The organism is Arthrobacter sp. RT-1, from assembly GCF_003367205.1.
GTDB lineage: Bacteria > Actinomycetota > Actinomycetes > Actinomycetales > Micrococcaceae > Arthrobacter.
Map to the genome: position 1 here is coordinate 1 of NZ_QRGQ01000012.1, position 56,301 is coordinate 56,301.

Here is a 56,301-nt window from a genome sequence, read left to right on the forward strand (position 1 = left end):
GCTCCACCCGCCGGTCGGCGACGCTCTTGGCGTGCCGCTTCTCGAGGGATTCGGGGTGATGCCGCTCCCGCCAGGTGCGCACCTTGTGCCGGAACCGCGACGGCACCAGTTCCCCGGGCGCGGCCCCGCGCGCCCGATGAGGCGTATCCGGATCGAAGAAATGCGCGACCAGCGCGGCGGCAGCGGCCGGGTCCAGGTCCGCGGTCTCGTCGGCGATGATCCGCGCGTGCAGCCAGGACACGTTCCCGGCAGCCAGCGCATCGATGGCCGGCGGCAGCGCGCACAACTGCCGGGACTGGCGGACGAACGCCCCGGCGGCCCCCGAACCGATGGTCAGGACACCGGCGATCTCCTCCACGACGGACATCTCAGCAAAAACCCGGTCCTGCAGGGAAGCAGTGGGCGGGGTCATGGCCTCCTGCAGTTCGAGGGCCTCGGCGGCGTCCCGGGCCTTGATCGCTGCGACCTGCGCCTCCAGCCGGGAAACGAGGCCCATACGTTTCAGCCGGAGCTCGTACTGCCGTTCCAGCACATCAACCCCGTCGCCAGCCACAGCGCCTGTAGTTCCGCCGCGCAGCGACGCATCCTCAACGAACAGCGCATCAATGGCAGCAACGGAGGCAGAAACGCCCTCCATCACTGCCGATACAACCTCGCCCTGAACCATACAAACATCATCTGCGGAGGCACTGACATTGAGAGCCGACGGAAGTGGCGTCACTGAGGCGCCGCCCGCAGCGGCGGTCGGCGCAGAAACCAGCCCCACCCCGCCTGCCGCCGCGCCCGCTTCGTTTCCCATGCCAACATCCTCTACGGAGGCACCGACATTTTGATCAGTGTGAGAGCCGGCGTCGTACTCAGGCAGCTGACACGTAAGGACGCGGACCGTCCTTATCAGCGCGTGCGCCTGCCACGTATTGTCGGTGCCCCCTCGTAGTCTGAATTCACCAAGTTGAGGGGGTACGCCATGCACGTTCCATTCTGTTCCATCGTCCCGCCCTACCTGCTGAGGCGGCTGGCCCGGCAGGATGCGCCGGAATTCTCTGCTGCCGCGAGGGCTGCCCGGGAAGCCCTGGGCCATGTGGAGTCCGTCCACGCATCACGAACCCAGGCAATGCCGGACGCTCCTTCGGGTGTCCGCCAGGCCAAGCCCGGCCCGGCCAACCGCACTATCTACGATGCTGGCGGCTCGGAAAACCTTCCCGGAAAGCTGGTGCGCAAGGAGGGAGAAGCGGCAATTGGGGACGCCGCAACGGATGAAGCCTACGACGGGCTGGGGCATACCCACCGCCTCTACGCCGACGTCTTCGGCCGTAACTCCATTGACGGCCGGGGGCTCCGCCTGGACGCCACCGTGCACTTTGGCGCGCTGTACGACAACGCGTTCTGGGACGGAACCCAGATGGTCTTCGGCGACGGTGACGGCGAGGTCTTCGAGCGGTTCACCGCGTCCCTCAGCGTCATCGGCCACGAGCTTGCCCATGGCGTGACGCAGCATTCGGCGGCCCTCGCATACCGGAACCAGGCAGGGGCCCTGAATGAATCAATGTCTGACGTCTTCGGCGCGCTCGTTGAGCAGTACGTGAAGAACCAGACCACTGCGGAAGCGAGCTGGCTCATCGGCGAAGGGCTTTTTACCGCCGAGGTTGAAGGGGACGCTCTGCGTTCCATGAAGGCTCCGGGAACTGCCTACGACGACGATGTGCTGGGTAAGGATCCGCAGCCGGACTCTATGGACTCCTACGTCCGGACCAGTGCGGATAACGGCGGGGTCCACATCAACTCCGGTATCCCCAACCGCGCCTTCTACCTCGTGGCGAATTCGCTGGGCGGAAACGCCTGGGACGCCCCGGGCCTCATCTGGTACGAAACCCTCACGGGAGGCTCCTTGCCCACAACCGCAACCTTCAGCGTCTTCGCACGGGCCACAGCCTCTACTGCCGTAGAGCTCTTCGGATCCGACTCGAAAGAGCATGACGCCGTGCGGCAGGCATGGGAAACTGTGAAGGTCAAGCTTTAACGGATGCCTGGTTGCCGGACTTTCAGCCGCCAGGCTGCATGGAAGCCCAGGAACCAGGCCATGAAGATCAGCGTGGAGCGCACCGGCGGCATAGCGGCGATGACGAGAGTGTGGACCGTGGACGCCCGGTCGGAAAACGCCATAAACCAGTGGCAACCGATCGTGGAAGCCTGCCCGTGGGACGCCGTGCCCCGGACTCCCCGGGCGGCGGCCGCGGAGTTCGCCGGCAACCAGCCTGACCGGTTCATCTACTCCATCCGCGCGGGCGAGCGCCGGGCAGCGCTGCCAGAGCGGGCCGTGACGGGCCCCTGGCGGGTGCTCGTGGACCGCACCCGGGCCGCAGCCCAGGAATCCCGGACGGGGCAAGGCAACAGCAACCTGTAGGGCAGATACTCAGAGAGATAGACGGCCCGGCCCGGTCAGGGGCATAGCTGACCAACGCAGGCCCCGGCTAACCGACCTCAGCCAACTGGCCGCGGAAGGCCCGGCGGTAGGACTGCGGACTGGTGTCGAGGACCTTGGCAAAGTGGTGCCGCAACAGAACCGGATGGCCGAAGCCCGCTTCCCTGGCCACCTCGTCAATGTTCAGGTCAGTGGATTCCAGAAGCTCCTGGGCGCGGAGCACCCGTTGCGAATTCAGCCATGCAGCGGGCGTGGCTCCCGTTTCCGAGCGGAACCGCCTGGCAAATGTCCGGGCGGACATGTGCACCCGGGCAGCCAGTTCATTGACCGTATGCTCACGGTCCAGGTTCTGCACCATCCAGCGCAGCAGTTCCTCCATGGGGGCGGAGCCGCAGGTGGGCATCGGCCGGTCGATGAACTGGGCCTGGCCGCCGTCGCGGTGCGGAGGAACCACCATGTCCCGGGCGATTGCGGCAGCCACCTGCGCGCCCAGTTCCACCCGCACAAGGTGCAGGCAGGCGTCGATGCCCGCAGCGGTTCCTGCCGAAGAAATAATGGTGCCGTCCTGGACATACAGCACGTTCTCATCCACGTGGACGTCCGGATAGGCCGCCGCCAGCTCGTCGGAGTAATGCCAGTGTGTGGTGCAGCGCCGCCCATCGAGCAGACCGGCGCGGGCAAGGGCGAAGACTCCGGAGCAGATGGACATGACCCATGCACCCCTGGCGTGGGCGGCGCGAAGTGCTTCCAGCACGGACTCCGGCATCTCCTGGTCCCGGCCGTAGGGGGCCATGATGACCAGATCCGCATCATTGGTGGCGTCCAGCCCGAGGCTGACGTTCAGGGAAAGCCCGGATTTCATCTGCACATTCCCGGGAACGGGCGTGCACACGCGGAAGTCGAAGGCCGGGACACCGCTCCCCCGGGCGGACCTGTCGATCCCAAAGACCTCACAGGCGGTCCCGAATTCGAAGATCGAGAAGTTGGGGACCACAATCACAGCGACTGTTTTCAGCATGTATCCATTGTGGCAGGAATTATAGCTTTTTGGGCATTTCTGCCACTGTTTAATTCGCTGCGCCAGGAGAAGCATGGAGGCATGGAAATCTTCGCAACCATCCTCGTCATCGTGCTCCTCCTCGTGGCTGCCGCCACCATCGCAGCCCTTCTCCGCGACGGGCGAGGGCACACACCTCCCGTCGAGTCGCACCAGGAATGGTCCGCCCTGGACCTTCCCAGCACCAGCTATACCCTCCGCATTTTCTAGGAACGCAAGGAACGCCGCAGGCAGTCGACCCGGGGGTGCCGGCCCCACCGCAGTAGACTGTCTGCAGCCATGACTTTTCATATCTCCTATCCCGCCGAGCTGCCGGTCTCCGAGCGCCGCGAGGACCTGATGGCCGCCATCGCCGCCAACCAGGTGACCATCATCGCCGGCGAGACCGGCTCCGGAAAGACCACCCAGATTCCCAAGATGTGCCTGGAACTTGGCCTGGGCGAAAACGGCCTGATCGGCCATACCCAGCCCCGGCGGCTTGCAGCCCGGACGGTGGCCGAGCGCATCGCCGAGGAACTGGGCGCGGACATCGGCCAGGAGGTGGGCTTCCAGGTCCGTTTCACGGGCGAGGTCAGCCGCGCCACCAAGGTCAAGCTGATGACCGACGGCATCCTGCTGGCCGAGATCCAGCGGGACAAACTGCTGCGCAAATACAACGCCATCATCATCGACGAAGCCCATGAGCGCAGCCTGAACATCGACTTTATCCTCGGCTACCTCAAGCGGATCCTGCCGCAGCGCCCGGACCTGAAGGTGATCATCACCTCTGCCACCATTGATCCTGAGCGTTTTGCCAACCACTTCGGGACGCCGGAGAAGCCTGCACCCATCATCGAAGTGTCGGGCAGGACCTACCCGGTGGAAATCCGGTACCGCCCGCTCTCGCAGCCAAAGTCGGACGAGGATGATCCCTCCGACGACGAACTCGAGGAGGACCGCGACCCGCTGGATGCAGTCTGCGACGCCGTGGACGAGCTTGCCGCGGAAGCCCCGGGAGACATCCTGGTGTTCTTTTCCGGCGAGCGCGAGATCCGGGACGCGGCGGACGCGCTCCAGGCCCGGATCCAGGGCAACCGCAGGCTGGCCGGCACCGAAGTGTTGCCCCTGTTCGCGCGGCTGAGCCTGCAGGAGCAGCACAAAGTCTTCCACCCGGGCAACAAGCGCCGGATCGTGCTCGCCACCAACGTCGCGGAAACGTCCCTGACCGTGCCCGGGATCAAGTACGTCATTGACACCGGCACAGCCCGCATTTCTCGCTATTCGCACCGCACCAAGGTCCAGCGGCTGCCTATCGAACGGGTTTCCCAGGCGTCGGCCAACCAGCGGTCCGGGCGCTGCGGCCGTGTTTCCGACGGCATTGCCATCCGCCTCTACTCAGAGGAGGACTTCGAATCCCGGCCCCAGTTCACTGACCCGGAAATCCTGCGGACCAACCTCGCCGCCGTCATCCTGCAGATGACTGCCATGGGCGTTGCCCGCGGCCCCAAGGACGTGGAGAACTTCCCGTTCGTTGAGCCGCCGGAAACGCGGGCCATCAACGACGGCGTCACGCTGCTCCGTGAACTCGGCGCCCTGGCTGCCGCCAGGCCGCAGAACGCAGAAAGTGACGGAAGAAGCGGCGGCGGCCTCACCGCCGTCGGGCATAAACTTGCCCAGCTTCCCGTCGACCCGCGGCTGGGCCGGATGATTGTGGAAGCCGGAAAGCGGAACTGCGTCCGGGAAGTCATGATCCTGGCTGCGGCGCTCACCATCCAGGACCCGCGCGAGCGGCCCACTGACAAGCAGCAGCTTGCGGCGGAAAAGCACAACCGCTTCAGGGACGAGAATTCGGACTTCACCGGTTACCTGAACCTCTGGAACTATCTGCAGGAGAAGCAGCAGGAGCTGTCCTCGTCAGCGTTCCGGCGCCTGTGCCGTGCCGAATTCATCAACTACCTGCGGGTGCGGGAATGGCAGGATCTGTTCGCCCAGCTGCGGCAGCTGGCCCGCCCCCTGGGCATCAGCCTGGACAACAAGCGCCTCGCCGACCCCGTGGGCAACCACGACGGGATCCACATCAGCCTGCTCTCCGGGCTCCTGAGCCACATCGGCATCCTGGATGAGCGCAAGCGCGAGTACGCCGGAGCCCGCGGCAGCCGGTTCGCTATCTTCCCCGGCTCGGCGCTGTTTAAGAAGTCCCCCACGTTCGTGATGGCCGCCGAGCTGGTGGAAACCAGCCGGCTGTGGGCACGGGTGGCAGCGAAATTCGATCCCGTCTGGGCCGAGCAGGTGGCACCGGACCTGGTGAAGCGGAGCTACAGCGAGCCGCACTGGTCCACCCGCCAGGGTGCGGTGATGGCGTACGAAAAAGTCACCCTCTACGGTGTGCCCATCATTGCGCAGCGCCGCATCAACTACGGCAAGGTGGATCCTGCCGTCGCCCGCGAACTCTTCATCAGGCATGCCCTGGTGGAGGGTGATTGGAAGACCCATCACAAGTTCTTCCACCGCAACCGCGCCCTGCTGAACGAGGTGGAGGAGCTCGAGGCCCGGATGCGGCGCCGCGACCTGCTGGTGGATGACGAGACACTGTTCGAGTTCTACGATGCGCGCATCGGACCGGACGTCGTGTCCGAAAGGCACTTCGACAAGTGGTGGAAGGACGCCCGGAAGCAGAACCCGGACCTCCTGGACTACGACAAGTCGCTTCTCCTGAGCGACGATGCGGACGATCTCGACGAGGCCGCATACCCCAAGACCTGGCTGCACAAGGGTTTCGAGCTGCCACTCAGCTACGAGTTCCATCCGGTGGCTCCCGGTTCACCGCCCAACCCCTCCGACGGCGTCACCGCCGAAGTCCCCGTCCTGTTCCTCAACCAGCTGGACGACGCCCCGTTCCGCTGGCTGATACCCGGCCAGCGCGTGGAACTGGTGACCGCCCTGATCAAGTCGCTGCCCAAGCAGGTCCGGAAGAACTTTGTTCCGGCACCCGACGTGGCGCGCCAGGCCGTAGCCGTCCTTGAGTCCGATTTCGATCCGGCCACCGATGAGCTGGAACCGTCGCTGGAGCTTGCCCTCCGGCGGATCCGCGGAGCCATCATCCCGCCCGGTTCCTGGAACTGGGACGCTGTACCCCCGCACCTGCGCGTCAGCTTCAAGGTGGTGGACAGCAAGGGAAAGGTGCTGGACGAAGGCAAGGACCTTGCAGTGCTGCAGGAGCGACTTGCCCCCGCCACCCGGCGCGCCATCGCCGAATCGCTGGGCGCCACCCCGGCATCGACGAGCCCCGGCAGCCGGACATCGGATGCCAAGGGGGCCCGCGGGCAGGGCACCGCGAACGACGGCGGCTCCCCCGCAGTGCGGACGTCCGGGCAGGTGCAGGGTGCTTCCGCCGCGGCCGGGTTCAGGGAGCAGGAGGGCCTGACGGAATGGAGCTTCGGAACCATCCAGCGGCAAGTCAGCAGCATGGTCAAGGGCCACACCGTCACCGGATACCCGGCGCTGGTGGACGAGGGTAAGTCCGTATCCCTTCGCGTGTTCCAGACCCCGGAGGAGCAGCTGGACGCGATGCGTGGCGGTGTTATCAGGCTGCTCGCACTGCGGGTTCCCGCTCCGGACCGCTACGTCCTGGAGCACCTGAGCAACACCGAAAAACTGACGTTCAGCCAGAACCCGCACGGCTCGGTGTCCGCACTGATCGCTGACTGCGCGCTGGCGGCGATCGACAAACTCACGCCGGCTGAGCTGCCATGGGACCGGAAGGCCTTCGACGATCTCTATGAGGTGGTGCGGGCGGAACTGATCGACACGGTCTTCAGCGTGACGGCCGTGGTGGAGCGCATCCTGGCCAGCACCCGCCGCATCGAAAAGCAGCTGAAGGGCACCACCAGCCTGGCGCTGATTAGCGCGCTCAACGATGTGAAGAGCCAACTGGAACAGCTCGTCTACCCCGGCTTTGTAGCACGCACGGGCTACGCCCAGCTCAGCCAGCTGCCGCGGTACCTGACTGCCATCGAGAAAAGGCTTGAACGCCTTCCCGGCAACGTGCAGCGTGATGCGCTGAATATGGCAGTGGTGCAGCGGCTCGAGGACGACTACGACGACGCCGTGTCCGCGCTCCTGCCGGGCAAGCGCGCAGGCCGCGAGTTAACCCAGGTGCGCTGGATGATCGAGGAACTTCGGGTGAGCCTCTTCGCCGTCGAACTTGGCACGGCCTACTCCGTGTCCGAAAAGCGCATCCGGGCGGTGCTCAACAAGGCCCTGGCACCCGCCTAGCAGCATGGGACAGGGAGGATGTCCCGGTCAGCGCCGGGACATCCTGGGGCTACGCGGTCGGGACGAACTCGCCGTAGCCTGCCGCCCGAAGGCCCTCGCGGAGTTTTTCGGCATTCGCGTCGAGGACAGCCGGATCCGGGTTCTGGTCAGCCGTGGCGAAGTTGAACTCCGCCATGCTCCTGGACGGCCATACGTGCACGTGGAGGTGGTTGATCTCGTAGCCGGCCACAATAAGGCCCGCCCGTGCAGCGTCGAAAACATCCACCTGCACCGCGCCGATCCGGCGGGCGACCTCCATGACCCTGGCGAGGGTCTCCGGGGACGCGTCGGTCCAGCGGTCCACTTCCTCGGTGGGGACCACCAGGGTGTGGCCGTCAGCAAGGGGCCCGGTGGTGAGGAATGCGGACACGTCCGGTTCCCGCCAGACGAACCGGCCGGGAATCTCCCCGTTGAGGATCCTGGTAAAAAGCGTGCTCATGCGTCTGCCTCCTTGGCGGGTGCCTGCAAGGTGCTGGTATCCAGCACGAACCGGTATTTCACGTCCCCTGCGACCATGCGGTCGTAGGCGTCATTGAGCCCACCAGCGGAGACCACTTCGATGTCGGCCACAACGCCATGCTCGGCGCAGAAGTCCAGCATCTCCTGGGTCTCGGCGATCCCGCCGATCAAGGAGCCTGCATAGGCGATCCTGCGCCGGATGAGGGCCCGGGGATTGACGGGAGGCATGGCCTCAGAGGGAAGTCCCAGCTGGAAAAGGGCGCCGTCCACCCGGAGGGCGCGGAACAGCGGGTTCAGGTCATGCGGGGCGGCAACGGTATCGATGATCAGGTCGATGGTGCGGTCCGCCGCAGCCATGGCGTCTTCGTCCCGGGACAGGACCACTTCGTCGGCCCCGAGCTCAAGCGCTGCAGGCACCTTGGACTCGGACGTCGTAAAAACCACCACCTTGGCGCCCATGGCTTTGGCGAGCTTGACCGCCATGTGGCCGAGTCCGCCGAGGCCCACGACCCCTACGACGTCTCCCTCTTCCACGTCGAAGTGGCGCAGCGGGGAGAAGGTGGTGACCCCGGCGCAGAGCAAAGGCGCGACGGCGGCCGGGTCGAGTGATTCAGGGACGCGCACCACGTAGCGGCGGTCCACCACGATGGACGACGAGTAGCCGCCCTGGGTGGTGGCGTCAGCGTTCCGCCGGTCTGTCGCGCCGTAGGTTCCGGTCATCCCCTTTTCGCAGTACTGCTCCAGGCCCTCCAGGCAGCTGTCGCATTCCCGGCAGGAGTCCACGATGCAGCCCACGCCGACCCGCTCGCCCACTGAGAAATCGGTGACACCTGCGCCGATCCGGCTGACGGTACCGACGATCTCGTGGCCGGGCACCAGCGGATAGGTCTGGCCTCCCCACTCGCCCCTCACTGCATGCACGTCGGAGTGGCACAGGCCGCAGAATTCGATGGCAATTTCGACGTCGTCCGGCTTGGGTGCGCGCCGGGCGACGGTCAACGGGACCAAACCGCTGTCACTGGATACTGCGCCATACGCGGCGGCAAGGACTCCGGCGTCGGAAGCGGGCGTTATGGGTTTGGCGAGGGGCGGCGGTACGGGACGTCCTGGGGTCATAGTGCGACGCTACCCTTGCCGCCGACAAACTTTCCACCCGACCGGTGCCCGCCGCCGGGTTCCGGGCCGGTGGCTACGGGCAATTCGGCATTGTTGGACCATTCCGAGAAGGAGCCTGGATAGAGGGCAGCCCGGATGCCCGCGACTTCCAGCGCCGCCACCTCGTGCGCCGCCGTCACACCGGACCCACAGTAAACAGCAACCGGGATGCCGTCACGGACACCCACCGATTCGAACCTGCGCCGCAGTTCTGCCGCGGGCAGGAAGCGTCCGTTCCCATCCATGTTGTCCGACGTCGGCGCGCTCACCGCTCCGGGGATGTGGCCTGCCCGAGGGTCAACGGGCTCGATCTCGCCGCGGTACCTCTCCCCCGCGCGTGCGTCGAGCAAAAGTCCGCTGCCCGCCCAGGTGGCGGCAGCAGCGGCGTCGAGCACTGGCATGTTCCCGTCCGCCAAGGTGACGTTCCCGGGCTCCGGCTGCACCGGGCCGCCTTCAACCGGCAGGTCCGCCGCACGCCAGGTGGCGAGGCCGCCGTCAAGAAGGTAGACGTCAGCAAACCCGGCGTTCCGCAGCATCCACCACACCCTGGCGGCGGCCATGTTGGCTGTGTCATCGTAGGCCACCACCACGTCTCCGTCGTTGATCCCCCAGCGCCTCGCTGCCGCCTGGAAGTCGTCCGTTGCCGGCAACGGGTGCCGCCCCCGCTCCGGAGCCGGGGGCGCCGCCAGTTCAGTGGCGAGGTCCACAAAGACTGCGCCAGGCATGTGTCCGGCGAGGTAGTGCTTGTGCCCGTGCGGGTCACCCAGCGCCCAGCGGACATCCAAGAGCACGGTGCGCCGGCGGTCATCAGCGAGACGCGCCTGCAGCCCGGCAACATCGATCAGGGGGTTCATGTGCACTCCTTTGGAGGTGGTGGAACCAACGGATCCCACTCTAGGCTGGTCGCCGTCCGGCCGCAGGTAGGCTGGGTCGGTGATGAACGGGACCAGCGGCAACAAGCAGGGCGGCAACAGCGAAGGCTCAGACTGGGAGGGCCGCGGGTTGTCGGACCGGGACTGGGCTGACCAGGCCATCCGCAGGATCAGGGCAGAAAACAACCGCTCGGCCGACACACACCTCTACTCCGTGCCCCTGCCGGAACACTGGGGAGTCCAGCTCTACCTCAAGGATGAATCGACCCACCGCTCAGGCAGCCTCAAGCACCGGCTGGCGCGCTCCCTGTTTCTCTTCGGCCTGGTGAACGGCTGGATCAGGGCGGACACCACCATTGTGGAGGCTTCCAGCGGCAGCACCGCGGTCTCCGAGGCCTACTTCGCCCAGCTGCTGGGGCTTCCGTTCATCGCGGTCATGGCGCGGACCACCAGCCAGGAGAAGATCGCCCTGATCGAACAGTTCGGTGGCTCGTGCCTGCTGGTGGAGCATGCCTCCGACGTCTATGCAGCTGCAGAAGAGCTGGCCGCTACCTGCAACGGCCATTACATGGACCAGTTCACGTATGCGGAACGGGCCACGGACTGGCGCGGCAACAACAACATCGCCGAGTCCATTTTCGGGCAGCTCCAGCTCGAGGAGCATCCGGTTCCCGACTGGGTCGTGGTGGGTGCGGGGACGGGTGGAACCAGCGCAACCATCGGCCGCTACCTCCGTTACCACAGCCATCCCACCCGGCTGCTGGTGGTGGATCCGGAGAATTCGGCGTTCTATCCGGGCTGGCTGGGTGGGACGGCCAATCCTCCGGCCGGCCTGCCGTCCCGCATCGAGGGCATCGGGCGGCCAAGGATGGAGCCCAGCTTCGTGCCCTCCGTGATCGACCGCATGGTCCAGGTTCCCGATGCGGCATCGGTGGCAGCCATGCGCCACCTGCGGGTCCTGGCCGGCCTCCACGCAGGACCGTCCACCGGCACCAATTTGTGGGGCGTCTGGCAGGTCGTCGCCGAAATGGTCGCCGAAGGCAGGCGGGGCAGCATCGTTTCGCTGATGTGCGACGGCGGTGAGCGCTACGCGGGCAACTACTACAACCAGGAGTGGCTGGCATACCACGGCCTCGACTCCGAGCCGTATGAAGCGGTCATCAAGACGTTTTTCGATAGAGGGCAGTGGGACCCCACGGCCATCTAAATCTCCACGGACTCCCTGGCAGCCAGATGCGTGTACTCGGTGCCGTACTTGGCGCCGATCCGTGCCACGTGTCCTTCCACGATCTTCAGGCCGTTCTCATTGAGCAGCCCGTCATGGATCTGGAATGCCCGCGGTGCCCGCACTCCGACGACGAAATCCACCACTTCCGCGGATTTGCTCCAGGGCGCATGCAGCGGAACCAACAGGGTCTTGACGCTGATGCCGTCCGGAATGACGAACGAGTCGCCCGGGTGGTAGACGTTCTCGTCAATGAGGTAGCCGATGTTGGCTACAACCGGAATCTGCGGATGGATCAGCGCATGCTGGCCGCCAAAGCTTCGGATCGCGAAGCCCGCTGCTTCGAAAGCTGTACCCGGCTGCACGGCATTGACGCGGGCGACGGCCTCCGGAGCTTTGGTGCCCAACGTGTCCGCTACTCCTTCCGGCGCGAAAATGGCCAGGCCCGCGTTGCTGCGAAGAGCCTCAACGACCGGTCCGACGTCGATGTGGTCGGCGTGTTCGTGGGTGACCAGCACGGCGTCCGCACCGTTAAGGGCCTCGGCTGTTTCGGAGAAATTGCCGGGATCCACCACCAGTACGCGGTTGTCCTTCTCGAGCCGCACACAGGCGTGAGTGTATTTCGTCAGCTTCATAGCGCCAGCCTAGGGTCCGGCGGCGAACGGTGTCCACGAGGCTGCGGCTGGTAATCTGTATCTTTGCCACCATCCCCACGGAAGCGAGTTCGTCCATGCCGCTCGGCGCCAAGGCTGATTCCACTACGCCCTCCCCCGTTACGGGTGGCGGCAAGGAACAGCGCGTCACCAAACAGCGCCGGGCCGTCAGTGCGGCGCTGGATGAGCTCGACGACTTCGTCAGCACGCAGGAGCTGTACCGGATCCTGCAGAACCAGGGCGTCTCGGTTTCGCTCGCCACCGCCTACCGGATCCTTCAGTCCCTTGCCGACGAAGGGCTCGTGGACGTCCTGCGCAACGGCGAAGGCGAAGCCGTGTACCGGCGCTGCGCCGTCACCGGCCACCACCACCATCTGCTGTGCAGGAACTGCGGGAAAGCGGTGGAGGTCGAGGCGCCCGCTGTGGAAACCTGGGCGGCGCGCACCGCCGCGGAACACGGCTACACGGAAGTCGCCCACACCGTGGAAATCTTCGGACTGTGCCCCGACTGCACGGCCCTGAGGGCTGCGGGCAAGCTGTAGCAACCGGGCCCGGTGCGCTTACCGGGGCTGCAGGACCCGTCCGTTGATGCCCCTGCCGGCACGGACCGAACCCACAACGCGGCACACCACGTAGATCAGGAATGAGAGCGTGGTGACGTAGGGGCTGATGGGGATCCGGCCGCCGAGGGCCAGCAGGATTCCGCCGACCGTTGCCGTCACGGCGAAGACCACGCTGAGCACCACCACTGCCACCGGCGAGGACGTAACCCGCAGGGCCGCTGCGGCCGGGGTGATGAGCAGGGCCAGCACCAGGAGTGCTCCCACTACCTGGATGGAGAGGGCAACGCTGATGCCCAGCAGGACCATAAAAACGATGGCCAGCGTCCGCACCGGAACGCCCCGGGCTTCGGCGAGTTCAGGGTCCACGCTGGCGAAGTTCAGCGGCCGCCAGATGGCGATCAGGGCCACCATCACCACCACCGCTGTCCCGGCGAGTGCCTGCAGCTGGACCGTGTCGACGGAAACAATCTGGCCGGTGAGCAGTCCGAATTTGTTGGCCGCACGGCCCTCGTACAGGGAGAGGAACAGGATCCCCAGCCCCAGGCCGAACGGCATGATGACACCGATGATCGAATTCTTGTCCCTTGCCCTGACGCCCATGAGGCCCAGCAACAGCGCCGCGGCGACGGACCCGATGAGGGACCCGAAGACGATGTCCGCACCGATCAGGAGCGCAAAGGCCGCGCCGGCAAAGGAAAGTTCGGAAATACCGTGAACGGCAAAAGCCAGGTCCCGCTTCATCACGAACGTTCCTACGAGGCCGCCGAGGAGGCCAAGGACGGCGCCTGCCCAGATGGAGTTCTGGACGAGGACCAGCAGCTCGCCATAGTTCTCGAAATTGAAGATGGCCCCAAGAATGCTGTCTGCGTCCATCAGGCTGCCTCCCCTGCCAGCGCATGGGTCTCTGCGTGGTGGTGGGTGGTGGCGTCAGGAAGCCCGACCACCACGATGCGGCCGTTGGCGTGAATGACCTCAACATGGCTGCCATAGAGGTCGGACAGCACCTCCGTGGTCATCACTTCGTCGGGAGTTCCCACCTTGAAGCGGCCCCCCGCCAGGTAAAGTACCCGGTCCACGTAGTCGATGATCGGGTTGATCTCATGGGTCACGAACACCACTGCGCTGTTCCGCTCGTGGCACTGCTTGTTGATCAGTGCGCTGACGGCCTGCTGGTGGTGCAGGTCAAGGGACAGCAGCGGTTCGTCGCACAGCAGGACCTGGGGATCGGTGGCAAGGGCCTGGGCAACGCGGAGCCGCTGCTGCTCGCCGCCGGAGAGTTGGCCTACCGGAACCTTTGCGTAGTCCGTGGCACCCACCAGGTCAAGGAGTTCGTCGATCCTGCGGTTAGCCTTGGCCGATGAGAGCCGCAGTCCCCACCGGTGGCCGTCCACGCCGAGTCCCACCAGGTCCCTTGCGCGCATCGGAGTATCAGGGGCAAACGACTTCTGCTGGGGGATGTAGCCGATCAGGCTGCTGCCGCGTTCAACAGGGCGGCCGCCAAGCGCAGCCCGGCCCTGGTGCAGGTCCTGTAATCCGAGCAGGACTTTCAGGAAGCTTGTTTTTCCGCTCCCGTTGGGACCAAGCACGGCGAAGAATTCGCCGGGCTTGATGTCCAGGTCCAAGTCCTCCCAGAGCGCCCGCTTACCGAATTTCAGGGACGCCCCGGTGAGGCTGACGACAGGTTTCAACTATTTGCTCTCCAGAACTTTGCTGATGTTGTCCACATTGTCCGTCATCCACTGGAGGTACGTCTTGCCTTCGGGCAGCGTTTCATTGAAGTCCACCACCGGAACGCCGGCCGTTTCGGCCGCTTCCTTCAACGACTCCGTCTGCGGACCTTCGGTTTGCTCGTTGTAGGCCAGGAAACGGACCGACTTGGATGCCACCAGATCCGTTGCCGCCTTGAGCACGGCCGGGGGCACGTCGGAGTCTTCCTCGATCGCAGCAGTGTAGTCCTCGGGGGTGGCGTTCACCAGACCTGCATCCACCAGCAGGTACAGCGGAACGGGTTCCGTAACAGCCACCGTGGCGCCGGCGGCGCTGCCCTTCAGCGAGTCGAGCTTTCCGTGCAGTTCTTCCAGCGTGGACGTGAACGTGGCCGCATTGGTCTCGAACGTCTGTGCCGACGCGGGATCGAGCTCCGCGAGCTTGGCTGCGATGTCACCGGCGAGCTGCTCCATGGCGTGCAGGCTGTACCACACGTGTTCGTTGAGTTCGCCGTGGTCGTGGGCTTCCCCGCCTGCCGGTTCGGACTCCGTGGCGGTGGCTTCGGCTGAAGCTTCTGCCCCTTCCGGGTGCGCCAGGCCGGACAGTTCGACGGCGTTCAGCACCTTGCCGGCGTCGAGGTTGCTGTCCTCCGCCAGGGTGTGGATGAAGTCGTCGTACCCGCCGCCGTTTTCGATGACGAGGTCAGCCTTGGACACTGCAAGCCGGTCCTGGGCGGTCGCCTCGTAGGAATGCGGATCCTGGCTCGTCTTGTTGATGATGGCGGTGACGCTGACTCTGTCCCCGCCGATGGTCTTGGCGATATCCCCGTAAACGTTGGTGGACGCCACAACGTTGATTCCCTCGGCAGCGTCCGACGGCGGCTCGGCCTGGGGGCTGCAGGCAGTCAGCAGCAGGCCAAGCCCGGCGAGGGCGGCAACGGACGAACGGGCAGCGGCAGAACGACGCACGAAAAACCTCAGTTCACTGGGGAGGGAAACAACCAGTTCAGTTTATACCTAAATGGGAATCATTCCTATTTAGGTCCGGCAATAGAGAGGTGCCCTTCCCGGTCGGCCGGGAAGGGCACCAGCGTCATCCTCCGTTGGGTTGTCCCAGGCGCCGGATTCCCGTGGCCTGGGTGGCGTCCCGGATCTCGCCCACGAGCTGCTCGATGACGTCCTCCAGGAAGAGCACTCCCTGCGTATTGCCGTCAGGACCGATGACCCGGGCAAGGTGCGAACCTGTCCGCTGCATGACGTACATCGCCTTTTCGATCTCGTCATCCAGGGCAAGGTTCGCCAGCGACCGGATGCGGCTTTCGGCGATGGGAAGCCCGTACGCCTGCTCCGGGATGGACAGGACGTCCTTCACGTGCAGGTAACCGTAAAGCATGTCCTCATCATCAAGCATCGGGAACCGGGAGAAGCCGGTGCGGCTGACGGCCTTCTCAAACTCCACCGGAGTGGTGGCGGCCTTCAACATGACCAGATTCCCGAGCGGCACCATGATGTCAGCGGCGGTGTGCTCCGAAAATTCCAGGGCACCGTTAATCAGCCCGGCGTCGTCGTCCACCAGGCCGTGGCGGGTGGACTCCTGGACGATGGACTGCACCTCCTCAAGGGTGAACGAGGAGTTCACCTCGTCCTTGGGCTCGATCCGCAGCAGCTTGAGGATGTGGTTTGCCGACCAGTTGAGGACGGAAATCACCGGGTGCACCAGCCGGGCGATGAACATGAGCGGCGGCGCCAGGAACAAGGCCGCCTTGTCCGCTACGGACACCGAGATGTTCTTCGGCACCATCTCGCCGAAGGTCACGTGCAGGAACGTCACCAGCATCAGTGCCACGGCGAAGGCCGCCACGTCGGCCACCTCCACGGGCAGTCCCACCATTTCCAGCGGGTAGGCCAGCAGGTGGTGGATGGCAGGTTCTGCCACCAACAGGATCAGCAGCGAACAGACTGTGATGCCGAGCTGTGCACACGCCAGCATGAGCGACACGTTTTCCATGGCCTTCAGGGTGGTTTGCGCGCGTTTGGAGCCGCTCTCCGCGAGGGGCTCGATCTGGCTGCGCCTCGCAGACATGACAGCGAATTCGGCTGCCACGAAGAAGGCATTTCCCAGGAGCAGGACGCCCAGCCAGAGGATTCCGGCCCAGTCGCTCATCGTTCAATCCTGTCGCTGGTGTCCATGGTCCCGGCTTCCGGACCGGCCGGCCGGAAGCAGATCCGGTCGATCCGGCGGCCGTCCATCCTGGTGACGCTAAGGGTTCCGCCGCCAACCGGTACGGTGTCCCCCACCGCGGCGATCCGGCCGAGCTCGCTCATGACATAGCCGCCCACGGTTTCGTAGGCTGCTTCGTCAGGGACCGTCAGTCCCGGAATCTGTTCGGACAGTTCATCCGGACGGAGCAGTCCCGGGAAGTACCAGTCGCCGGACGCGCTTTGCAGCAGACCCGGGCGGACCTTGTCGTGTTCATCAGCCACTTCACCGACGATCTCCTCCACCAGGTCCTCCAGGGTTGCGATGCCCGCGGTCCCGCCGTACTCGTCCAGGACGACGGCGAGCTGCAGGTTCCCCTCGCGGAGCTCGGCGAGCAGGGCGTCAAGGTGGATGGTCTCGGGGACCCGGAGCACCTCTGTCATGATGGCGCCGGCTTCCAGGTTTTGCCGGCGCTCGGACGGAACCGCCACGGCCTTCTTGACGTGGACCAGGCCGCGGATATCGTCCGCGGAGTCACCGATGACGGGGAACCGTGAGTACCCCGTCCTGCGTGCGGCAGCCACGATGTCAGAAACAGGCTGGTCCGCGTCGATCGTTTCCACCCGGATGCGCGGCGTCATAACGTCCGCTGCCGTCCTGGTGGAAAAGTTCAAGGTGCGCGCAATGAAGTTGGCCGTGCCGGCGTCGAGCGTTCCCATCGCCGCCGAGCGGCGGACCAGCGAAGCAAGCTCCGCCGGGGTGCGTGCCCCGGAGATCTCTTCCTTGGCCTCCAAGCCGAAAACGTTGAGCACTTTGTTGGAGAAGCCGTTGAGCACCACAATCGCCGGCTTGAAGATGGCAGTGAAGATCAGCTGGGGCCGCGCCAGGGCCTTACCTACGGGGAAGGACAAGGCGATGGCCATGTTCTTGGGAACCAGCTCGCCCAGGAGCATCGAGAGCAGGGTGGCAATCACCATTGCCAGGACCAGCGAGATGGACGCCACGGCCACGTCGGGAAGTCCGACGGCGGCCAGCGGGGCTTCGAGGAGCCGGCCCACCGAGGGCTCCATGACGTAGCCCGTGAGCAGGGTGGTGAGGGTAATGCCCAGCTGGCAGCTGGAGAGCTGCGTTGACAGGGATTTCAGGCAGGTGAGCAGGGCAACGGCGCCGGTGTCGCCGTCGTCCACCGCGCGCTGGACGGTGGGCTGGTCCAGGGCGATGAGGGAGAACTCAACGGCAACAAAGAAACCTGTACCGGCGATGAGCAGCAGGCCTGCTGCAAGGAGTAGCCATTCCATTCAGCATCCCGCCTGGAGGGCGTCGAGCTGTGCAGCGGCCTTACGCGGATTGCGGATGCTGGAATATCTGCCCGGCGGAGGATGGTCGGCAGGAACCGACGCTCTTTCCTTGCGGGCTGCGGCCGGCTTGGCCGCTGGTGGGTGATGGGCGCGTGTTCGGGGTTTGCCGGCTCTGCGGGTGGACTGTGCGGCGCTGTTCTTCGTGCTCCGCTGACAGCCCCCAGGCCGGCACCTAGATTTACTGTCCATAAGAATTTCAGTCTACAGGAGCAGGTGGCCTGTCCCGGCGGGCGAAGGACGGGCTGGAGCGGCGGATTCCCTTACCCACAAACCGTCCGTTGAGACGCCTCCGGCCGCCATATTCCGCCCTTGGCGCGTCACTTCATGATTTGGGTCACCCTTATTGGCAGTTAAGACGACATGCTCACTAGACTTGCAAACGTCTGGGTTCAGAGGACGCAGAGACTGGTTCGAACGTAGTGCTGAAGCACCGTGGGGCCGGAGAGAAATCAAACTCATGGAAGAGGCGTATTTCAAGTGCCAGAGCAGCCAAGCCACCGTCTACCAGAGGAATTTGGCGGAAACGAGTGGCTCGTTGACGAACTGTACGAGCAGTACCAGCAGGACAAGAACGCTGTGGATGCCAAGTGGTGGCCGCTGTTTGAATCGTTCGACTCGGGCAGCAGTTCTTCTTCCAACGGAAATTCGGGACAGGCCACGGCCAACCCTCCCACCCGGCAGATGCCCATCGTGAACGCGGCTCCTGCAGCACCGGCACCGTCGCCGGCCGCAGCTCCGGCCGCTCCGCCGGCCGCTGCTGCGCCCGCCCCGGCACCGGTGAAGAAGGCTCCCGCCACCGTAGCCCGCGACGGCGGCAAGAAGACCGAGGGCGCTACCGGATCCCAGCCGATCCCCGCGCAGCTGCCCAAGAACGTCAAGGCCCCCACCGCTCCCGAGGAAGACGTCGTCTCCGTCCTCCGCGGACCGGCCAAGGCGATTGCCACGAACATGGTCACCAGCCTCGAGGTGCCCACCGCCACCAGCGTCCGGGCCATTCCTGCCAAGCTGCTGATCGACAACCGCGTTGTCATCAACTCCAACCTTGCCCGTGCCCGCGGCGGCAAGGTCTCCTTCACGCACCTCATCGGCTACGCCGTGATCCGTGCCCTGTCGCAGTTCCCCTCCATGAACGTGTACTACGACGAGGTGGACGGCAAGCCTTCGGCTGTCCAGCCCGCCCACGTCAACTTCGGCATCGCCATCGACATGCCCAAGCCCGACGGGACCCGCCTGCTGATGGTTCCGAACATCAAGAAGGCCGAAACCCTTAACTTTGCCGAGTTCTGGCACACCTACGAGGACCTCATCAAGCGTGCCCGCAACGGCAAGCTCACCGCAGAGGACCACCAGGGCACCACTGTTTCACTGACCAACCCGGGCGGCATCGGCACCGTCCACTCGGTACCCCGCCTCTCCAAGGGCCAGGCCGCCATCATCGGCGTCGGCGCCCTTGACTACCCCGCTGAATTCCAGGGCGCCAGCGAGAAGATCATCGCCCAGAATGCCATCAGCAAGGTCCTTACGCTCACGTCGACGTACGACCACCGCGTCATCCAGGGTGCCGGCAGCGGCGAGTTCCTGAAGCTCGTCCACCAGCTCCTGCTCGGGGCACAGAACTTCTACGACGAGATCTTCGAAGCCCTCCGGATCCCGTACGAGCCTGTCCGGTGGAGCGCCGACAAGCAGGTGGACCCGGCCGACGAAATCAACAAGGTGGCCCGGATCCAGCAGCTGATCCACTCCTACCGCGTCCGCGGACACCTGATGGCGGACACCGATCCCCTCGAATATGTTCAGCGCAAGCACCCTGACCTGGACGTCCTGACCTATGGGCTCACCCTGTGGGACCTGGACCGTGAATGGCCCACCGGTGGCTTCGGCGGCAAGCCGCAGCTGAAGTTCCGCGACATCCTGGGTGTCCTGCGTGACGCCTACTGCCGCACCACCGGCATCGAATACATGCACATCCAGGAGCCTGCCGAGCGCAAGTGGTTCCAGGACCAGCTGGAGCACCCGTACTCCAAGCCGAGCCGTGAAGAGCAGCTCCGGATCGTTTCCAAGCTGAACGCCGCGGAAGCCTTCGAAACGTTCCTGCAGACCAAGTTCGTGGGCCAGAAGCGCTTCTCCCTGGAGGGTGGCGAGTCCCTGATTCCGCTGCTTGACGCGATCATGTCCGACGCCGCCGACGACGGCCTCGACGAAGTCGCCATCGGCATGGCCCACCGTGGCCGCCTCAACGTGCTCACGAACATCGCCGGCAAGACCTACGCACAGGTGTTCCGCGAGTTCGAAGGCACCCAGGACCCCCGCTCCGTCCAGGGTTCCGGCGACGTCAAGTACCACCTGGGTACTGAGGGCACCTTCACGTCGGACAACGGCAAGGAAACCAAGGTCTACCTGGCCGCCAACCCCTCCCACCTGGAGGCCGTTGACCCCGTGCTCGAAGGCATCGTCCGTGCCAAGCAGGACCGCCTGGACCAGGGTGAATCGTTCCCCGTCCTGCCCATCGTGGTCCACGGCGACGCCGCCTTCGCAGGCCAGGGTGTTGTCGCTGAGACGCTCAACCTGTCCCAGCTGCGCGGCTACCGCACCGGTGGAACCATCCACATCGTGGTCAACAACCAGGTGGGCTTCACCACCGCCCCGTCCTCTTCGCGTTCCTCCACGTACTCCACGGATGTCGCCAAGATGATCCAGGCACCGGTCTTCCACGTGAACGGTGACGACCCCGAGGCTGTGGTCCGCATCGGCCAGCTCGCCTACGAGTTCCGCCAGCGTTTCCACAAGGACGTTGTCATCGACATGGTCTGCTACCGCCGCCGGGGCCACAACGAGGGCGACGACCCCTCGATGACCCAGCCGCTGATGTACAACCTCATCGAAGCCAAGCGCTCCGTCCGCAAGCTGTACACCGAATCCCTGATCGGACGCGGCGACATCACCGAGGAAGAAGCAGAGCAGCTGCTCCGCGACTACCAGGAGCGGCTGGAACGCGTCTTCGCCGAGACCCACGCAGCGCAGACGTCCCCGATCCCGATTGTCACCGCAGACTCCGCTGCAGTATCGGACATCGAGCGGCCCATCGCCCAGCAGTCCGACTCCAGCATCAGCGCCCCGGCCTCCACGGCCATCTCGGCGGAGACGCTGGCCCGGATCGGCAAGGCGCACGTGGAGATCCCCGAGGGCTTCACGGTCCACGCCAAGCTGAAGCAGCTGCTCGAGAAGCGTGAGCAGATGTCCCGTGAAGGCGGCATCGACTGGGGCTTCGGCGAGATCGCGGCCTTTGGCTCACTCATCATGGAAGGCGTTCCCGTACGCCTTGCCGGCCAGGACTCCCGCCGCGGTACCTTCGTGCAGCGCCATGCCGTGTTCCATGACCGCGCCAACGGCAAGGAATGGCTGCCGCTGGGCAACCTTTCCGATGACCAGGCCAAGCTGTGGATCTACGATTCGCTGCTGTCGGAATACGCGGCCATGGGCTTCGAATACGGCTACTCGGTGGAACGGCCGGACGCGCTGGTCCTCTGGGAAGCCCAGTTCGGTGACTTCGTCAACGGCGCCCAGACCATCATTGACGAGTTCATCTCGTCGGCCGAGCAGAAGTGGGGCCAGCGTTCCTCCCTGGTGCTGATGCTTCCGCACGGCTACGAAGGCCAGGGCCCGGACCACTCCTCCGCCAGGATCGAGCGCTTCCTGCAGCTGTGTGCTGAAGAGAACATGATCGTGGCGAACCCCACCACGGCTGCTTCGCACTTCCACCTCCTGCGCCGCCAGGCGTACAGCCGTCCGCGGAAGCCGCTGATCATCTTCACGCCGAAGCAGCTCCTCCGCCTGAAGGCCGCTGCATCATCGGTCGAGGACTTCACCACCGGCACGTTCCGCCCGGTCATCCCGGAGCATGAGCAGCTGGCGGCAGACGCCGTCGAACGCGTCCTGCTGGTCTCCGGCCGCCTGTACTACGATCTTCTGTCCACCCGGCAGAAGACCGGCGACAAGACCACCGCGATCGTCCGCGTGGAGCAGCTTTACCCGCTGCCGCACGCCGAGATTGCCGCGGAACTTGCCAAGTACCCGAACGCCGAGGTTGTCTGGGCCCAGGACGAGCCTGCCAACCAGGGACCGTGGCCGTTCATCGGCCTGAACCTGCCGGACGCCCTTGACCGCCGGGTGCGCCTGGTGTCGCGTCCTGCGTCAGCCTCTACGGCTGCCGGTTCCATGAAGCGGCACGCCGCGGAGCAGGATGTTCTGCTGAAGCAGGCATTTGCACGGAAGTAAGCAGTAAGGCTGCCCGGCCGGACGTCGAAATACCAGACTCCGGCCGGGCAGTTCTGTTTAATGGATGGACAGCGCCGCCCCGTTATCCCGCATCCGCGGCGCCACGGTGGCAGCGGCCAGTCAGGACCGAAGTAAAGAGGATCGTGTGGAAGACAGGAAGCTGCGTATTGCGGCTGTAGGAGATGAACTGCTCGCCGGACTGGGAGATCCCCGGGCGCTCGGCTGGCTGGGCCGCGTCCTTGCCCGCACTCCCCAGGACGGCATGCTGATGGAAAGTTATGCCCTCCCCTGTCCACAGGAAGGGACGGAGGGTCTGGCCGCGCGCTGGCTGGAAGAAGCGGGGCGGCGGTTCAGCCCGCAGGCGGAAAACCGCCTGGTGATCGGGCTATCCGGCCGGGACATCGAGTTCGGCCTGTCCACTGCACGGAGCCGGCTCAACCTGGCAAACATCCTGGACTCGGCCTCGCAGAACCGGATCGAGGTTTTCGTCGTGGGGCCGCCGCCCACTTTGGATCCGGCGCAGAACCGCCGGTTGGATGAATTGAACACCGCCTTCGCGGATGTCACCACCCGCCGGAAGCACCTGTACGTCGACACGTTCTCGCCGCTCCTCAATCACGAGCAGTGGCGTCAGGACCTCGCGGCAAACGGTGGGACTCCCGGCCAGGCCGGGTACGGGCTCATGGCGTGGCTGGTGCTGCACCGTGGCTGGTTCCAGTGGCTCAAACTGGACGCACCCGCCTAAACCACTCGCGATATATCTTGACCACCCCTTCCGGCAGCGGTACCGTTGGAAGCCTACACACGATATATCGCCTTTTGGAGGGGCCATGTCTGAGCAGAACTGGACTGTCACCAGCCCGCAAACCATCGACGTCGACGGCGTGACGTCGTTGAAGCTGGGCATGGTCCGCGGGCGGTTCGACGTCGTGACCCACCAGGAACCCGTTGCCCGCATTGAGATCACCGAGGTCCGTGGAGACCCCGTGGCAGTTTCCATCAGCAACGGCAGGCTGGAAGTCCGGCACCAGCTTCACGGTGCCCAGGGCTGGTTCAAGAACCTCATGGGAGCGGTGAGCCACAACAGCGAGAACTCGGCCGTGATCAGCATCGCCGTTCCGGAGAACGTTGACGTCGAAGCCGGAATCGTCAGTGGCGACGGCCTGGTCTCCGGGGTTACCGGCAATACCCGGCTGAATACCGTCTCCGGCTCCGTCATGGCGAACGGCACAGGCGGAGAATTGCATGTCAACACCGTCAGCGGAGAGGTTGCTGCCCGGAACCACGCCGGCGTCCTGACCGCCAAGAGCGTTTCCGGGGAGGTGACGGCCTCCGGCCGCTTCACCCATGTCCGGGCAAACACCGTCAGCGGGCACCTGAGCTTCGACCTGCAGGACTTCACGCACGACTTTGGCTCCAACTCGGTTTCCGGCGACCTCACCGTCCGGCTGCCGCACAATGTAGGCGTGGACATCGTGGCCAAGTCTGCCAGCGGGGCCGTGGTCATCGACGACCAGCACTATGCGCAGGTGGGCGGAAAGGTGGAGACCATTGCAGGCCCTGACGGGCAGCTCATGCTGGTCCGGACGAACTCCGTCTCCGGCAAGACATCGATCTTCCACAGCCCGACGCCCGGAAATGCGGAAGCGGCGAACTGATGCCGCCGGTATTCGCGCACGGTGCTTTGCGCCTGTACCTCCTGGCGCTGCTTGAATCAGGCCCCAAGCACGGCTATGAGCTCATCAAGGCCCTCAAGGACCGTTTTGGCGGCACCTACTCCCCCAGCGCCGGCACCATCTACCCCCGCCTCGGAAAGCTCGAGGAGGAGGGCCTGGTGGCCACGGAATCAGCCGGCCGGCGCACCAACTACCGCATCACCGCCGCGGGCCTGGCCGAACTGGACCGGCGGCGCGACGAGCTGGCCGGGGTGGAAAACGACATTTCAGCCTCGGTCCGCCGGCTGGCCGATGACCTGCGGGAGGACATCCGCAGCAACATGCGCGGCCTCCGTGCCGACCTGGCCGCAACGGCGGAAGCTGCCCGTGCCACTACGCTGGCGGCGGACTTCCGGCTTCCGGGCGGACGGGGCCCCGTGGTGGGCCAGCGGTCCCTTAAGGAAGCGGAAATGATGCTCCAGGAGTTTCGCGACGATGTCCGCACTGAACTCAGGCTGGCGGCCCGCACCCAGCCTCTGAGTCCTGTCACCCTGGAAACCATGAGGACGGTGCTGGAGCAGGCCCGCATCGCTATCCGGAACTCCCTGCACTCCTGAGCCCGGCGGCGTGGATGCGTCCAAGCGCAGGTCATGCGGCGGTTCCCGGTTCGCGGGCGGTCTGATGATGTGCGAGACTTGAGGGCAGCTCTTTTGAGTACCAACAGTAAGGAGGCCAGCTATGAGCAAGCGTGCACGCAAGCGTCGTGACCGTAAGCGTGGCGGCGCGAACCACGGGAAGCGCCCCAACACCTAGGCAAATGCCAGGGACTACGGTTCAAGCAAAGACCCCGGAAGCCATTCGGCTTCCGGGGTCTTTGCTGTCCAATGGCAATTGCGGCGGCTGGATCCTGGCAGCGCCTGGACTTAGGCGTCCACCGGCTTGATGGCGTGGATGCGGTCCAGAATGGCGTTCTTCAGGTTTTCCGGAGCTGCTTCGGTGCAGGAGCGCTTGACCATGTTGCGGATGACGCATTCAAGGTCGTACTGCTCCGTGCATTCCGGGCAGTCGTCAAGATGGTTCTTGATCTCCGTAATGTCCTCGCGGGTCAGCGCTCCGTCGAGGTACTCGTAGATGCGTTGCATCCGGGTGTCGTCGCAGTCGCCCAATCCCTGGCAGTCGCTCATTTCCTGTTCTCCTGTTGTGTGCTTGCAGCCGTGTCCTGTGAATCCGCGGCCGTTTTGAATCCCCGCTCGGCGGCGTACTCCGCGAGCATGTCCCGCAACATTTTCCGGCCGCGGTGGAGCCGGGACATCACGGTGCCGATAGGCGTGTTCATGATGTCTGAAATTTCCTTGTACGCGAACCCCTCGACATCAGCGAAGTAGACCGCAAGGCGGAATTCTTCCGGGATGTCCTGGAGCGCACGCTTGACGTCCGAATCCGGAAGGTGGTCCAGCGCCTCAGCCTCAGCAGAGCGGAGTCCACTGGAGGTGTGCGATTCTGCCCGCGCAAGCTGCCAGTCCTCGATGGTGTCCGAGTTGGACTGGAGGGGCTCACGCTGCCGCTTGCGGTAGAGGTTGATGTAGGTGTTCGTCAGGATGCGGTACAGCCATGCCTTCAGGTTGGTGCCCGGCTTGTACTGGTGGAACGCTGAGAACGCCTTGGTATAGGCCTCCTGGACGAGGTCTTCGGCGTCCGAAGGATTCCGTGCCATCCGCATCGCGGCGGAGTACAGCTGGTCAACGTACTGCATGGCGTCGCGTTCGAACCGCAGCCGGCGCTGTTCGGATGTTTCCGTGGAAACATCCACCACGTTTTCGGTGGTTTCAGCTCCGGGTTGTGGGGCCTCAGCCGCTTCGGACGCGGACGCCGCATCCGCGGCGCCCTTCACTTCGTTATTCGAAGCCTCATACATGGCCGACACGGCCGGATCCAGGGTGCTCATTGCCTTCAAGTCTACTGTCAGGCTGCGTGCACGCGGCGAGCCATACTCCGGAGGTTCCACCTCCAGGGAGCTCATTGCCACGGGGCCTGCCGCTTCGATTCCGTCCAACACCCGCCTCAAGGCCCAGCTCCGCTCATTGTTTTCGCACTTTGACTCGTGACCCGACCTTCGCGGACCCGTTTGGCATAACCCCTGCCCTTGGGCAAATATTCCCCAAAAGTGCAAGACTAGGACGGACTCCGCCGTTCACGACGCGGTTCGTCCATCCAGGAGGAAATCCATGTCCTTTGTCCGCACGCTCGCCCGGCCCATGCTGGCTTCCAGTTTCGTTCTTGCCGGCGTGGATAAGCTCAAAAACGCTGACGATACAGCGCAGCAGCTCTCCCCCCTGCTCCGCAAGGCCGCGGCATCGCTGCCGTTCCAGGCTGACGAGAAGATGCTTGCCCGGGTCATCGGCGGAACGCAGGTGGGCGCAGGCGTCCTGTTTGGGCTGGGCAAGTTCTCCAGGCTTTCGGCCACCCTGCTGACAGTCATTTCCCTGCTCAACACCTTCGTCGAATGGCGCAGCGCGGACATCAGCAGCAAGGAAGGCCGCGAGACGCGCCGCAACCAGCTGCTGAAGAACCTGTCCCTGAGCGGCGGCGCCCTGCTTGCCTCCGTGGACACCGCAGGCAAGCCGGGGCTGGCCTGGCGCGCCGAGCACCTGGCCGCCGATGCCCGGAAGGGCGCCTCGCACTTTGCTGCGGATGCCAGGAAGACCACGAACAAGAAGCTGTCGAAAGCGGACAAGGCCGTGCGCCGCGCCGTGGAACAGGCCACGGGGGCATAAGCACGAATGACCGCTGCAGCCGCCACCCGGGACGACTCCGGAGCTCCTGTTCCCCATTGGCCCGCACCTTTCGCCTCGCGGCCCGTTGATGCCACCGTCACGGTTCCCGGTTCGAAATCACTGACCAACAGGTACCTCGTCCTCGCGGCGCTGGCCGATGGTCCGTCCCGCCTGCGGGCTCCCCTGCACTCCCGCGACTCGGCCCTGATGATCGAGGCCCTCCGCCAGCTCGGTGCCCGCATCACTGAAGTGCCCGGTGACGGCGCCTTTGGGCCGGACCTCGAGGTGGTTCCGCTGGGACAGGACACGGCTGCGCCCCTCACCAGGATCGACTGCGGCCTCGCGGGCACGGTGATGCGGTTCGTCCCGCCGCTCGCGGCCCTCCGCAACGGGGACAGCGTGTTCGACGGCGATCCGCACGCCCGCAAGCGGCCAATGGGAACCATCATCGAAGCGCTCAAGGCGCTGGGGGTGGGCGTATCCGCGGAAGGCGGCGGCGCCCCGGCGTCTCTGCCGTTCGTGGTGGAAGGCACCGGGGAAGTCCGCGGCGGCCACCTGGTCATCGACGCGAGCGCTTCCTCCCAGTTTGTCTCCGCGCTTCTGCTGGTGGGGGCGCGGTTCACCGAGGGCCTCCACCTGGAGCACGTGGGCAAGCCGGTGCCCAGCCTGGACCACATCAACATGACGGTCGCCGTCCTCCGTGGCGCCGGCGTGTCCGTTGATGATTCAGTCCCCAACCACTGGGTTGTCTCACCGGGGCCCATCCGCGCTTTTGACCAGCGGATTGAGCAGGACCTTTCGAATGCCGGGCCGTTCCTCGCGGCAGCACTGGCTTCGGGCGGAACGGTCCGGATCCCGGGCTGGCCTGAGCAGACACAGCAGGTGGGTGACCTCTGGCGCAGCATCCTGGCCGAGATGGGCGCCGAGGTGACGCTGTCGGACGGCGTCCTGACGGTCACCGGCGGTTCGGAGATCAAGGGCGCCGACTTCGCCGATACCAGCGAGCTGGCGCCCACAGTGGCGGCACTGTGCGCCCTGGCCACCGGCCCCTCCCGGCTGAGCGGCATTGCCCACCTGCGCGGACACGAGACGGACCGCCTGGCCGCGCTGGTGACAGAGATCAACCGCCTTGGCGGTGACGCCGAGGAGACCAGCGACGGCCTGGTCATCCGCCCCGCACGGCTGCACGCCGGCGTCGTACGCAGCTATGCGGACCACCGCATGGCTACCGCGGGGGCCATCCTGGGCCTGGCTGTCGAAGGGGTGCAGGTGGAGGATATTGCCACCACGGCGAAGACCATGCCTGATTTCCCGCGGCTGTGGGCGGACATGCTTGCCCAGGGCGGCGCATCCGAAAAGGAGGCCGACGCCGGGGCGGAAGGTTCCAGCGGTGGCGCGGCGAACTGACTCGTGGGACGAATCGGACGTCCGCATCCGGCCCAGCAAGAAGGGCTCCCGGCCCCGCACGAAGGACCGGCCCAGCCATGACGACGCCGTCACGGGCCGCATCATCACCGTGGACCGGGGCCGCTACACCGCCGTGGTGGGCGAAGATTCCGGCAACGAACGCACGGTGATTGCCGCGCGGGCCCGCGAGCTGCGGCGCTCCCCCGTGGTGGCCGGTGACTTCGTTTCACTGGTGGGGGACGTCTCCGGCGAACCCGATACCCTGGCCCGGCTGGTGAAAATCCAGGACCGGAAGACCCTCCTGCGGCGCAGCGCCGATGACACCGACCCTGTGGAGCGGGCCGTGGTGGCAAACGCGGACCAGCTGGTGATCGTGGTGGCGGCAGCCAATCCCGAGCCGCGCACCGGCTTCATCGACCGGGCGCTGGTGGCAGCATACGACGCCGGCATCGAGCCGATCCTGCTCGTCACCAAGGCCGACGTCAAGGACCCGGCGGAGCTGCTGTCCAACTACACGCACCTGGACTTCCCGGTGATCATCAGCCGCACCGCCGATATGAAGGCGTCCGGCATCGATGCGCGGTCCGACGACGGGCTGTCCGCCCGGCTGGACAGCGCAGCGGTCGCCGAACTCAGGGCCCACCTCGACGGGAAGGTCACGGTCATGCTGGGGCACTCCGGCGTCGGGAAGTCGACCATGGTCAACGCGCTTACGGGTGCGGAAAGGGCCACCGGCGGAGTGAATGCGGTGACCGGGCGGGGCCGGCACACATCGTCGTCGGCCCTGGCTCTGCGGCTTGCGGACGCCCCTCCCGGCAGCTGGATCATCGACACCCCGGGCATCCGGTCCTTCGGACTGGCGCACGTGGATCCGGACCGGATCCTGCGGTCCTTCCCGGACCTATCGCCGGGCATCGATGACTGCGAACGCGGCTGCAAGCACACTGCCACGGCGGTGGACTGCGGCCTGGACGCCTGGGTGGCCGGAGGCCATGCGGGTCCCACCGGCGAAGCCCGGCTTGCGTCCCTGCGGAGACTCCTCGGAGCGGATCCGCGCATGGAAGCGCAGGAGACCAAGGAGCTCGGCAGCGTCAACTGACAACGCCGATCTCCCAGCAGAACCGCCCGCAGACGGTAGTTTGGAACCATGATCCAACCCGCTTCGAGCTACAACGATGACCTGCGCCTGGCCCACGTCCTGGCCGACTCCGTGGATGACCAGACCATGAGCCGCTTCAAGGCACTGGACCTCCACGTGGAGACCAAGCCTGACCTGACGCCGGTCACCGATGCGGACAAGGCAGCGGAGGAAGCCATCCGCGGCCAGCTCTCCCGTTCCCGTCCACGGGACGCAGTACTCGGTGAGGAGTTTGGCAGCACCGGCCACGGCTCGCGCAGGTGGATCATCGATCCCATCGACGGCACCAAGAATTTTGTCCGCGGCGTGCCCGTGTGGGCAACCCTTATTGCCCTCGTTGACGAGGGCGAGCCGGTAGTTGGCGTGGTCAGTGCCCCGGCACTGGGCAAGCGATGGTGGGCGGCCAAGGGCATGGGCGCCTACATGGGCCGTTCACTTGCCGCGGCCACCCGGTTGCGGGTGTCCGACGTCTCCAGCCTGTCCGACGCTTCACTGTCATATTCCAGCCTGGGCGGATGGAAGGAACGCGGAAACCTTGACGAGTTCCTTGGCCTGACCGAGGACGTCTGGCGGACCCGCGCCTTTGGCGACTTCTGGTCCTATTGCATGGTGGCAGAAGGGTCGGTGGACATCGCCTGCGAACCCGAGCTCAACCTCTACGACATGGCGGCCCTGGTACCGATCGTGGTGGAGGCGGGTGGCCGCTTCACGTCGCTGGAGGGCGAGGACGGTCCGTTCGGCGGCAACGCCCTGGCCACCAACTCCATCCTGCACTCCGAGGTGCTGCAGCGGTTGAACCCGGGCCTCGACGACCTTCTCTGACCCCGGCCCCAACACCACCTGACCGAAGAATCGACGGCGGGCGCCCCGAAAGGAGGCGCCCGCCGTCGTTTTCTTCGGCTAGATACGCCTTTTGCGACGGCGCGTAACAAAAGCCTTAACAATTGCGCCGGCTTCAAACCTGGCCGCCCCATGTTCTACGCTCTTAACCAGGTCACGAGTGCCAGCGCAAAACCCCGGTTTGCTGGCCGGCAACCCTCCATTCGCGGTGGGGTGCCCCGGGTGACGACCAGGCCGGTCCGGAGCGGATGCGGCAAGCGCGGATTCCTCTATGCCGGAGTCCTGTTCTGAAGTGAGGTCTCTGTGACAACTGCCACCGTCTCCCCCAACGCCGACATCACCACCAAAGCTGCAACGGCCCTCGACGCGCGCCAGGCGATCGCCGGCCGCCCCCTCGCCGCCGTCACCGGCGCGGAAATCCAGGCGCCCCTGATCGCCGGCGGGCATGTCCGGTACGCCAACCTCGACTATGGCGCGTCTGCCCCCGCCCTCTCGGTGGTGTCCGCCTACCTCAACGAGATCCTGCCGTACTACGCCAGCGTCCACCGCGGCGCCGGGTACGCCTCGCAAATCAGCACCTCCGTGTACGAGAACGCCCGCAGCATCGTCCGCGATTTCGTGGGCGGCCGGCCGGATGATTCCGTCATCTTCACCAGGAACACCACGGACTCACTCAACCTGCTGGCCGGCTGCCTGCCCGTCGCTGACGGACGCCATGCCGGTGACGTCCTGTACCTGGACATCGAGCACCACGCCAACCTGCTGCCCTGGCAGGGAGTACCCCACCGCAGCATCGTTGCCGCCGACACCATCGCGGGAACCATCGAGGCCGTCCGCGCTGAGCTGGAGCAGGGCGGCGTGAGCCTGCTGGCAATCACCGGTGCCTCAAACGTCACCGGCGAGATCCTTCCCGTCCGCGCCCTGGCAACGCTCGCCCACCAGCACGGCGCACGGATCGTGGTCGATGCCGCCCAGCTGGCGCCGCACCGCCGCATTGACATCAGCGCGGACGACGTCGACTACGTCGCGTTCTCCGGCCACAAGCTCTACGCGCCCTTCGGCGCCGGTGTCCTGGTGGGACGCCCTGACTGGCTCGACGCCGGTGTTCCACACCTTGCCGGCGGCGGCGCCGTCAAGGAAGCAAGGCTCGACGGCGTCAGCTGGGCAACAGGCCCCGCCCGCCACGAGGGCGGCTCCCCCAACGTCCTGGGCGCGGCCACCCTTGCCCGCGCCACCCAGGTCATCGCCGGGTTGGACCAGGACCGCTGGCACGCGCACGAGTCCGCCATCCGCTCGTTCCTGGTGGAGGGCCTGCAGGACATCGACGGGGTCACGGTCCACCAGATCTTCAAAGACACCAACGCGGACACGGACACCATCGGTGTGGTCAACTTTTCCGTCGAGGGCTACGACGCAGGGCTCGTTGCCGCGTACCTTTCCGCTGAGCACGGGGTGGGGCTGCGGGACGGGCGCTTCTGCGCGCATCCGCTGCTGAAGCGGCTGGGGCTTCCCTCCGGGTCCCTTCGTGCCAGCTTCGGCCTCGGTTCCAGGCTCGAGGATGCCGAGCGGCTCCTGGCAGGCATCGCCACCCTCCGCCGCGACGGGCTGGGCTGGGACTATGTGGTGGACGCCGGCCGCTGGGTTCCCGCGAACGACACCCGCACCTACCCGCACTGGGCTCCGAACACGCCGGGAACCGCGGGGGCTGCTCCCTGCATTGACGACTGACCGTCGCCAGCGGCTGACCGGCCGTGCCCTGCTGCCGGACCCGGATGCGGTAAATTCGGAGGATACCGCAGGGCATTAGTGAAGGAGGCCGCAGGTGGTTCGGGGTGGCCCCAGGCTTGATCATGGGCGGCGCCGGGAGCTCGGCCAGAGCTTCCAGGACGGCGGCAAGCATTACCAGCGGGTCCGGCCCGGGTATCCTGCGGAATCGGCGCAATGGCTCGTTCCTGCCGGAGCCCGTGACGCGCTGGACGTTGGCGCCGGCACCGGCAAATTCACCGAACTCCTGCTGGCCGCTGGGCTGGCCGTGACCGCCGTCGATCCATCCGCAGACATGCTGGGACAGCTGACGGCGCACTATCCGGACGCCACGGCCGTCCTGGGCACCGCGGAGGCGACGGGCCTGCCGGCGGCGGCGTTCGACGTCGCCACCGTTGCCCAGGCCTGGCACTGGTGCGATCCCCTCGCGGCGAGCACGGAACTGGCCCGTGTACTCCGCCCGCACGGAACGCTCGGGCTGGTCTGGAACCAGCTGGACACGTCCGTCCCGTGGGTGCACCGGCTTTCCCGCATCATGCATGCGGGGGACGTGTACAAGCCGGACCACCGGCCCGTGGTGGGCCCCGAATTCGGACACCTTGAAGGCCACGTGACGCACTGGCAGGACCTTGTCAGCACCAGGGATCTGATGGAGCTCACCAAATCCCGCAGCTACTATCTTCGCGCCGGCGAAACCACCCGGGCCAAGGTCCTCACCAACCTTGACTGGTACCTGCATGAGCACCTGGGCCATGCCGACGATGAGGACCTGGAATTGCCGTACCTGACCCTGTCGTGGCGGGCCGTCAAAGCATGAAGAACGTCGCCGTTGCGGTCCACCGGCACCCGGTAGGCTTGGTCCTGTGAAGACCAGCGCGCCCTCCTCCTCCATCGAGGACTACGTCAAGGTCATCTACTCATTCACTGAATGGCAGGACAAGCCCATCACGTCCTCGCAGCTTGCCCAGCGGCTGGGGGTGGCCAACTCGTCGGTGTCGGAGATGGTCCGCAAGCTCAAGGACCAGGGCCTTGTTGACCATAAACCGTACAGTGCCATCACACTGACCGACACCGGCCTGCGGCTGGCCCTGTCCATGGTGCGGCGCCACCGGCTGATCGAAACGTACCTGGTGCAGCAGCTGGGTTACAGCTGGGACGAAGTCCACGATGAAGCCGAACTGCTGGAGCACGCTGTCTCGGACACGTTCATTCAACGGGTTGCTGCCAAACTTGGCGACCCCAGCCGTGATCCGCACGGCGACCCGATTCCCACTGCCGACGGCAAGGTTCTGATGCCCCGGGCCCACCTGATGGGTGAGCTGGACAAGGGCCATACCGGCAGGATCACCCGGATCAGCGACGACAACCCGGATCTGCTCCGCTATCTGTCCGCGGAGGAGATAGACCTCGACGCCGAGGTGGAGGTGGTGGGGCGACGGCCGTTCGGCGGTGCGCTGGTGGTGCGCATCCGCAACTCCGGCCGGACCCGGGACTACGACCTGGCCGACGAGATTACCTCGGCCCTGTGGGTCCACAGCGACCAGCCGCATCCTGGCTGCATCCTGGCGGACGGCTGAGATGCAACCGGCAGGATGAGCCCTTCGGGAATGCCGTCTGCGCGGGCCTGGCTTGCGGTGGCCGCCGGTGGCCTGGTGGGCAGTGAACTCCGCTATGGCCTGGGGCTGGCCTTTCCCGAGATTCCCGGATCAATACCCTGGGTGATGCTCTGGATCAATGCCGCCGGAAGCTTTGTGCTGGCGGCGCTAACGACGGCCTGGATGGCCCGGCCGGGGACAGCGTTCTGGCTGCGCGCGGGGCTGGGCCCCGGACTACTGGGCTCCTTCACCACGTTTTCTGCCGTGGTGTTCGCGGTGGATCAACTGGCCCGGGCAGGCCAGCATCCCGTCTGGGTTGCCTACCTGGCGCTCTCACTGCTCCTCGGACTGGGGGCTGCCGGCCTCGGGTGGCGTGTGGGCAGGCTGCTCCCCTGGACATCGGAGGCTGACGCTGCGGGCGGCAGGCCATGACCGCTGCCGCGCTGGTGGGAATCTTCGGCGTCCTGGGCTCACTGCTGCGCTTCGCCATCGACAGCTGGTTCGCGCATCACCTTCCCACCCGCAGGGTCCGGATGGCGGGACGGCAGGATAGGCCGCACTGGCCTTGGGCCACGCTGCTGGTGAACGTGCTGGGGTGCCTCATCATCGGGGTGTCCTTTGGCCTGACCGGGCGGCTGGGACTGCCGGACGAGTGGCATGCCGGACTTGCCACGGGCCTCGCCGGAGGCCTGACAACCTTCAGCTCATGGACCACCGCCACCGTGCGGCTGCTGAGTGAGGCGCGCTTTGGTTCCGCAGCCCTGAACATCGTGGCAAACCTGGCCCTGGGCTTTGCAGCTGCAGCGGCGGGCATAGCGCTGGCCGCCTAGCCTGGCTGCCGAAGGAGCAGCCGATTTGGCGGCCTCCCGTATCGTGGATTCTGATGATCAGCAGACGTGACGCGGCAATTGCCCTGGATGTACCAATGGAGATGGCCCAGCGCCATGGCCTTCCGAAGTGGATGACGGAGGCAGAACTGGGCGAAATCCTGGACAACCCGCCGCCGTGGCTGGTCCAGTCGCGTGCCAACCGGACAGGCAAGCGTCCGGTCTGGGTCCACCTGGAATGCGCCGTGTGCGGCTACGAGGAGGCGGCCCGTCCCAAGAAGTGGTGGCCGGACTTCACCTACGTTGTGTGCAGCCATCATGCACCTGATGAGGTGCCGCCGGTGCAGGCCGGCTTCATTCGAAGCGAGTTCGACGGCGTAGGGACGCGTTTTGTAGGCATCGCGGACGTTGCGGCGCCGGACCACCACTAGGAATTTCCCGGGCGGCTCAGTTGCCGTTGCTGGACATCTCCTCGGGAACTGCCACGAGGTGGAGCTCCACGCCGTCCCGCAGCACTGCAACATCGAGCGGCTCGCCGATGGCGTCGGAAAACAGCAGCCGCTGCAGGCTTTCGGCATCACTGACAGGGCGTCCGCCGGCTGTCAGGAGGATGTCGCCCGCTGTAAGGCCTGCCTTGTCTGCCGGTGATCCCGGCAATACCTCAACGATGCGCAGGCCTTCACGCTGGCCAGTCCTGATGACCGCGCTGGGATTGAGCCGCATCGGCGTGCTGACGAGGCCCAGATAGGCCCGCCTGACTCGCCCGTCGGCCAGCAGGGCGGAGATGATCCGGCGGGTGGTTGCGTTGATGGGAATCGCCAGGCCCAGCCCTGCTCCAGCCACTGCAGTGTTGATGCCAACGATCCGGCTGTGCGTATCGGCCAGCGCTCCGCCGGAATTGCCAGGGTTCAGCGCTGCATCAGTCTGGATGACATCTTCGATGACTCTCCGGTTGCCGCCCGACCAGACCGGAATGGCCCGGCCCAGGCCGCTGACCACGCCTGCTGTCACCGAACCGGCCAGGCCCAGGGGGTTACCTACCGCCACAACGAGCTGCCCAACGTGCAGGGATTCCGCCGCGCCGAATACCGCGGGCGGCAACTTGGCCCGCCTGCCGTGGATCACTGCAAGATCGGACAAGGGATCGGCGCCCACCAGTTCCAGTTCCATGCGGCTGCCGTCGGCAAAGACTGCATGGCCGGTCCGGGTTCCTGCCACCACGTGCGAATTGGTGAGGAGGTAGCCGTCCTCCGTGAAGAGCACCGCCGAGCCTGCGCCCACCCGCACTCGTCCGTTGCGCCGTGCCGCTGTCATTTCGATGGCAGCCACATGGGGAGTGACGGCTGCTGCCACGCGCATGACTGTCTGTGAATACGAATCCAGCACATCGTCGTCGTATTCGTTAAAAGCCGGCTCCCGCGCCTGGTCCATGGCGCACCTCCTGGTTGTGCCGCCCGGCCGCCCTGAAATACCTGTCCGGGTCCTATCGGAGTCAACGAACCGCGGACGGGTAGTAGTCCCGTCCCCGCTACGCCGTTGGTGAACGGGTGAAGGGACCGGAGCCGGGCAAAGAAAAACACCCCGGTCCGAAGACCGGGGTGTTTCCCAAGGTGGAGATGGGGGGAATTGAACCCCCGTCCGATGTCGTGTTGTCAGGGCTTCTCCGGGCGCAGTTTGCGTCGGATTTTCTCGGCCCCAGCCATGCTGCAAACAGCTGGCTGATCCGGGCCCAGTCATCAAAGAGTCCCGCTCACCCCGATGACGAGGGTAAGCAGCAGTGGCTATCTAAATGACGCCAGCATCCGGGGCGATAGCAACCCCGGGCTGACGAACTTGCTAAGGCTGCTTAGGCAGCGAGAGCGAAGTTATCGCGTTTTGATTCGGCGATTATTTTTTTGCAGACAGCGTTAACGAGATAATTCTGCATCCTCGGCCCGCTTCACCTGTCGCGACTAACATCGTCGAAACCGATCATCCCCATATTTTTTTACCAAACCGGTGGGCAAGCCCGCCGGACTACCTAGTATAACTCATCCTTCAGGCGATTCATTCCAGCCTAGCGGCGGCGGTTGCGCTCCCGCATTTCCCGCTGCGCTTCGCGGTTGTCCTGCTGCTCCCGGAGGGTCTGGCGCTTGTCGTATTCGCGCTTGCCGCGGGCCACGCCGATCTCCACCTTGGCCCTGCCGTCAACGAAGTACAGCTGGAGTGGAACGATGGTATAGCCCGATTCACGGACCTTGTGCGAGATTTTGTTGAGTTCCTCGCGGTGCAGCAGAAGCTTACGGCGGCGCCGCGCGGCATGGTTGGTCCAACTGCCCTGGTTGTACTCAGGAATGTGGATGGCTTCCATCCACAACTCGTCGTTATAGAAGGTGCAGAATCCGTCCACCATGGAGGCGTGCCCCTCGCGCAGGGACTTCACTTCGGTGCCCATCAGCGCGATGCCGGCCTCGTAGGTGTCCAGCACGTGGTAATCATGCCGGGCCTTGCGGTTGGTGGCCACCACTTTTCGGCCACTTTCTTTAGGCACGGGAAAGCTCCTCAGGTTCAGATCCGTTGTCCTCCGGGCCGGTTCGGTGCGGAGTGATACCAGTGTACGGCAGGGCAATCAACCCCTACAGCAGCCCCATCGGGTCAACAGGAGCGCCATTGAGCCAGGTTTCGAAGTGGGCATGGCAGCCGGTGGAGTTGCCGGTGTTGCCGGAGTAGGCGATGAGCTGGCCCTGTGAGACCCGCTGGCCGTTCGACACCACGATGCTGGCGTTGTGGTAGTAGATGGTGTTCAGGGTGTTGCCCTGCATCAGGCCGTGGGAAATCTTGACGCGCCAGCCGCCGCCGTCTGCTGAACTCCAGCCTGAGCTGAAGACCTCGCCTGCTGCTGCAGCGTAGACGGGCGTGCCGCAGGCTGCTCCAAAATCGAGCCCCGTGTGCATGTAGCCGCCCTGCCCGTAGAAGTCGATGGTGCCCGGCGGGGTAGCCCGCCAGCCGAACCCGGACGTTATGGGTACGTTGCCGGAGAAGGGATGCCGCAGGCCAAAAACCGACGGCGATCCGGCCGGGGGCATAAAGGACTGCACCGGCGGGGGCGGCGGGGGCGCCTGGCCCTTGGCAGCGGCTGCTGCGGCCGCGGCGGCAGCCGCAGCAGCCGCAGCTGCTTCTGCCTGCCTCCGCTGCTCGGCCTCCCAGGCCTCACGCAACCTCCGGTCGCGCTCCTCAATTTCTGCGGCAACCGCGTTCTGGCTGGCCTGGACGCCCGCCAGCTGTGCCTGGATTCCGGGCTTGGCAGCCTGCAACTCTGCATCAAGCCGGGTGGTGTCGGCGATCAGCTGATCGACCTGTTCCTTTTTGGCGGCTGCCTCGTCCCGGGCAGCTTTTTCCCTCTCCAGGGCAGCATCGGCCTTGGCCTTGAGGTCTTTAATCTCGGCCTCGACCGCCTGCAGGCGCGCTTCCGAGTTCACGTTGGTGGCACTCTGCTGCGACAACTTGTCCATCGCCGCGTTCTGGCTGCGCATGGCCTGGTCCGCCAGGTCCATGGTCTCCGTGAGGCTGGCGCCGTTGTTGTCGCCGAAGAACAGCGAAAGGTTTGAGGGGACTCCCCCGGACTTGTAGGCCTGGGTGGCAATCTGGCCGATGAGTTTCTTCGTATCGGCGATCTTTTGTTTATCCGTTTCCAGCTGCTGGGTGATCTTGGCCTTGTTCTGCTGGGCCATGTCCACACGAGCTGAAAGCGCTTCAACCTCTTTAACGGCACCTGCCACACGGCCCTGTGCTTCCAGGAGTGCCTGCTGGGCACCCGGCAGCTGGCCCTGGTACATCACCAGGTCACTGGCTGCCTTTGCGATGCGGGAATCCACGAACTCCAGGGACTGCTGGACGCGCGCCGCCTCAGCCTCAAGTGCTGCCTGCTTGTCTTCAAGCTCGTCCGCGAAAGCCACCGGTGTGGATGAGGCGAGCCCGGCGGCGAGGACGACGGCAAGCACGCCGCTGATGACCCCTGACCGAAGGGAGGCAGTTCGGCGTCCGTGCACGGAGGTCTGATCGGTTACGTTCATGGGCGTTCCTTGATCGGTTTGCATGGTCCTAGACGCGAAGGTATCTGCGCAAGGTCAAGAGAGACGAAATTCCAGCCAAGGATGCGCCAAGGATTAGCAGAGCCGGTGCGAGGATCAGCGTCTGGCCTGAGGAGATGAAGGCCGTGTCCGGGTACTGCCGGGACATGAACTCGCCCAGGAAGAAGTGGGACACCGCCCACAACGTGGCGGAGGCCAGGGCAGCACCGATCACGGCAGCGATCACGCCTTCAAGGATGAACGGCAGCTGGATCACCGTCTTCGAGGCGCCCACCAGGCGCATGATGCCCGTTTCCCGGCGGCGGCTGAACGCGGAAAGCCTGATGGTGGTGGCGATCAGGAGGATGGCGCAGACGATCATGACGCCGGCGATGCTGACGGCCACAAGGGAGGCGCCGTTCATGACGGAGAAGAGCCGCTCAAGGAGCTGGCGCTGGTCAATGACCGTTTCCACGCCGGGCTGCGAGGAGAAGGTCTCGCTGATGATCTCGTACTTCTGGGGATCCTTCATGTTGATCCGGAAGGATGCCGGCAGCTGGTCCGGCGTCACGGAATCCACGATGGGTGAATTCGAAAACTGGTCCTTGAAGTGCTTGTACGCCTCTTCCTTGGACTCGAACTGGAAGTCGTTGATGTACTGAGCAACCGCCGGCGACTCCAGCAGGGTGTTCAGGCTTTCCTGCTGTTCGGAGGTGACCGGCCCACCCGCGCAGCCAGCCGCCGTCGAACCTTCACTGCACAGGAAGATGGCCACCTGGACTTTGTCGTACCAGTAGCCCTTCATCTGGTTGATCTGCATCTGCAGCATTCCTGCGGCACCCACGAAGGTGAGCGACACGAAGGTGACAAGGATGACCGAGACCACCATTGACAGGTTGCGGCGGAGTCCGCTGCCGATCTCGCTGAGGATGAATGCAAGCCTCATCGCTGTGCCTCGCCTTCGCGTCCATCGCCGGGGACGCCCGTTTCAAGGTTTTCCCTGCCGCTGGCGTCCTTGAGCCTGCGGGACTGTCCCACCACGGGAATCATTGAGGTGTAAAGCGCCTTGGCTTCGTCTCGGATGACCACGCCGTTCCGAAGCTCAACCACCCGCTTGCGCATCTCGTTGACGATGTCGTCGTCGTGCGTGGCCATCACCACGGTGGTTCCGTTCTGGTTGATCTTGTCCAGCACGCCCATGATGCCCATGGACGTGGTGGGGTCCAGGTTCCCGGTGGGCTCATCGGCGAGCAGGATACCCGGACGGTTGACGACGGCGCGGGCGATGGCAACGCGCTGCTGCTCACCGCCGGAAAGTTCGTGCGGCATGCGGTGCTCTTTGCCTTCCAGGCCCACCGTCTTGAGGACCTCGGGAACCGTGTCCCGGATGACGCTGCGGCTCTTGCCGATGACCTGCATGGCGAACGCAACGTTGGCGAAAACATTCTTCTGCGGCAGGAGCCGGAAATCCTGGAAAACGACGCCGATGCCGCGCCTTAGGCGGGGAACGCGCCAGCTGGAAATCTTGGCCACGTTCTGGCCGGCGACATAGACAGCGCCGGAGGTTGCGCGGTCCTCCTTGAGCACCAGGCGAAGGAAAGTGGACTTGCCAGAACCGGACGCGCCGACCAGGAAGGCAAATTCGCCGCGGTCGATCTCAAGGTTGACGGAGTCCAGCGCAGGCCGGGTTGTCTGGTCGTAGACCTTGGTGACATTTTCGAATCGGATCATGGCCCTAAGTACCCTGCAGGGCATGGCTGATTCTCACATGCAGCCCAGTTCTGCAGCCGGTGCACGGGTTTTCGTTTGGGGAAAGTAGGGCGCCGGCCCCTCGACTATACGCACGAACCCCGGCGTATTACCGGGCTTTCAGAGGGCGTGTCGCGGGAACCAGGTGCCAGAGTGAACAAATTGAAGCCTCGTGCATGCATGTCTTACTGAGAGAAACGCAGCACTCTCGGGACCGCCTTTACTCGCTCCTATAATGGGTAGCTGCGCCTGCCGGCGGCTAGCTGGCCGCCAGGTGCACCGACCGCTCCCTCCAGGAAAGGCCCTCTGTGCGCGTCCTTACGATCATTCCCACGTACAACGAACTGGAATCGCTGCCCAAGACGCTCCAGCGGCTCCGGTCTGCTGTCCCGGCCTCGGACGTGCTGGTAGTGGATGACAACAGCCCTGACGGCACCGGCAAACTCGCCGACACCATCGCGGCCGGGGACTCCCAGGTCCACGTCCTGCACCGCAAGGGCAAGGAGGGACTGGGCGCCGCCTACATCGCCGGGTTCAAGTGGGGCCTGGATGCCGGCTACGACGTGCTCGTGGAAATGGACGCGGACGGCTCCCACCAGCCCGAGCAGCTGCCCCAGCTCCTGGAGGCCATCGAGCAGGGCGCAGACCTTGCCATGGGTTCCCGCTGGGTGCCCGGCGGACGCGTGGTGAACTGGCCCCTCTACCGCCAGGCCATTTCCCGGGTGGGCAGCACCTACGCCCGCCTGATGCTCGGCCTGAAGATCAAGGACGTCACCGGCGGATACCGCGCCTTCCGCCGGACTACCCTGGAAAAACTCAACCTGGACCAGGTGGATTCGGTCGGTTACGGCTTCCAGGTCGACCTGGCATGGCGGGTGGCACGGATGGGCCTGCGCATCGAGGAACGCCCCATCACCTTCGTGGAGCGCGAACTCGGCGCCTCGAAGATGAGCGGCAACATCGTGGTCGAAGCCATGATCAACGTCACCAAATGGGGCCTGCAGGCACGCTGGAACACCCTGACAGGCAAAAAGGCCTCCGCCCAACCCTAGGCTGGGCCCCGTTCCGGACCACGGAGCGAAGAAATGGACAGCGGCTGGAAGCGCTGGGCCTGCCCCACCTTTAGGGGGCAGGCCCAGCGCAGCGCATATGGTGCTGCCGCTCGTTCTTACCTCGGGTTGCAGCACGGTTCGTCGCGACAAACGCTCGCGGGCACCACTGCGGTTACCCTCTCAACGAAGGCTACTTACTCTCCGCGTTGCGGTTATCGGTGCGCCAGCGGATACCGGCGTCGATGAAATCGTCGATTTCGCCGTCGAACACGGCCGAGGTATTCCCCACCTCGTGTTCGGTCCGGAGGTCCTTGACCATCTGGTAGGGGTTGAGGACGTAGGAGCGCATCTGGTCGCCCCACGACGCTTTGACATCACCTGCCAGTGCCTTCTTCTCGGCATCCTCCTGTTCCTTCTTGAGGAGCAGGAGCCTGGACTGCAGGACGCGCATGGCCGCGGCGCGGTTTTGCAGCTGCGATTTTTCGTTCTGCATGGACACCACGGTGCCCGTCGGAATGTGGGTGAGGCGGACCGCGGAGTCCGTAGTGTTGACCGACTGCCCACCGGGGCCGGACGACCGGAAGACGTCCACCCGGATTTCGTTGTCCGGGATTTCGATGGAGTCTGTTTGCTCGATCAGCGGGATGACCTCCACGGCAGCGAACGACGTTTGGCGCCGGCCCTGGTTGTCGAACGGGCTGATCCTGACCAGGCGGTGGGTTCCGGCTTCGACGCTGAGGGTGCCGAAGGCGTAGGGCGCCTTGACCTCGAAGGTGGCCGACTTCAGGCCTGCCTCTTCGGCATAGGACGTGTCCATGACCGTGGTGGGGTAGCCGTGCCGCTCGGCCCAGCGGAGATACATGCGCATCAGCATCTCGGCGAAGTCGGCGGCGTCCACACCGCCGGCGCCTGCGCGGATGGAGACCACGGCTTCGCGTTCGTCGTACTCACCCGACAGCAGGGTGACGACTTCGAGCTCCTTGAGTGCCTTTTTGATGGACTCAAGTTCTGCGGCCGCCTCCCCCATGGAGGCGGCGTCATCCTCGTCCTGCCCCAGCTCCACGAGGACTTCGAGATCGTCAATCCGTGAAGCCAACGTGTTGAGGCGTTCAAGCTCGGACTGCCGGTGGGACAGCCGGGAAGTGATTTTCTGTGCCGCTGCAGGGTCATCCCAGAGGTCCGGTTCGCCCGCCCGCTCGCTCAGTTCGGCGATGTCTTCCTTCAGAGTTTCCACATCGGAGACTCGCTCGATGGAATCGTACGTGGCGCGAAGGGCGCGGATTTCAGCGGAAAAATCAATATTGGCCATGGTTGTTTAAGCCTACGCTATCCGGCGAAAGGCTCCGGTCCCGCCTGCCAGCAGCAGCCCCGTGCTGTTCTTCAGCGCGTTAACCGCGAACGGGCGGTGGACGTTGCTTCTATCGGGATTCCGGCAGGTATCAGGAAGTTCACTACCGGCGGGTGGACTGCCGCCGTGAGAACCACGACGGCGGTGGAACCATCGGCTGTTCCTGTCGTCCCTGCCACCGCCAGGTCATCAAACCGTTCCGACGCCGGGCTCCTGGCGACGAAGTCCGCCGCCACATTTCGCACCCGCGCAGGATTGAGCACTGCCGACGGGCTGCCACCCTGCGCTGCGACTTCACCGAGGGTGTAGCTGTCCGCTGCCGCAAGCGAGGCGCCGTCCGCGAGGGACAGTAGCCGCTTGTGTTCGAGGTAGACGGCCGAGATACCGATGACAACCGTTGTGACGAGCAGGGCCAGCGCTACGTAGCCCAAAATCATCACCATCATCTGGCCGTCTTCGTTCTTCGTCATCGGAACCTGCCCACCACCTGGGTTGCGGATGCCTCCACCTCAGTGGCGGACAGTCGGAGGCCGTCAGGGAACGGAACAAATGGCAGGGGCACTGCCAGCCTGACGTTTGCAGTCACCACCGTGCCCGCGGCCTGGCAGTCGGCGGGGTCGCAGCTGATAGCCACGGTGGCCTCCTCCGGCCGGTGCCCAAAGTCAGCCAGCGCAATGGCTACCGCTTGTTCGGCGGCTGCCTGGGCTGACGATGCGTCGGGCTGGGCGACGTAGACCTTCGCGGCCTGGTCAGCTGCCCCAACCACGGCAAACGAACCACCCTGGATTTGTCCCACGGTGATGATGAAGTACACGAGGGGAACCATCAGTAAGAGCGCCAGGAACGTGAACTCAACAACCGCGCTCCCCTGCTCATGCACGCACTTCTGCGGCCTTGCGTCGTGTGGCAGGGTTTGCTTGTCTCCTGGCCATACCTTCCGTATGTCTCGCATGGCCACGTTTGCAGTATCCGTTTTCATGCAGAGCGCCTCACGCAGCCGGGTACGAACGCGCCACCGGATGTCAGGGCTGCACAGCGGCATGTCCCTTCACCTCCAGCATGTCCCGCGGACCGATCAGACCAATGACCGGCATCGGCGCCCGCACGGTCACTTCCAGGGTCCGCAATCCCTGCACGGTCACTTCGGTGGTGCTGACCTGGCCGGCAAAGCCAGGATTCAACGCGGTCACAATGAGGGCACGCGTCCGTTCTTCCGCGTCGACAGCTCCCCGGTCCGCCAGGGTTCCGTACCTGGCCCCCGAGGCGGCGGCATCAATTAAGGTGTTGCGCACGTGCAACACGAGCGCCAGTTGGATGATCGCCAGGAAAAACATGGTGAGCAGTCCTCCCACCAAAACAAAATCCACCACCGCCGAGCCTTGTTCCCTCGATACAGGCTGTTCAGGGGCGCCTTTGGCTACCTTGGCGGGACGTGGCATGGGCTTAGCTGCCCACCTTGTCCATCGCCTGGTTGAACATGGACTCCAACGCTGGTCCGGCGAGCGCCAGGAGGGCTGCCACCAGGACAGCGGACATGAGGGTGATCATGACCCACCCCGGCACATCTCCCCGCTCAGGGTGATCATTCGGGGTGCGGCGTGAATCTGCGAGAGTCAGGAGCAACACTGCGCAGCGGATTCCTACGTTTTTCATTTCTCTTCCTCTTCCTCTTCCTCTTACTTCCTGCGTTGATTGGGCATGACGCCACGGTCCGGTCATCACCGTTGGTCGGTGCCACCGCTAGAAACCCAGGCTGATCGCCGCAATGCCCGGAAAGACGGCGAAAACGACGGTCAGCGGGAGCACACCAAAAACGAGTGGCACCATCATGGCGATCTCTTTCTTGCCGGCGGCTTCCATCAGGTCCCGTTTTGCGGTGTCACGGACATCCTGGGCCTGGGCACGAAGCACGTCAGCCAGGGGTGTGCCCCGCTCCACGGCGACAATGATGCCGTCGACGAACCTCACCAGCGGCGCCAGGTCGGTGCGCGACGAGAACTCCTGGAGGGCAAGGACGAGCGGCTTGCCGGCCCGTGTCTCGGCGAGGATCTTCGAGAACTCCTTGGCCAGCTCCCCCTTGGCGCTCCGGCAGACCCTGTCCAGGGCGCCGGTGGCGCTCTCCCCGGCGCCGACGGCGAGCGCCATGAGCTCAGCGAGGCTGGGGAATTCAGCCATCATCCGGGCTTCCCGTTGGCGGACCTGAACGCCCAGCCAATAGTCCCGCAGCACGAAGCCTGCTGCAGCGCCTCCGATGATGATCAAGGCCGCGACGAGTGGACTGAACCTGCCGGAAGCAGCCCCAATGAGGGACAGAGCCAACGCGAGGGCGAATCCGGCGGCCGCCCACAGCAGCTGTTCAGCCCTGAAATCAATGGCAGATTTGTTGATCCCCGCCTGTACCAGCCGACGGGCGGTCGCGCCCGGTGAAGGGCTAAGCTTTCCCAGCGCCGCGAGGGCATCGTGGACCACCGGGCGCAGTATCCTCTCAAGCGGCCCGAAGGGCGTCAGCGTCTGCTCTCCTGAGCGCAGGAGCCGCGACTCAACGTTCTGGGCCTTGAGCTGCGGCTCAATCCGCTGCGCAAAAGTTGTTGCCCTCATCATCGGGGACCTGAAGATGACCAGCCACAGGCCTATCCCCATGACAAGTCCGCATATGACGGCGGCTGGAGAGACAGCGGTCACCGGAGGACCCTTTCATCCTGGGGAAGAGCGCCTATTCTCAGCATGGTGGAGTAGCAGATCAACGAAACCACCAGCCCTCCGAGCAACACTGCTGCCCCCATCGGTGTGTTGTATGCCTGCACCGCTTCCGGCCGTGTAGCCAGGAGAACCATGACGATCCATGGCGCGGCTACGGCAAGGCGTGCGGCGTTGACGGTCCAGGACTGCCGGGCTTCGAGTTCGCTGCGGGTGCGCGCGCTCTCCCGCAAAAATTCGGCAAGCGTACCCAGCAGTTTGCCCAGATCCGACCCTCCGACCTCCCGGGTCAGACGCAGGGCTTCGACGATCCGGTCAGCGACCGGATCTGCAAGCTTGTGCTTAAGTTTGTTCAACGACCCATCAAAATGTCCCCCGGCCCGGTAGTCGGCGCCGAACTCCCGAAACGCCGGCCGCAGTTCTTCCGGGCCTTTGTCACCCAGCTGGATCAGCGCCTCCGGCAAAGGCAGTCCTGCGCGAATTGCCGAACGAAGGTGATCGACGACGTCCGGCCAGAGCTGGCGCAGTAACGCCGTACGCTTTTTAGCGCGCCAGCGGAGGACGCTGACGGGCAACCATCCGGCGAAAAGTCCGAAGCATGCGGCGATGGGCCACGAGCGGCTGACGGCGTAAAACACCAGGACCACAAACAGCGCCAGGCCCAGGCAAGTGCCCGCCAGCCCGCCCACGGAAACCTTGTCGACACCCGCAGCTGCCAAAAGATCGCCCAGGCGGCTTGGCTTCCGTTCCCGCGGCCTTTTCGGCGGTGACTCCCAGAACGCCCACCAGATGAGGAAAAGGCCCGTTCCTGTTGTTACTCCGAGCAGTGCCGAGATCATCGGGGATCCAGCAAAGCAGCGACATCATAGCCCGCACGCGAAAATTTCTCCGCCGACGGCATCGCGTTCGCCCGGGGCTGCAGGACGCCGTCAGCCATGGCGAAAACCAACGATGATTCGATGATGCCGTTCTCTACGCGTCGGCCAAGGGACAGGATCTCGGTGACCTCCCGCCGGCCGTTCGCCTGCCGGCTGCAATGGACCACGAGGTCGATGCAGGATGCGACCGTGGGAACGACGAAGGCGCTGGAAATATTCTCGCCGGCCAGCAGTGGGAGTGTGCAGATCTTCGTGACTGCGTCATGGGCAGAATTGGCGTGCACCGTGCACATGCCTGGAAGACCTGAGTTGAGGGCAATCAGCATGTCCAGGCTCTCGGCCTCACGCACCTCACCGACCACCAGACGGTCCGGCCGCATGCGGAGCGCTTCCTTCACCAGGCGCCGGAGCGGAATTTCGCCTTCGCCTTCGAGGTTCGGCTGGCGGCACTGGAGCCCCACAACGTCCCGCAACGGGAACTGCAGCTCGAAGATCTCTTCAACCGTAATGACCCGCTCCCGGCTTCCGATGCTGGACGCCAGGCAATTGAGCATCGTCGTCTTGCCTGCCTGGGTGGCGCCGGACACCAGGATGTTCAATCCACTGGATACTGCTGCACCAAGAAACCGGGCGGATTGGGGCGTCAGAGTGCCCAACTCGACAAGGTGTTCCAGCCGGGTTGCCTTCACAACGAACTTCCTGATGTTCACTGCCCAGTGGCGGCGCGTGACATCCGGAATGACCACGTGAAGCCTCGAGCCGTCGGGCAGGGCCGCATCAACGAAGGGAGACGACATGTCAAGGCGCCTGCCGGAGCTCTTCAGCATCCGCTCCACGAGGTCGCGCACTTGCTGGTCGGAAAGGCTGAGCGAGGTGAGTTCGGATTCGCCGTTGCGCGCAACAAAGATTTCATTCGGCGCGTTGAGCCAAATCTCTTCTACTGAGGGGTCGTCGAGCAGTGGCTGGAGGACACCGAATCCCGCCACAGCATCGAAAAGGAACCTGCGAGCCGAGTCCAATGGTCCGAGGGGCGGAAGCGGTCCCATCAAGGCCCGCTCGTCATAGTCCATGACGGCTGCTTCCACAAGCCTGCGCACCTCACTGGCCTGCCGCAACGGATCGAGGCCCTTGCGCCGTATCAGCTCGCGGACTTCGTCCTCGACTATCCCCAGAGCATCCATAAGTACTCCCCCACATGACTGCCGCCCAGCGCGGGCAGTGCAATTGCGTCCAGCCTAAGGAGGGTAAACCCCGGCAACAAGTCATAGGGGCGCTCAATGTGGATAACTAACGGTGCGACAACTATCACTTGAGCAACAAGAGAACCACTAGTTCCGCTGGTAACACCAATGCTATGGTGAGCGCGTTAATTGTCGAACCACCACCTGTCAGGCGTATCCCTGGGGGAAAAACCTGAACAGCTATCGAAATGAGCGCTCGCGGGAGCGCCACATTGTCTCCGGAGCAAATATGAAGCGGAACCTGTCTCAGTCCCGTCACCCCGCCATGAAAACTTTGGGGATAGTGCTGCTGGCTGCCTCCCTGGTAGCTGGCCCCGGCCTCGTCAGCGTTGCGTCCGCCGTCGAACCCGCGCCTACCCCAAACCTTTCTTCCAGTAATGGAAGCACTGGGGCAACCGCGGCCGCCGCGCCCACGGGCGCACCGGCCCCGTCGACGCCCCAAACTGCCCCCGCAGAACCGCGGCCAGTGGAAAAAGCCACAGGAGAACCGCAGCCGGTTGCGACTTCGCCGGGGACTTCACAATCCATGGCTGAGGCGGTGGGCGTAGGTGGGGCGGAAATGGGCCAGCGTTCAGCCCGGGTCACGGCGTCAGCCCCCTCCGAGTCCTTGCGGCGCCTGAATACGGAATCGCTGTCGTCCGAGGGCACCTGGATGCCAACGTTCGGTATCCAGGGGCTGGACGTCAGCGGCCACCAGCCAAGCGTGGACTGGCAGCAGCAGTGGAATATGGGTGCGCGTTTCGCCTACGTGAAAGCCACGGAAGGCAACTACTACACCAACCCGTCCTACGGCTCCCAGTATCAAGGGGCACGGAATGTCGGAATGATCCGCGGCGCCTACCACTTCGCTATTCCGAACTGGTCGTCCGGAGCAGACCAGGCCCGGTACTTCGTACAGAACGGCGGCGGCTGGTCAGGAGACGGGTACACCATGCCTCCTGTCCTGGACTTTGAGTTCAACCCCTATGAAGGCCGTACCATCAACGGCTTCTACTTCGGGAACACTTGCTACAACATGTCCCCGGCGCAGCTTCAGACCTGGGTACGCGACTTCGGCAACACCGTGCAGTCGCTCACCGGTAGGCTCCCCGTCATCTACACCAATACAAGTTGGTGGAACCAGTGCTTGGGAAATCCTGCCGGCTTCGGTGACTACCCGTTGTGGATCGCGGCCTACCCCGATGCGCCCACCAACAACGCAGGACCGGTACCCACCGCAAGCTGGGGTACTTACAGCATCTGGCAGTACAGCAGCACCGGGCCGTTCGCTGGTGACTCCAACGTGTGGAACGGCGACTACGCAGGCCTTAAGGCCTTCGCTACCAGCGGCGTTCCACCCGCAGCGGTCAAGGCCATCGATGCATTCCGTGCTTCCATGCCTTCCCTGGGTGCACCCACTTCCACGATAATTTGCGGCCTCCGTGACGGCGGATGCTTCCGTGGCTATGAAGCCGGCATCGTCATGTGGTCTCCGACCGCCGGAGCACAACCAAGCCTGGCCGGACCGATCCGTGACGCCTGGGCCCGGAAGGGATACGAAAACGGCCAGATGGGCTATCCCGTGTCCGGCGTTATCTGCGGACTCAAGAATGGCGGCTGTTTCCAGAACTACCAGGGCGGGTCCATCATGTGGTCCCCGTCGACCGGTGCCGCCCTGGTGCCGTTCGGAGCAATCCGTGAGCATTGGGCAGCTCAGGGATACGAAAACGGAGGTCTCGGATACCCTCTCAGCGATCAGGTTTGTGGACTCAAATCAGGTGGATGTTTCCAGCTGTTCCAGGCCGGTTCGGTTCTCTGGAGCCCTGCCACCGGCGCCCGTCTGGTCAAGCCCGGCCCAGTGATGGAGGCGTGGGGACGAGCAGGCTACGAAAACGGCCTGCTGGGCTATCCGAACGCCGAAGCAAACTGCACCAGTTCCTTCTGTACCCAAAACTTCAGCGGTGGAGTCGTTGCCTGGACGCCCACTTCAGGAGCCTGGCCTGTTTTCATGGGCATGGGCGAAACCTGGAAAGCGTCGCGCACGAAGGGAGAGCCAATAGGCTTTCCGGTCGCGGGAGAAGTGTGCGGCCTCCGCGGCGGCGGCTGCTACCAGCTGTTCCAGGGCGGCGCGCTCCTGTTCTCACCGGCCACCGGCGCCCACACGCTCACCGGGCGGATCCTCGATTACTGGCAGAAATCCGGGTTCGAGAACGGCCGCCTGGGGTATCCAGCCGGCCCTGCCAGCTGCGGAGCGGTCCAGACCGAGTGCCGGCAGGCGTTTGAAAAGGGCGTCGTTGGGTATTCCGCCGCCACTGCCCCCGAAACAGTAGCCGCCGGGCCGATGGCCGCAGGATGGGAACGCTTGGGTTGGGGCGCAGGCAGCCTCGGCTACCCCACGTCCGGCCAGTACTGCGGGCTCAAAGACGGCGGGTGCTTCCAGATGTTCGCCAAGGGGGCACTCATGTATTCACCCGCCACTGGAGCGCAGCCGAGCTTACTCGGCCCGATCCGTGATCTGTGGCAAAAAACCGGCTTCGAAAACGGGTCATTGGGATACCCGGCTTCCGACGTAATCTGCGGCCTGGTAGACGGCGGCTGCTTCCAGAACTACTCCTCGGGAACTGTGATGTGGTCCGCCGGGAGCGGAGCGAACGCGGTTATGTTCGGGCCGGTCCGTGATGCCTGGGTCAGCACAGGTTTCGAAGGCGGCAAGCTCGGCTACCCTGTGAGCGGCCAGATCTGCGGGCTGAGGAATAACGGCTGCTTCCAGAACTTTGCCAAGGGAACCGTGATGTACTCTCCTGCCACCGGAGCCCAGGCGCTGACCTCAACACCCATCAGGGAACGGTGGGGCGCATCAGGCTACGAATCCGGCTCACTGGGCTACCCCACGAGCGGGACCATTTGTGGGTTGCGGAATGACGGCTGCTTCCAGAACTTCGAGAAGGGCACCGTCATGTGGTCATCAGCAAGCGGAGCCCACCTGATCGTGCCCGGCCCGATCCAGCAGAGCTGGGCCGGACAGGGATTCGAAGCCGGGGCTTTGGGCTACCCAACCAGCAGCCAGACCTGCACTGCGGACAGGTCTTCATGCAGCCAAACCTTCCAGGGTGGAAGCATCACTTGGACAACGGCGGGTGGAGCAAGGACCACCTTGCGTTAGCCACCCAACGAAAAAGGCGGACCCGCATGGTGCGGGTCCCGCCTTTTTGGCCTCTTCTAATGGCCGTGTTCCAGCAAATCGATCAAGTAGGAGCCATAACCGCTCTTCACGAGGGGCTCAGCCCGCTGCCGGAGTTCATCGTCACTGAGGAAGCCGAGCCGCCAGGCGATCTCCTCGGGAGCACCAATTTTCAGGCCCTGCCGGTTTTCCGTGGTCCGGACGAAGTTCGATGCATCGTTCAGGTCATTGAAGGTTCCGGTATCGAGCCAGGCAGTACCGCGCGGGAGGATCTCCACCTGCAGTTTTCCCTTTTCGAGATAAGTGCGGTTGACGTCCGTGATCTCCAGTTCCCCCCTCGCGGAAGGCTTGAGGTTTTCAGCGATCTCCACCACGTCATTGTCATAGAAGTAAAGACCGGGGACAGCGTAATGGCTCTTCGGCTTTTCCGGCTTCTCTTCCAGGGAGATCGCTTTGCCCGCGGAATCGAACTCGACCACGCCATAGGCCTTGGGATCAGCAACCCAATAACCGAAGACCGCTCCGCCGTCGATGTTTTCGAAACGGCGCAATTGGGTGCCCATCCCAGGCCCATAAAAGATGTTGTCCCCCAAAACAAGGGCCACGCTGTCATCACCAATGTGTTCCGCTCCGAGCACAAAAGCCTGGGCAAGGCCGTCCGGCGACGGCTGCTGCTTGTAGGTGATGGATACGCCGAAACGTGACCCGTCGCCGAGCAGACGTTCAAATTGCTCGGCGTCGTGGGGCGTGGTGATAATCAGGATGTCGCGGATACCCGCGAGTATCAGGGTGGACAGCGGGTAGTAGATCATGGGCTTGTCGTAGACCGGGACCAACTGCTTGCTGACGCCCAGAGTGATGGGGTGAAGCCTGGAGCCGGTACCGCCGGCAAGTATTATTCCGCGCATGTCCCCCATCTTTCCGTTCGCTAAGTGCCGCGGCAAATCCGGTACCCTTGGGAATTATGCAGCGACTTCTTGTTACCGGCGGTGCCGGGTTCATTGGTTCCAACTTCGTCCACTACGTACTTGATAACACCGATGACCACGTCACCGTTCTGGACAAGCTGACCTACGCAGGAAACCTTGAATCGCTGAAGGGACTGCCGGACGCACGCTTCACGTTTGTCCAGGGAGACATCGCCGACCCCGCACTGGTGGACGGCCTCGTCGCCGACACCGACGTCGTGGTCCACTACGCTGCCGAATCGCACAATGACAACTCCCTGCACGATCCCCGCCCGTTCCTGGACACCAACATCATCGGCACGTACACGCTGATCGAGGCGGCACGGAAGCACAACAAGCGCTTCCACCACATCTCCACCGACGAGGTCTACGGCGACCTGGAACTCGACGACCCCGAACGGTTCACCGAGCAGACCCCCTACAACCCTTCCAGCCCCTATTCCTCCACCAAAGCCGGCTCCGACCTGCTGGTCCGGGCATGGGTGCGCTCCTTCGGGCTGCAGGCGACCATCAGCAACTGCTCCAACAACTACGGCCCGTACCAGCACGTGGAGAAATTTATTCCGCGCCAGATCACCAACGTGATCGACGGGATCCGGCCCAAGCTTTACGGCAAGGGCGAGAACGTCCGGGACTGGATCCACGCCAACGACCACTCCTCCGCGGTCCTGGCGATCATCGCCAAGGGCAAAATCGGCGAGACTTACCTGATCGGCGCGGACGGGGAGAAGAACAACAAGGACGTCGTCGAACTGATCCTCAAGCACATGGGCCAGTCCCCGGAGGCCTACGACCACGTGGTGGACCGGCCCGGCCACGACCTGCGCTACGCCATCGACTCCACGAAACTCCGCGATGAGCTTGGCTGGGAACCGCAGTTCTCCAACTTCGACGCCGGCATCGAGGACACCATCGCCTGGTACCGCGACAACGAAGAATGGTGGCGGCCGCAGAAAGCAGCCACCGAAGCCAAATACAAGGAACAGGGCCAGTAGTCCATGTCTCTGGAGTTTTCGAAAAAGCTTTCTGCCCACGAAACCCCGATTCCCGGCGTCGTCCTTTATGACCTTCCGGTACATGGCGACAACCGGGGCTGGTTCAAGGAGAACTGGCAGCGGGAGAAAATGGTTGCCTTGGGGCTGCCGGATTTCCGCCCTGTCCAGAACAACATTTCGTTTAACGAAAAGGCAGGAACCACCCGCGGAATCCACGCAGAACCCTGGGACAAGTTCATCTCTGTCGCCACCGGCAGGATCTTTGGCGCCTGGGTGGATCTTCGTCAGGGTCCCTCTTTCGGTGCTGTCTTCACTGCCGAGCTGGACGCCAGCCAGGCAATTTTCATCCCCCGTGGCGTGGGCAACGCATTCCAGACCCTTGAGGACAACACGGCTTACACCTACCTCGTGAATGATCATTGGTCAGCTGACGCCCAAGGCCAGTACACCTTCCTGAATCTCGCCGATGAAACCGCGGCCATCCAGTGGCCCATTCCGTTGGGCCAGGCAGAGCTGTCGGACAAGGACAAGGCCCACCCGCGCCTGGCCGACGTGGTGCCCATGCCCGCCAAAAAAATCCTGGTGGTCGGTGCAAACGGACAATTGGGTAAAGCCCTGCGCAACCTTTATGAGGGCGACGGATCGGTCGAGTTTGCCGGCCGCGCAGAGTTCGATTTGGACAATCCGGACTCCTTCAAGGACCGCAACTGGAAAAACTACTCAACCATCATCAACGCGGCTGCCTACACGGCCGTCGATGCCGCCGAGACCCAGCAGGGCCGCGCCGCCGCCTGGGCGGTCAATGTCACAGCGGTATCCCGGTTGGCCCGGATCGCTGTCGAGTATGACCTGACGCTGGTCCACGTCTCGTCCGACTACGTCTTCGACGGCGCCCGGAACCTTCATGATGAGGAGGAGCCCCTCACCCCGCTGGGGGTGTATGGCCAGAGCAAAGCCGCCGGTGATGCGATCGTGGACGTCATTCCCCGCCACTACATCGTCCGCACCAGCTGGGTCATCGGTGAAGGCAACAACTTTGTGCGCACCATGGCGTCCCTGGCCGACCGTGGCATCGAGCCCTCGGTTGTCAATGATCAAGTTGGCAGGCTGAGCTTCACCGAAGATATCGCTGCGGGCATCCGTCATCTGCTTGAGTCCGGTGCAGAGTACGGGACGTACAACCTCAGCAGTGACGGCGAGCCCCAGTCCTGGGCAGAACTCGCTGCGGACGTGTATGAGTTGTGCGGCAAGGCACGGACTGCTGTCACAGGAGTCAGCACCGCTGACTACTTCAAAGGAAAAGAAGCGGCACCGCGACCGCTGAACAGCGTCCTGGACCTGACAAAAATCAAGTCCACCGGATTTGAGCCGCCGCTGTCGAACATCCGCTTGGAGTCCTACGTAAAGAATGGACTGATCGATCAGTGACAGCATCCGCCCGTCACCCTGACACTCTCGTCATCATGCCTGCCTGGAATGAGTCAGAATCCATTGGAAACACCATCCGGGAAGTGTTTGAATTCGGCCCGCCATGCGATGTCCTGGTAGTAGACGACGGATCACGTGACGGCACTGCGCGGGTGGCCCGTGAGGCGGGAGCAACCGTACTGCAACTGCCGTTCAACATGGGTGTCGGAGGCGCTATGCGCACCGGCTTCAAGTATGCCAAAAGTCATGGCTACAAGCAGGTCATACAGGTCGATGCCGACGGGCAGCACGATCCGCGTGACATCAAGGCTGTGCTGGACGGCCTTCAGCACGCTGACATTGCTATCGGAGCCCGCTTCGCAGACAAGGGAAACTACACCGTACGCGGCCCCAGGAAGTGGGCCATGAAGGTATTGGCGTGGACGATTTCCCGTATTGCAGGTACCCCTTTAACTGACGTTACGTCCGGGTTCCGGGCAGCCAACATCAAAGCGATCCGCCAATATGTTGACCACTACCCTGCCGAGTACCTCGGGGATACCATCGACTCGTTGGTCGTCGCCATCCGTTCAGGATGCACTGTCAGGCAAGTCGCGGTCTCGATGCGCGCCCGCCAGGGCGGAACCCCCAGCCACGACCCAATGAAGGCAGCCATCTACCTCGGACGCTCAGGAATGGCCTTGCTGTTCGCTCTGACGCGGAAGAAAACCGAGCCGTCCACCAACTAGGAATCCAACATGTCGCTCCTTATGGGCTCCATCGTCGTCGTGGCGATCCTTTTCTTTGTGTTTGAAATGCTCCGCCGACAGAAACTTCGCGAGAAGTACGCCGTCCTGTGGATTGTCATCGGCATCGGCACTCTTCTACTTTCCGCCTTCCCTTCTCTCCTGGAGAAAGCCAGCGGACTTATCGGCATTCAGGTGCCGGCAAACCTCCTTTTCATCATGACACTGATCCTTTTGGTGGGTGTCTGCCTTCACCTCTCCAGGGAACAGTCACAGGCTGAAGACGAGGTGCGAATCCTTTGCGAGGAACTGGCGCTGCTCAGGGCTGATCTCGCTGACATCCGGAGTCAGCTCGAGGTGAAGCCCGGCCCGGGAAGTGACCCGGGGCCACAAAACCAATGACCCGTTGCCGCCGGTGGCCACGGACACAAAAAAGGACGCCCCGGGGCGTCCTTTTTTGTATCCGTTGCTAGCTGAAGATGTGCTTTGCCAGCCTCGGCAGTGAATCGAATTTGCCCTTCCCGACCGATTTCAAGATCAGGGAGGCGGCGTTAAGGCGGGATGTTGTGTGAAAACTCGCGGCCCGCGACGCACCCTTCCAGCCCAAGCTGCTGAAGCGCTCGGCCTGCTGCTGGAAAAACTGCCGCTCCTCGTCAAAACGCCTGCCGTCCAGTGCACGCACTGAGGAGTCCGATGCCGAGTGCCGCCGATAGAGAAATGCCAGTACGGGATCAACAATCATCGAACCGTGCTCCGCCGCTATGTCCAGCAAAAGAGCCAGATCCTGGACGACGTCCAGTCCCTCGGTGAAGCCGATACGCTTGACCGTCTCGGAGCGCCAGGCAAGTGAAGGGAAGTAAGCCCAGTCCGCGCGGACCAGGCTTGTGGCCATGACCTCTCCTTTGAGCTCAATGCGCTCACTCGTCTTGGGGGCGTAAACCTTCTTCACGGCATCGACAAGCGGAGTGCAGGCAATGCCCTGTTCGTCTATCACCTGTACGCCTGGCTGAACCACATCGGCTCTGGGATATTCCTCAAAGGCACTTACGACCACGTCAAGGTAATTCGGAAGCATGATGTCATCGGCACCCATGATGACGACGTAGGGTGCTTCGACCAGAGTCAGCGCCTTGCGGTAGTTACCGTTGGCACCAAGATTTTCCTCATTTTTCAGGTACGTTACGCGAGGGTCGGTGATCGTTGAAAACCAGCGTTCCGGTTCCGGATCCGGATACCCGTCGTCGATGACAACAAGCCGCCAGTCCTGGTTCTCCTGATTCATTACGCTGCGGGCGGCGAGCTTCATTTGATGGACATCGCCGTAGTACGGCAACATTACGTCAACGGTCATGGACCTGAGGTTCCTTCCGTGGTTTTCGCCGGCGCTCTGAAGGCCCCTGCGACGCCCAGGCAGCCAACATTTGGGCAAGGCCTGGCGCGATCATCGTCGGTTTGATTATAGGCCAGGAGGGCCGTCCCCCGGCTCCTTGGGCCCTTTGCTAGACTGTTCTTCGTTTGATCAAGCCCCGCTCGACACGACTGAGCGGGTACATTCTGAAAGCGATATTCCGCACTTTATGGAACCCCTACCGACAGCCCTTCCGCGCATCAGCGTCTGCATGGCCGCCTACAACGGCGCAAGGCATATCAGGGAGCAGATCGAATCCATTCTTGCGGAGCTGTCCTCAACCGATGAACTGGTCATCGTGGATGACTGTTCCACAGACGACACCAGGAACGTCATCCAAGGAATCGGCGACCAGCGAATCCGGT

55 protein-coding genes, 1 other RNA gene, 1 pseudogene and 1 riboswitch (1 of these 58 only partly in view) are annotated in these 56,301 nt (G+C 64.2%); of the genes and pseudogenes, 28 read left to right on the forward strand and 29 right to left on the reverse strand.

From position 1 onward, the window contains the following. Nucleotides 1-799 (reverse strand): annotated as a pseudogene (locus tag DXK94_RS11155) (hypothetical protein); the annotation flags it as partial. A 168-nt stretch (nt 800-967) separates the two neighbouring features. Here DXK94_RS11155 and DXK94_RS11160 point away from each other — a divergent pair. Both DXK94_RS11160 and DXK94_RS11165 read left to right on the forward strand, forming a co-directional pair. Next, nucleotides 968-2,020, forward strand: a complete 1,053-nt coding sequence (locus DXK94_RS11160; RefSeq protein WP_115525048.1) for a M4 family metallopeptidase — start codon at nt 968-970, stop codon at nt 2,018-2,020. Between the two features lie 60 nt (nt 2,021-2,080). Continuing rightward, nucleotides 2,081-2,404, forward strand: a complete 324-nt coding sequence (locus DXK94_RS11165; protein ID WP_079597653.1) for a protealysin inhibitor emfourin — start codon at nt 2,081-2,083, stop codon at nt 2,402-2,404. Nucleotides 2,405-2,471: 67 nt separating this feature from the next. On the opposite strand, the gene DXK94_RS11170 is transcribed toward DXK94_RS11165, so the two are convergent. Beyond that, the gene (locus tag DXK94_RS11170; RefSeq protein ID WP_115525049.1) at nt 2,472-3,440 is read right to left on the reverse strand and encodes a GlxA family transcriptional regulator; all 969 of its coding nucleotides are present in this window, start codon (nt 3,438-3,440) and stop codon (nt 2,472-2,474) included. Nucleotides 3,441-3,521: 81 nt separating this feature from the next. On the opposite strand from DXK94_RS11170, the gene DXK94_RS21405 reads away from it, so the two are divergent. Continuing rightward, entirely contained in the window at nt 3,522-3,689 is a 168-nt protein-coding gene (locus tag DXK94_RS21405; protein WP_176156865.1) for a hypothetical protein, read from the forward strand. Between the two features lie 69 nt (nt 3,690-3,758). Beyond that, a complete protein-coding gene (gene hrpA / locus DXK94_RS11175) occupies nt 3,759-7,733 on the forward strand; it encodes an ATP-dependent RNA helicase HrpA (protein WP_115525050.1) in 3,975 nt (1,324 codons plus the stop codon). A 49-nt stretch (nt 7,734-7,782) separates the two neighbouring features. On the opposite strand, the gene DXK94_RS11180 is transcribed toward hrpA, so the two are convergent. From DXK94_RS11180 to DXK94_RS11190, 3 genes are read right to left on the reverse strand one after another with little or no spacing between them, the layout of a single operon-like run. Further along, a complete protein-coding gene (locus DXK94_RS11180; protein WP_115525051.1) occupies nt 7,783-8,211 on the reverse strand; it encodes an HIT family protein in 429 nt (142 codons plus the stop codon). Next, a complete protein-coding gene (locus tag DXK94_RS11185; protein ID WP_115525052.1) occupies nt 8,208-9,347 on the reverse strand; it encodes an NAD(P)-dependent alcohol dehydrogenase in 1,140 nt (379 codons plus the stop codon). The genes DXK94_RS11180 and DXK94_RS11185 overlap by 4 nt, the downstream gene beginning before the upstream one ends. Continuing rightward, nucleotides 9,344-10,240 (reverse strand): sulfurtransferase, encoded by an 897-nt coding sequence (locus DXK94_RS11190; protein WP_115525053.1) that lies wholly within the window; start codon nt 10,238-10,240, stop codon nt 9,344-9,346. Before DXK94_RS11190 ends, DXK94_RS11185 begins: the two co-directional genes overlap by 4 nt. A gap of 79 nt (nt 10,241-10,319) precedes the next feature. On the opposite strand from DXK94_RS11190, the gene DXK94_RS11195 reads away from it, so the two are divergent. Further along, nucleotides 10,320-11,465, forward strand: a complete 1,146-nt coding sequence (locus tag DXK94_RS11195) for a PLP-dependent cysteine synthase family protein (RefSeq protein ID WP_258868524.1) — start codon at nt 10,320-10,322, stop codon at nt 11,463-11,465. Here the strand turns inward: DXK94_RS11195 and DXK94_RS11200 are convergent. Then, nucleotides 11,462-12,118: an MBL fold metallo-hydrolase gene (locus DXK94_RS11200; RefSeq protein ID WP_115525054.1), complete on the reverse strand. Its 657-nt coding sequence runs from the start codon at nt 12,116-12,118 to the stop codon at nt 11,462-11,464. The two genes, DXK94_RS11195 and DXK94_RS11200, sit on opposite strands and share 4 nt — an antisense overlap. 95 nt (nt 12,119-12,213) lie before the next feature. Between DXK94_RS11200 and DXK94_RS11205 the strand changes: the two genes are divergently transcribed. Continuing rightward, the gene (locus tag DXK94_RS11205) at nt 12,214-12,678 is read left to right on the forward strand and encodes a Fur family transcriptional regulator (protein WP_079597646.1); all 465 of its coding nucleotides are present in this window, start codon (nt 12,214-12,216) and stop codon (nt 12,676-12,678) included. 18 nt (nt 12,679-12,696) lie between these two features. Here the strand turns inward: DXK94_RS11205 and DXK94_RS11210 are convergent, their stop codons facing one another. The 5 genes from DXK94_RS11210 to DXK94_RS11230 form a co-directional block, all read right to left on the reverse strand. Next, complete coding sequence (locus tag DXK94_RS11210; protein WP_079597645.1) at nt 12,697-13,572, reverse strand: metal ABC transporter permease; 876 nt, start codon at nt 13,570-13,572, stop codon at nt 12,697-12,699. Beyond that, nucleotides 13,572-14,387: a metal ABC transporter ATP-binding protein gene (locus DXK94_RS11215; protein ID WP_115525055.1), complete on the reverse strand. Its 816-nt coding sequence runs from the start codon at nt 14,385-14,387 to the stop codon at nt 13,572-13,574. The genes DXK94_RS11210 and DXK94_RS11215 overlap by 1 nt, the downstream gene beginning before the upstream one ends. Further along, nucleotides 14,388-15,374: a metal ABC transporter solute-binding protein, Zn/Mn family gene (locus DXK94_RS11220; protein WP_115525056.1), complete on the reverse strand. Its 987-nt coding sequence runs from the start codon at nt 15,372-15,374 to the stop codon at nt 14,388-14,390. Nucleotides 15,375-15,498: 124 nt separating this feature from the next. Next, the gene (locus DXK94_RS11225) at nt 15,499-16,569 is read right to left on the reverse strand and encodes a hemolysin family protein (protein ID WP_115525057.1); all 1,071 of its coding nucleotides are present in this window, start codon (nt 16,567-16,569) and stop codon (nt 15,499-15,501) included. Further along, complete coding sequence (locus DXK94_RS11230) at nt 16,566-17,903, reverse strand: hemolysin family protein (protein WP_115525058.1); 1,338 nt, start codon at nt 17,901-17,903, stop codon at nt 16,566-16,568. The genes DXK94_RS11225 and DXK94_RS11230 overlap by 4 nt, the downstream gene beginning before the upstream one ends. Nucleotides 17,904-18,440: 537 nt before the next feature. Between DXK94_RS11230 and DXK94_RS11235 the strand changes: the two genes are divergently transcribed. The 5 genes from DXK94_RS11235 to DXK94_RS21945 all read left to right on the forward strand — a co-directional run bounded on the left by DXK94_RS11235 (nt 18,441) and on the right by DXK94_RS21945 (nt 24,706). Continuing rightward, nucleotides 18,441-22,238 (forward strand): multifunctional oxoglutarate decarboxylase/oxoglutarate dehydrogenase thiamine pyrophosphate-binding subunit/dihydrolipoyllysine-residue succinyltransferase subunit, encoded by a 3,798-nt coding sequence (locus DXK94_RS11235; RefSeq protein WP_115525059.1) that lies wholly within the window; start codon nt 18,441-18,443, stop codon nt 22,236-22,238. Between the two features lie 145 nt (nt 22,239-22,383). Beyond that, nucleotides 22,384-22,983, forward strand: coding sequence for a GDSL-type esterase/lipase family protein (locus DXK94_RS11240; RefSeq protein ID WP_176156864.1), 600 nt, complete (start codon nt 22,384-22,386; stop codon nt 22,981-22,983). 85 nt (nt 22,984-23,068) lie between these two features. Next, nucleotides 23,069-23,896 (forward strand): DUF4097 family beta strand repeat-containing protein, encoded by an 828-nt coding sequence (locus DXK94_RS11245; RefSeq protein WP_115525060.1) that lies wholly within the window; start codon nt 23,069-23,071, stop codon nt 23,894-23,896. Next, on the forward strand, nt 23,896-24,510 hold the full coding sequence (locus tag DXK94_RS11250) for a PadR family transcriptional regulator (protein WP_079597638.1): 615 nt from the start codon (nt 23,896-23,898) through the stop codon (nt 24,508-24,510). Before DXK94_RS11245 ends, DXK94_RS11250 begins: the two co-directional genes overlap by 1 nt. 121 nt (nt 24,511-24,631) lie before the next feature. Beyond that, entirely contained in the window at nt 24,632-24,706 is a 75-nt protein-coding gene (locus tag DXK94_RS21945) for a 50S ribosomal protein bL37 (RefSeq protein WP_369299106.1), read from the forward strand. 110 nt (nt 24,707-24,816) lie between these two features. Here DXK94_RS21945 and rsrA read toward each other — a convergent pair whose 3' ends face one another. Both rsrA and DXK94_RS11260 read right to left on the reverse strand, forming a co-directional pair. After that, nucleotides 24,817-25,077, reverse strand: coding sequence for a mycothiol system anti-sigma-R factor (gene rsrA / locus DXK94_RS11255; protein WP_079597637.1), 261 nt, complete (start codon nt 25,075-25,077; stop codon nt 24,817-24,819). Beyond that, on the reverse strand, nt 25,074-25,913 hold the full coding sequence (locus DXK94_RS11260) for a sigma-70 family RNA polymerase sigma factor (protein WP_115525275.1): 840 nt from the start codon (nt 25,911-25,913) through the stop codon (nt 25,074-25,076). The genes rsrA and DXK94_RS11260 overlap by 4 nt, the downstream gene beginning before the upstream one ends. A gap of 205 nt (nt 25,914-26,118) precedes the next feature. Here DXK94_RS11260 and DXK94_RS11265 point away from each other — a divergent pair, with 205 nt between their 5' ends. The 10 genes from DXK94_RS11265 (at nt 26,119) to DXK94_RS11310 (ending at nt 34,669) form a co-directional block, all read left to right on the forward strand. Continuing rightward, nucleotides 26,119-26,667, forward strand: a complete 549-nt coding sequence (locus DXK94_RS11265) for a DoxX family protein (protein ID WP_115525061.1) — start codon at nt 26,119-26,121, stop codon at nt 26,665-26,667. Between the two features lie 6 nt (nt 26,668-26,673). Then, nucleotides 26,674-28,074 carry a 3-phosphoshikimate 1-carboxyvinyltransferase gene (gene aroA / locus DXK94_RS11270; RefSeq protein WP_115525062.1) on the forward strand — a complete coding sequence of 467 codons (1,401 nt, stop codon included), beginning with the start codon at nt 26,674-26,676 and terminating at the stop codon, nt 28,072-28,074. After that, the gene (locus DXK94_RS11275; protein WP_115525063.1) at nt 28,058-29,173 is read left to right on the forward strand and encodes a ribosome small subunit-dependent GTPase A; all 1,116 of its coding nucleotides are present in this window, start codon (nt 28,058-28,060) and stop codon (nt 29,171-29,173) included. The genes aroA and DXK94_RS11275 overlap by 17 nt, the downstream gene beginning before the upstream one ends. A gap of 48 nt (nt 29,174-29,221) precedes the next feature. Continuing rightward, nucleotides 29,222-30,034, forward strand: a complete 813-nt coding sequence (hisN, locus tag DXK94_RS11280) for a histidinol-phosphatase (RefSeq protein ID WP_079597633.1) — start codon at nt 29,222-29,224, stop codon at nt 30,032-30,034. Nucleotides 30,035-30,204: 170 nt separating this feature from the next. Next, nucleotides 30,205-30,318: riboswitch (SAM riboswitch) on the forward strand. Nucleotides 30,319-30,355: 37 nt separating this feature from the next. Next, nucleotides 30,356-31,780, forward strand: a complete 1,425-nt coding sequence (locus tag DXK94_RS11285; RefSeq protein ID WP_115525064.1) for an aminotransferase class V-fold PLP-dependent enzyme — start codon at nt 30,356-30,358, stop codon at nt 31,778-31,780. 94 nt (nt 31,781-31,874) lie between these two features. After that, on the forward strand, nt 31,875-32,633 hold the full coding sequence (locus DXK94_RS11290) for a class I SAM-dependent methyltransferase (RefSeq protein ID WP_115525065.1): 759 nt from the start codon (nt 31,875-31,877) through the stop codon (nt 32,631-32,633). A 46-nt stretch (nt 32,634-32,679) separates the two neighbouring features. Beyond that, nucleotides 32,680-33,393, forward strand: a complete 714-nt coding sequence (locus DXK94_RS11295; protein ID WP_115525066.1) for a metal-dependent transcriptional regulator — start codon at nt 32,680-32,682, stop codon at nt 33,391-33,393. Nucleotides 33,394-33,408: 15 nt separating this feature from the next. Beyond that, entirely contained in the window at nt 33,409-33,843 is a 435-nt protein-coding gene (locus DXK94_RS11300; protein WP_079597629.1) for a CrcB family protein, read from the forward strand. After that, a complete protein-coding gene (locus DXK94_RS11305; RefSeq protein WP_115525067.1) occupies nt 33,840-34,241 on the forward strand; it encodes a CrcB family protein in 402 nt (133 codons plus the stop codon). Before DXK94_RS11300 ends, DXK94_RS11305 begins: the two co-directional genes overlap by 4 nt. Nucleotides 34,242-34,294: 53 nt before the next feature. After that, a complete protein-coding gene (locus DXK94_RS11310) occupies nt 34,295-34,669 on the forward strand; it encodes a hypothetical protein (protein WP_115525068.1) in 375 nt (124 codons plus the stop codon). A gap of 16 nt (nt 34,670-34,685) precedes the next feature. Here DXK94_RS11310 and DXK94_RS11315 read toward each other — a convergent pair whose 3' ends face one another. The 6 genes from DXK94_RS11315 to ftsE all read right to left on the reverse strand — a co-directional run bounded on the left by DXK94_RS11315 (nt 34,686) and on the right by ftsE (nt 40,018). After that, a complete protein-coding gene (locus tag DXK94_RS11315; protein ID WP_115525069.1) occupies nt 34,686-35,669 on the reverse strand; it encodes a S1C family serine protease in 984 nt (327 codons plus the stop codon). Between the two features lie 177 nt (nt 35,670-35,846). After that, nucleotides 35,847-36,217, reverse strand: a transfer-messenger RNA (tmRNA) gene (ssrA, locus tag DXK94_RS11320). Nucleotides 36,218-36,294: 77 nt separating this feature from the next. Beyond that, nucleotides 36,295-36,768, reverse strand: coding sequence for an SsrA-binding protein SmpB (gene smpB, locus DXK94_RS11325; protein ID WP_079597625.1), 474 nt, complete (start codon nt 36,766-36,768; stop codon nt 36,295-36,297). Between the two features lie 85 nt (nt 36,769-36,853). Next, the gene (locus tag DXK94_RS11330) at nt 36,854-38,290 is read right to left on the reverse strand and encodes a M23 family metallopeptidase (protein ID WP_115525070.1); all 1,437 of its coding nucleotides are present in this window, start codon (nt 38,288-38,290) and stop codon (nt 36,854-36,856) included. A gap of 28 nt (nt 38,291-38,318) precedes the next feature. Next, the gene (gene ftsX, locus DXK94_RS11335) at nt 38,319-39,233 is read right to left on the reverse strand and encodes a permease-like cell division protein FtsX (protein WP_079597623.1); all 915 of its coding nucleotides are present in this window, start codon (nt 39,231-39,233) and stop codon (nt 38,319-38,321) included. Next, nucleotides 39,230-40,018 (reverse strand): cell division ATP-binding protein FtsE, encoded by a 789-nt coding sequence (ftsE, locus tag DXK94_RS11340; protein ID WP_115525071.1) that lies wholly within the window; start codon nt 40,016-40,018, stop codon nt 39,230-39,232. The genes ftsX and ftsE overlap by 4 nt, the downstream gene beginning before the upstream one ends. A 326-nt stretch (nt 40,019-40,344) precedes the next feature. Between ftsE and DXK94_RS11345 the strand changes: the two genes are divergently transcribed. After that, the gene (locus DXK94_RS11345; protein ID WP_115525072.1) at nt 40,345-41,088 is read left to right on the forward strand and encodes a polyprenol monophosphomannose synthase; all 744 of its coding nucleotides are present in this window, start codon (nt 40,345-40,347) and stop codon (nt 41,086-41,088) included. Between the two features lie 190 nt (nt 41,089-41,278). Here DXK94_RS11345 and prfB read toward each other — a convergent pair whose 3' ends face one another. The 8 genes from prfB to DXK94_RS11385 all read right to left on the reverse strand — a co-directional run bounded on the left by prfB (nt 41,279) and on the right by DXK94_RS11385 (nt 47,192). Continuing rightward, nucleotides 41,279-42,397: a peptide chain release factor 2 gene (prfB, locus tag DXK94_RS11350; RefSeq protein ID WP_079597620.1), complete on the reverse strand. Its 1,119-nt coding sequence runs from the start codon at nt 42,395-42,397 to the stop codon at nt 41,279-41,281. Between the two features lie 71 nt (nt 42,398-42,468). After that, on the reverse strand, nt 42,469-42,906 hold the full coding sequence (locus DXK94_RS11355) for a pilus assembly protein TadG-related protein (protein ID WP_258868526.1): 438 nt from the start codon (nt 42,904-42,906) through the stop codon (nt 42,469-42,471). Further along, a complete protein-coding gene (locus DXK94_RS11360; RefSeq protein ID WP_258868527.1) occupies nt 42,903-43,316 on the reverse strand; it encodes a hypothetical protein in 414 nt (137 codons plus the stop codon). Before DXK94_RS11360 ends, DXK94_RS11355 begins: the two co-directional genes overlap by 4 nt. Before the next feature lie 142 nt (nt 43,317-43,458). After that, nucleotides 43,459-43,875 carry a TadE family protein gene (locus tag DXK94_RS11365; RefSeq protein WP_079597619.1) on the reverse strand — a complete coding sequence of 139 codons (417 nt, stop codon included), beginning with the start codon at nt 43,873-43,875 and terminating at the stop codon, nt 43,459-43,461. 4 nt (nt 43,876-43,879) lie between these two features. Next, on the reverse strand, nt 43,880-44,089 hold the full coding sequence (locus DXK94_RS11370) for a hypothetical protein (protein WP_079597618.1): 210 nt from the start codon (nt 44,087-44,089) through the stop codon (nt 43,880-43,882). An 87-nt stretch (nt 44,090-44,176) separates the two neighbouring features. Then, nucleotides 44,177-45,118 carry a type II secretion system F family protein gene (locus DXK94_RS11375; RefSeq protein ID WP_181884811.1) on the reverse strand — a complete coding sequence of 314 codons (942 nt, stop codon included), beginning with the start codon at nt 45,116-45,118 and terminating at the stop codon, nt 44,177-44,179. Further along, nucleotides 45,115-45,972, reverse strand: coding sequence for a type II secretion system F family protein (locus tag DXK94_RS11380; protein WP_181884812.1), 858 nt, complete (start codon nt 45,970-45,972; stop codon nt 45,115-45,117). The genes DXK94_RS11375 and DXK94_RS11380 overlap by 4 nt, the downstream gene beginning before the upstream one ends. Then, entirely contained in the window at nt 45,969-47,192 is a 1,224-nt protein-coding gene (locus DXK94_RS11385) for a CpaF family protein (protein WP_115525074.1), read from the reverse strand. The genes DXK94_RS11380 and DXK94_RS11385 overlap by 4 nt, the downstream gene beginning before the upstream one ends. Before the next feature lie 619 nt (nt 47,193-47,811). Between DXK94_RS11385 and DXK94_RS11390 the strand changes: the two genes are divergently transcribed. Next, complete coding sequence (locus tag DXK94_RS11390; RefSeq protein ID WP_395929031.1) at nt 47,812-50,394, forward strand: GH25 family lysozyme; 2,583 nt, start codon at nt 47,812-47,814, stop codon at nt 50,392-50,394. Nucleotides 50,395-50,450: 56 nt separating this feature from the next. Here DXK94_RS11390 and rfbA read toward each other — a convergent pair whose 3' ends face one another. Beyond that, on the reverse strand, nt 50,451-51,320 hold the full coding sequence (gene rfbA, locus DXK94_RS11395; RefSeq protein ID WP_079597615.1) for a glucose-1-phosphate thymidylyltransferase RfbA: 870 nt from the start codon (nt 51,318-51,320) through the stop codon (nt 50,451-50,453). 56 nt (nt 51,321-51,376) lie between these two features. On the opposite strand from rfbA, the gene rfbB reads away from it, so the two are divergent. From rfbB to DXK94_RS11415, 4 genes are read left to right on the forward strand one after another with little or no spacing between them, the layout of a single operon-like run. After that, nucleotides 51,377-52,375, forward strand: coding sequence for a dTDP-glucose 4,6-dehydratase (gene rfbB, locus DXK94_RS11400; protein ID WP_115525075.1), 999 nt, complete (start codon nt 51,377-51,379; stop codon nt 52,373-52,375). A 3-nt stretch (nt 52,376-52,378) separates the two neighbouring features. Further along, nucleotides 52,379-53,803 (forward strand): bifunctional dTDP-4-dehydrorhamnose 3,5-epimerase family protein/NAD(P)-dependent oxidoreductase, encoded by a 1,425-nt coding sequence (locus DXK94_RS11405; protein ID WP_115525076.1) that lies wholly within the window; start codon nt 52,379-52,381, stop codon nt 53,801-53,803. Beyond that, the gene (locus DXK94_RS11410) at nt 53,800-54,531 is read left to right on the forward strand and encodes a glycosyltransferase family 2 protein (RefSeq protein ID WP_258868529.1); all 732 of its coding nucleotides are present in this window, start codon (nt 53,800-53,802) and stop codon (nt 54,529-54,531) included. The genes DXK94_RS11405 and DXK94_RS11410 overlap by 4 nt, the downstream gene beginning before the upstream one ends. Before the next feature lie 9 nt (nt 54,532-54,540). Further along, nucleotides 54,541-54,930 carry a DUF2304 domain-containing protein gene (locus DXK94_RS11415; protein WP_115525077.1) on the forward strand — a complete coding sequence of 130 codons (390 nt, stop codon included), beginning with the start codon at nt 54,541-54,543 and terminating at the stop codon, nt 54,928-54,930. 67 nt (nt 54,931-54,997) lie between these two features. Here DXK94_RS11415 and DXK94_RS11420 read toward each other — a convergent pair whose 3' ends face one another. Next, nucleotides 54,998-55,879, reverse strand: coding sequence for a glycosyltransferase family 2 protein (locus DXK94_RS11420; protein WP_079597239.1), 882 nt, complete (start codon nt 55,877-55,879; stop codon nt 54,998-55,000). A 226-nt stretch (nt 55,880-56,105) separates the two neighbouring features. Between DXK94_RS11420 and DXK94_RS11425 the strand changes: the two genes are divergently transcribed. Further along, a protein-coding gene (locus tag DXK94_RS11425) for a glycosyltransferase (RefSeq protein WP_115525280.1) crosses the window boundary here: on the forward strand, nt 56,106-56,301 show its beginning. It continues 551 nt past the right edge of the window; 196 of the gene's 747 nt are visible here — the first part of the coding sequence; it begins with the start codon at nt 56,106-56,108; its stop codon lies beyond the right edge, outside the window.

What these genes read in the sequence shown, in the direction of transcription:
- DXK94_RS11160 (WP_115525048.1), top strand. Translation starts at nt 968, where the DNA reads ATGCACGTTCCATTCTGTTCCATCGTCCCGCCCTACCTGCTGAGGCGG.
- DXK94_RS11165 (WP_079597653.1), top strand. Translation starts at nt 2,081, where the DNA reads ATGAAGATCAGCGTGGAGCGCACCGGCGGCATAGCGGCGATGACGAGA.
- DXK94_RS11170 (WP_115525049.1), bottom strand. Translation starts at nt 3,440, where the DNA reads ATGCTGAAAACAGTCGCTGTGATTGTGGTCCCCAACTTCTCGATCTTC.
- DXK94_RS21405 (WP_176156865.1), top strand. Translation starts at nt 3,522, where the DNA reads ATGGAAATCTTCGCAACCATCCTCGTCATCGTGCTCCTCCTCGTGGCT.
- hrpA (WP_115525050.1), top strand. Translation starts at nt 3,759, where the DNA reads ATGACTTTTCATATCTCCTATCCCGCCGAGCTGCCGGTCTCCGAGCGC.
- DXK94_RS11180 (WP_115525051.1), bottom strand. Translation starts at nt 8,211, where the DNA reads ATGAGCACGCTTTTTACCAGGATCCTCAACGGGGAGATTCCCGGCCGG.
- DXK94_RS11185 (WP_115525052.1), bottom strand. Translation starts at nt 9,347, where the DNA reads ATGACCCCAGGACGTCCCGTACCGCCGCCCCTCGCCAAACCCATAACG.
- DXK94_RS11190 (WP_115525053.1), bottom strand. Translation starts at nt 10,240, where the DNA reads ATGAACCCCCTGATCGATGTTGCCGGGCTGCAGGCGCGTCTCGCTGAT.
- DXK94_RS11200 (WP_115525054.1), bottom strand. Translation starts at nt 12,118, where the DNA reads ATGAAGCTGACGAAATACACTCACGCCTGTGTGCGGCTCGAGAAGGAC.
- DXK94_RS11205 (WP_079597646.1), top strand. Translation starts at nt 12,214, where the DNA reads ATGCCGCTCGGCGCCAAGGCTGATTCCACTACGCCCTCCCCCGTTACG.
- DXK94_RS11210 (WP_079597645.1), bottom strand. Translation starts at nt 13,572, where the DNA reads ATGGACGCAGACAGCATTCTTGGGGCCATCTTCAATTTCGAGAACTAT.
- DXK94_RS11225 (WP_115525057.1), bottom strand. Translation starts at nt 16,569, where the DNA reads ATGAGCGACTGGGCCGGAATCCTCTGGCTGGGCGTCCTGCTCCTGGGA.
- DXK94_RS11230 (WP_115525058.1), bottom strand. Translation starts at nt 17,903, where the DNA reads ATGGAATGGCTACTCCTTGCAGCAGGCCTGCTGCTCATCGCCGGTACA.
- DXK94_RS11245 (WP_115525060.1), top strand. Translation starts at nt 23,069, where the DNA reads ATGTCTGAGCAGAACTGGACTGTCACCAGCCCGCAAACCATCGACGTC.
- DXK94_RS11250 (WP_079597638.1), top strand. Translation starts at nt 23,896, where the DNA reads ATGCCGCCGGTATTCGCGCACGGTGCTTTGCGCCTGTACCTCCTGGCG.
- rsrA (WP_079597637.1), bottom strand. Translation starts at nt 25,077, where the DNA reads ATGAGCGACTGCCAGGGATTGGGCGACTGCGACGACACCCGGATGCAA.
- DXK94_RS11260 (WP_115525275.1), bottom strand. Translation starts at nt 25,913, where the DNA reads ATGAGCTCCCTGGAGGTGGAACCTCCGGAGTATGGCTCGCCGCGTGCA.
- DXK94_RS11265 (WP_115525061.1), top strand. Translation starts at nt 26,119, where the DNA reads ATGTCCTTTGTCCGCACGCTCGCCCGGCCCATGCTGGCTTCCAGTTTC.
- aroA (WP_115525062.1), top strand. Translation starts at nt 26,674, where the DNA reads ATGACCGCTGCAGCCGCCACCCGGGACGACTCCGGAGCTCCTGTTCCC.
- hisN (WP_079597633.1), top strand. Translation starts at nt 29,222, where the DNA reads ATGATCCAACCCGCTTCGAGCTACAACGATGACCTGCGCCTGGCCCAC.
- DXK94_RS11300 (WP_079597629.1), top strand. Translation starts at nt 33,409, where the DNA reads ATGAGCCCTTCGGGAATGCCGTCTGCGCGGGCCTGGCTTGCGGTGGCC.
- DXK94_RS11305 (WP_115525067.1), top strand. Translation starts at nt 33,840, where the DNA reads ATGACCGCTGCCGCGCTGGTGGGAATCTTCGGCGTCCTGGGCTCACTG.
- DXK94_RS11310 (WP_115525068.1), top strand. Translation starts at nt 34,295, where the DNA reads ATGATCAGCAGACGTGACGCGGCAATTGCCCTGGATGTACCAATGGAG.
- DXK94_RS11315 (WP_115525069.1), bottom strand. Translation starts at nt 35,669, where the DNA reads ATGGACCAGGCGCGGGAGCCGGCTTTTAACGAATACGACGACGATGTG.
- DXK94_RS11330 (WP_115525070.1), bottom strand. Translation starts at nt 38,290, where the DNA reads ATGAACGTAACCGATCAGACCTCCGTGCACGGACGCCGAACTGCCTCC.
- ftsX (WP_079597623.1), bottom strand. Translation starts at nt 39,233, where the DNA reads ATGAGGCTTGCATTCATCCTCAGCGAGATCGGCAGCGGACTCCGCCGC.
- ftsE (WP_115525071.1), bottom strand. Translation starts at nt 40,018, where the DNA reads ATGATCCGATTCGAAAATGTCACCAAGGTCTACGACCAGACAACCCGG.
- prfB (WP_079597620.1), bottom strand. Translation starts at nt 42,397, where the DNA reads ATGGCCAATATTGATTTTTCCGCTGAAATCCGCGCCCTTCGCGCCACG.
- DXK94_RS11355 (WP_258868526.1), bottom strand. Translation starts at nt 42,906, where the DNA reads ATGACGAAGAACGAAGACGGCCAGATGATGGTGATGATTTTGGGCTAC.
- DXK94_RS11365 (WP_079597619.1), bottom strand. Translation starts at nt 43,875, where the DNA reads ATGCCACGTCCCGCCAAGGTAGCCAAAGGCGCCCCTGAACAGCCTGTA.
- DXK94_RS11370 (WP_079597618.1), bottom strand. Translation starts at nt 44,089, where the DNA reads ATGAAAAACGTAGGAATCCGCTGCGCAGTGTTGCTCCTGACTCTCGCA.
- DXK94_RS11380 (WP_181884812.1), bottom strand. Translation starts at nt 45,972, where the DNA reads ATGATCTCGGCACTGCTCGGAGTAACAACAGGAACGGGCCTTTTCCTC.
- DXK94_RS11385 (WP_115525074.1), bottom strand. Translation starts at nt 47,192, where the DNA reads ATGGATGCTCTGGGGATAGTCGAGGACGAAGTCCGCGAGCTGATACGG.
- DXK94_RS11390 (WP_395929031.1), top strand. Translation starts at nt 47,812, where the DNA reads ATGGGCCAGCGTTCAGCCCGGGTCACGGCGTCAGCCCCCTCCGAGTCC.
- rfbA (WP_079597615.1), bottom strand. Translation starts at nt 51,320, where the DNA reads ATGCGCGGAATAATACTTGCCGGCGGTACCGGCTCCAGGCTTCACCCC.
- rfbB (WP_115525075.1), top strand. Translation starts at nt 51,377, where the DNA reads ATGCAGCGACTTCTTGTTACCGGCGGTGCCGGGTTCATTGGTTCCAAC.
- DXK94_RS11405 (WP_115525076.1), top strand. Translation starts at nt 52,379, where the DNA reads ATGTCTCTGGAGTTTTCGAAAAAGCTTTCTGCCCACGAAACCCCGATT.
- DXK94_RS11415 (WP_115525077.1), top strand. Translation starts at nt 54,541, where the DNA reads ATGTCGCTCCTTATGGGCTCCATCGTCGTCGTGGCGATCCTTTTCTTT.
- DXK94_RS11420 (WP_079597239.1), bottom strand. Translation starts at nt 55,879, where the DNA reads ATGACCGTTGACGTAATGTTGCCGTACTACGGCGATGTCCATCAAATG.